The following is a 53,479-nucleotide window of genomic DNA, read 5'->3' as shown; positions in this document are numbered from 1 at the left end:
TGGCTCCATCACTACAATCACCACCGCGGCCACACCGCACTCAAAGGCAAGTCACCCGCCGACCGCGTGCCCAACCTGTCCGGACAGAACACCTAGGGTGGCGTCCATGGGAGAGATGGCCGAGCAGGCCCAGCAGGCGCACGAGAGCCAATGGCTCGACCACGCGGTCCGGATCGGGTTGGTTGCCTACGGCGCCGTGCACCTCATGGTCGCCTGGCTCGCGGGCCAGCTCGCGCTGGGGGAGAAGTCCGAGAGCGCGTCCAACGCGGGCGCACTGCACGCGATCGCCGAGCAGCCGCTCGGCGCTGTGCTTCTCTGGACGATCGCGGTCGGGATGCTGCTGCTCGTCGTGTGGCGCGGTCTCGAGTTCGGGTTCGGCTATCGCGAGGTCGGCGACACCACGAAGCGCTGGCGCAAGCGGCTCGCCTCGCTCGGCAAGGGCGTCGTCTACGCCGCGCTGGGCGTGAGTGCCGTGAAGACCGCGGTCGGCAACGGGTCGTCGGGCGGCACCGACTCGACCACCGCGAAGGTCATGGACCTGCCGGCCGGCCAGTTCCTCGTCGGCGCCGTCGCGCTGGCGATCACCGGCTACGGCCTCCGGCTCGTCCACCGCGGCTGGACCGAGAAGTTCACCGAGCACCTCGACGCGCAGGGCCAGTCCGGCAACGACGGCTCGGCCTACATCATGTTCGGCAAGGTCGGCTACATCGCCAAGGGCATCGCCATCGCCATCGTGGGCGGCCTCTTCGGCTACGCCGCCATCACCCACCGGGCCAAGGAGTCGGGCGGCCTCGACCAGGCGCTGCAGACCGTGCTCGACCAGCCCTTCGGGCAGGCGCTCCTGATCGCCATGGCGCTGGGACTGGCCTGCTATGGATTGTTCTGTTTCGCCCGCGCTCGCCACTTGGACAGGTGATCACCGTGAAGACTGCGACCGAATGCGACGTCATCGTGCTGGGCCTCGGGCCCGGTGGTGAGTACGCCGCGCAGAAGCTCTCCGAGGCAGGCCTGGACGTGGTCGGCATCGAGCGCGACCTGGTCGGCGGCGAGTGCCCGTTCTACGGCTGCATCCCTTCGAAGATGATGATCCGCGCCGCGGACCTCGTCGCCGAGGTGGGCCACGCCGATGAGCTGGTCGGGCCGGCGTCGGTGACGCCCACGTGGTCCTACGTCTCGGAGCGGATCCGCAAGCAGGCGACCGACGACTGGAACGACGCGTCGCACGTGCAGCGCCTGACCGACGCGGGCGTGCGGATCGTGCGCGGCGACGGTCGGCTCACCGGCCCCGGCCGGGTGCGGGTCGGTGAGGACGAGTACGTCGCGGCCCGGGGGATCGTGCTCAACACCGGCACCGCGCCGGCGAGGCTGCCCATCGAGGGACTCGAGGCGACGCCGTACTGGACCAATCGCGAGGTCGTGAAGGTCGATGACCTGCCGTCGTCGCTGATCGTGATCGGCGGTGGCCCGATCGGGTGCGAGCTCGCGCAGGCGTTCGCCCGCTTCGGCTCGGAGGTCACGGTGCTGGAGGTCGCCGACCGCATCCTGTCCGTCGAGGAGCCGGAGACCTCCACCCTGATCGCCGGCATCTTCGCCGAGGAGGGGATCGCGGTCCGCACGGGCGTGCAGATCGAGCGGGTCGACCACGTGGACGGTGCCTTCGTGGTGAAGGTCGACGGCGAGGAGGTGCGCGCCGACCAGCTGCTCGTGGCGGCCGGTCGCAGCAACAACATCCGCGACATCGGGCTGGAGACCGTCGGCCTCGACCCGTCGGCGAAGACGGTCCCGACGGACGCCCACATGCGGGCGGCCGAGCGGCTCTGGGCGGTCGGGGACATCACCGGGCACGGCGCGTTCACCCACGTCTCGATGTACCAGGGCGAGGTCGCCGTCGCGAACATCCTCGGCACGGCGCCGTTGGAGGCGGACTACCGCGCGGTCGCGCGGGTCACCTTCACCGACCCCGAGGTGGGCTCCGTCGGGATCACCGAGGCGCAGGCGCGCGAGCAGGGCCTGTCCGTGCGGGTGGGGCACGCGCAGCTGCCGGAGTCGTCGCGAGGCTGGATCCACCAGGTCGGCAACGAGGGGTTGATCAAGCTCGTGGCCGACACCTCGCGTGGCGTGCTCGTCGGAGCGACGGCCGCCGGACCGTCCGGTGGTGAGGTCCTCGGGCTGCTGTCCCTGGCCGTGCACGCCGAGGTGCCGGTGGCGACGATCCGGCGGATGCACTTCGCCTACCCGACGTTCCACCGCGCCATCGAGGTCGCGCTGGAGGAGCTGGACTCGGCCGGAGAGCCGGTCTAGCCCGGTCTAGACACCCTGGTGGGCCAGCGCCAGCGCGGAGGTCACGAGATAGGTCCTGACCTGCTCGCCGGACACCCGGTCGATGCGCGGGATGCCCGGGGCCGCCTCGCTGACCAGCATGCCGACCCGGGCCAGCTGGAGCGCGCCGAGACCGCTGGCATAGAGCTGGTTGGCGAGCAGGGTCGTGTCGGTGACCTTGAAGTCGCCGCGCTCGACGCCCTCGTCGAGGATCTCGGAGAGCACGGCCAGGCAGCCGGAGATCGCGCGGCCGAGGCGGAACATCGCGCCTTCGCTGATCTCCTCCAGCAGCTCGGGGCCGGTCCGGCGCATCAGCGCCTGGGCACAGTCCACGAACGCCGGGTGTGCCAGGCCGTAGTCGACGAACGCCCCGACGGTCGCGCGCACGCGCTCGTCGCTCCCGGTGAGGTCCTCGACGCTGTCGGTGAGGGCGACGCGGAGCTCATCGAGGTAGCCGACCAGCGTCAGCGCGAAGAGCTCCTCCTTGCCGGTGAAGTGGCGATACACGATGGCCCGGTTGATCCCCACGGCCTGGGCGATGTCCTCGATCTGTGCGTCGCGCACACCGCGCTCGTCGAAGAGGGCGCGCGTCGCCTCGAGGATCTCGCGCTCGCGCTGGCGGCGGCGGGCCGCTGCGGCGGTGCGGCGGCCGTCGACTCGTGGGGTGTCATGAGCGGCGGTGGTCATACCCCGAGTCTAGGCGTCGTGCAACGGACAGTTACACACGTGTGACGGTTCTTTCACCAGGTCTTCAGCGCGAGGACGTCGTCGAGGGTGTCGGCCTCCGCCGCCGTCTTGTCATCGCGGTAGCGCACGACCCGCGCGAACCGCAGCGCGACGCCGCCGGGGTAGCGGCTCGAGCGCTGCAGGCCGTCGATCGCGATCTCCACGACCTGCTCCGGACGCACGTGCACGACCCACCCGTCGTCGGACGTCCTGAGCTCGCTGAAGCGCTCGGTCTGCCACGCCAGCATCTCGTCGGTCATCCCCTTGAAGGTCTTCCCGAGCATCACGAAGCCCCCGGTCTCCGGGTCCCGGGCGCCGAGGTGGATGTTGGACAGCAGGCCCGTACGCCGTCCGCTGCCCCACTCCACTGCGAGCACGACGAGGTCGAGGGTGTGGACGGGCTTGACCTTGACCCAGGCGGAGCCGCGTCGGCCGGCGTCGTAGGGCGCGGCGGGGTCCTTCACGATCACGCCCTCGTGGCCGCCGGCCAGCGTCTCGGCCACGAACTCGGCGGCCTGCTCCGGATCGTCGGTCACCAAGCGGCGTACGCGATGGGTCTCGGGCACGAGGGCGTCGAGCGCGGCCATCCGCGCGGTCCCGGGTGCGTCGAGCAGGTCGGTGCCGTCGAGGTGGAGGAGGTCGAAGAAGTAGGGCACGACGGCCGCCCCGCTGGCCTGGGCGGTGCGTGAAGCCGTCTCCTGGAAGGGACGGGGCCGCCCGTCGGGGCCGAGCATCAGTGCCTCGCCGTCGAGCACCAGGTCGCCTCCGGGCAGGTTTCTCACGACCTCGACGACCTCGGGCAGTCGGGCCGTGATGTCGTCGAGGCTGCGGGTCACCACGAGCACGTCCTCGCCGCGGCGGTGGACCTGGATCCGGATGCCGTCGAGCTTGGCGTCGATCGCCAGGGGGCCGCTCGACACGGCCTTGGTCATCGCGGCCTCGATGTCGGGTGCGCTGGACGCGAGCATCGGCAGGATCGGGCGCCCGACCTCGAGCCCGAGCTCCGACAATGCGGCCTCGCCGCCGCGGAAGGCCGCCACAGCGGCGGCCAGCGTGCTCCCGGAGAGCATCGCGGCGCGGCGTACGGCGACGAGCGGGACGTCGGCGACCTGGGCCACCGCCTCCTGCACGAGCGCGTCGAGCGCGCCCTGGCGGACCTCGCCGGTGACGAGGCCGCGCAGCCACGTCTGCTCGGTCGCGGTCGCCCGGCCGAACAGGGCCGTCACCGCCGCCTTGCGTGTGGCCTGCGACCCGGTGCCGGCGATGAGCGCGAGTGCGTCGAAGGCCTCGTGCACCTCCGTGACGCTCAGCGTCGACCCGGCCGCGGGCTCGGGAAGGTCGGACAGGCCGCGCCAGCCCAGCCCGGTGCGGCGCTGCCGGAGCGTGCCGCCGAGATAGCTCACCACCGTCTCGAGCTCGTCGGGCCCCGCGTGCCGCAGGGCGTCGGCCAGGGCGAGCACCTTGGCCTTGCGGGACCTGGTCGCGGCGACGGCGGCCGACGTGGCGACGATCTCGGCGAGGAGCATGGGGTCAGTCTGCCGCCCTCAGCCCCCGATGCGCGTGCGAACCTCGAACAGCTCGGGGAAGAACGTGAGGTCCAGGGCGCGGCGCAGGAAGTCGACGCCCGAGGAGCCGCCGGTGCCGACCTTGTGGCCGATGGTGCGTTGCACGACCTGGAGGTGCCGGAAGCGCCACTGCTGGAAGTTGTCCTCCACGTCGACCAGCTCCTCGCAGGTCTCGTAGACACCCCAGTGGTCGGCGGGCGCCGCGTAGACCTGCGCGAAGACCTCGACCAGCCCGGGGGAGGAGGGGTGCGAGCGGGTGACGTCGCGGGTCAGCACGTCGGCCGGCACGTTGTAGCCCCGCCGGGCGAGGTAGGCCAGGAACTCGTCGTACAGCGACGGCTCGCGGAGCAGGGTGGCGAGCGCGTCGCGCGCGGGCGGGTCGTGCTTGAAGACGGGCACCATGTCGGCGTCCTTGTTGCCGAGCAGGAACTCGACCTCGCGGTACTGCGCCGACTGGAAGCCCGAGGAGGTGGCGAGGAAGGGGCGGATCTCGGCGTACTCGCTCGGCGTCAGGGTCGCGAGCACCGACCACTGGTCGGTGAGCACGCGCTGGATGTGCTTGATCCGGGCGAGCCGCTTCAGGGCGGGGGACAGGTCGTCGCTGGCCAGCAGCGACCGCGCGGAGCGGAGCTCGTGCACCATCAGCTTCAGCCAGAGCTCGGAGGTCTGGTGCTGGACGATGAACAGCAGCTCGTCGTGCTGCGGGGGATCGCTCTGCGGCTGCTGGGCGCCCAGCAGCAGGTCGAGGCGCAGGTAGTCGCCGTACGACATCTGCTGGGTGAAGTCCTTCTCGATGCCTGCCTCGATCTCGCGGTGCTCTGCCATGTCCTCAACCTAGCGACCGTAAGGTTTCCGCATGCAGGCGCAGACCCGGGAGTGGCGGCCGGGCTGGCCGTGCCCGGCCGGCTCGATCCTGCGGCAGCAACGGCGCGGCAGCTCCGACCCGAGCTATCGCATCGACCCCGCTGGCGCCCACTGGCGCGGGGTGCGGACGCCTGTCGGCCCGGCGACGCTGCGCATCGAGCAGCGCCCGGATGGCGTCGTGCACGCGAGCGCGTGGGGCGCGGGCGCCGACTGGGTGCTCGAGTCCGTTCCCGGGCTGCTGGGGGCCGACGACGACGTGAGCGGGTTCGACCCGATCCACCCGCTGGTGGCGGAGGCGTGGCGCCGCCGACCGCACGGCAGGTTCGGTCGCAGCGGACTCGTGCTCCAGACGCTGATCCCGAGCATCATCGAGCAGAAGGTCACCGGCCAGGAGGCCTTCGCCGGCTACCGCTCCCTGGTCCTCCGGTACGGCGAGCGCGCACCCGGCCCCGGCGAGGACCTCAGGCTCTGGGTGCCCCCGGATGCGGCCACCGTGCGGATGATCCCGAGCTGGGCGTGGCTGGGGCTGCACGTCGACCAGGCGCGGTCGCGGGCGATCGTCACCGCGACCCGGGTGGCCGACGCGCTGGAGCGGCACGACGGGCCCGAGGACCTCGACCGGCGGCTGCGCAGCCTGCCCGGCATCGGGGTCTGGACCAGTGCCGAGGTGCGCGCACACGCGCTGGGCGACCCCGACGCCGTGAGCTTCGGCGACTACCACGTCGCCAAGGACATCGGCTGGGCGATGACCGGTACTCCCTTCACCGACGCCGAGCTCGCCGAGTTCCTCGAGCCGTGGCGGCCGCAGCGCAACCGGGCGGTCAGCCTGATCCACGGGTTCGCCGGTGGCCGGCCGCGCAGGGGGCCGCGGATGTCGCCGCGGACGCACCTGCCGGGACGCACGCCCGGTCGTCGCTAGCGGGGATCAGAGGAGCGGGCGCAGGGGAGCCAGCACGAACTCGGTGAACTTGCGGTGCAGGTCGCGGGCCTCCCACTCGTGGCTGGTGAGCTCGAGGGAGTTGGACTCGTCGCGCAGGAAGATCTCCTCCAGCACCGCGGCCATGGCCTCGTCGATCACCTCGACGTTGATCTCGTAGTTGCCCTGGAGGCTCAGGCGGTCGACGTTGGCGGTGCCGACCGTGGACCAGTTGCCGTCGATGGTCGACGTCTTGGCGTGCACCATCGCGTCCCTGTAGCGGAAGATCCGCACCCCGGAGTGGAGCAGCTGGGAGAAATAGCCGCGCGAGATCCAGTCGGCCACGATGTGGTTGGACTTCAGCGGCAGCAGCAGCCGCACGTCGACGCCACGGGCAGAGGCGTCCTTGAGCGCGTCGACGAAGTCCTGGTCGGGGATGAAGTAGGCGTGCGTCATCCAGATGTTGTTGGTCGCGCGGTTGATCGCCTCGAGGTACATCGAGCGGATCGGGAACATCCACAGCCGCGGCACGTTGCGCGCGAAGCGGATCCGCGGCTCCCACACCGACGCGGTCTCCAGCAGCAGCGGTCGCTCGCTGCGACCGATGCGCTTGCGGCGGTTGAGGTTCCAGAAGTCGGCGAACGCACGCTTGAGGTCCCACACCCCCGGGCCCGTGATGCGCACGTGGGTGTCGCGCCACTCGGTGGCGTACGGCGTACCGATGTTGTAGCCCCCGACGAACCCGACCTCCTCGTCGACGACCAGGATCTTGCGGTGGTCGCGTCCGTAGCGGCGCAGGTCCCAGAAGCGCAGGCCCGCGGACCAGATGGGGTAGCGCAGCACCTTCAGGGTGGCGGGGAAGCGGCGGAACCGGGGCGAGACGACGGTGTTGGCGAAGCCGTCGTAGATGCAGTAGACCTCGACGCCACGCTCCGCGGCCCGGATCAGCGCGGTCTTGAACCGCTCGCCGATCTCGTCGCCCTTCCAGATGTAGGTCTCGAAGAGGACCTGCTTCTTCGCCCCGTCGATGGCGGCGAGCATGTCGTCGTAGAGATCCATCCCGAAGGTGTACGTCGTGAGCGTCCCTTCGCCGATCTCGACCGTGCGCGGTGGGGTGACGGGGAAGGGCTTGGGCTTCTTGCCGCGGCGGCGGTAGGAGTCGACCAACGAGAGCGCGATGGCCAACGCGACCTGGAACCCGAAGACCGCCAGGAACGTCCGGCGGACGGAGGTCAGCACGCGGGCGGCAGTCACGGGGACAATCTAGCCACGGTCCGGCTACGGCGCGGGACTCCGTTGTCGGTGCCCACCCGTAGGCTCGAGACATGCGTCCAGTGACAGATCTCGAGCGCCGCGTGGCCCCGTTCAAAGTCGTCTCCGACTACACCCCGTCCGGCGACCAGCCGACCGCGATCGCGGAGATCACCGAGCGTGTCCGCGGCGGCGAGCAGGACATCGTCCTGCTCGGTGCCACCGGCACCGGCAAGACCGCCACCGTCGCCTGGGTGGCCGAGCAGCTGCAGCGACCGATGCTCGTGCTGCAGCCCAACAAGACGCTGGCTGCGCAGTTCGCCAACGAGCTCCGGATGCTCTTCCCGGACAACGCGGTCGAGTACTTCGTCAGCTACTACGACTACTACCAGCCCGAGGCCTACGTCCCCCAGACCGACACCTACATCGAGAAGGACTCCTCGATCAACGAGGAGGTCGAGCGGCTGCGGCACAGCGCGACCAACTCGCTGCTGACGCGACGCGACGTGATCGTGGTCAGCACGGTGTCGTGCATCTACGGCCTCGGGACCCCGCAGGAATACGTCGACCGGATGCTCCGGCTCCGGGTGGGCGAGGAGCACGACCGCGACTCGATCCTGCGCCGGCTCGTCGAGATCCAGTACACCCGCAACGACATGACCTTCACCCGTGGCACGTTCCGGGTCCGTGGCGACACCCTCGAGATCTTCCCGGTCTACGAGGAGCTCGCGGTGCGCATCGAGTTCTTCGGCGACGAGGTCGAGCGGCTGATGACGCTGCACCCGATCACCGGCGAGGTCATCACCGAGGACCAGGAGCTGCACATCTTCCCGGCGACCCACTACGTCGCCGGGCCCGAGCGCATGGAGCGCGCGATCAAGGGCATCGAGCTCGAGCTCGAGGACCAGCTCGCCACCTTCGAGCGGCAGGGCAAGCTGCTCGAGGCCCAGCGCCTGCGGATGCGCACGACCTACGACGTCGAGATGATGCGTCAGGTGGGGTCGTGCTCGGGCATCGAGAACTACTCGATGCACATGGACGGGCGCAGCCGCGGCTCGGCGCCCAACACGCTGCTCGACTACTTCCCCGAGGACTTCGTGCTGGTCGTCGACGAGTCCCACGTCGCCGTCCCGCAGATCGGTGGGATGTACGAGGGCGACATGTCGCGCAAGCGCAACCTCGTCGACCACGGCTTCCGGCTGCCGAGCGCCATGGACAACCGGCCGCTGAAGTTCGAGGAGTTCCTCGACCGGATCGGCCAGACGATCTACCTGTCCGCGACGCCGGGCAACTACGAGCTCGACAAGGTCGGCGGCAAGGCCAACACCGTCGAGCAGATCATCCGCCCGACCGGCCTGATCGACCCCGAGGTCGTGATCAAGCCGACCAAGGGCCAGATCGACGACCTGATCCACGAGATCCGCACCCGCTCGGAGAAGTCCGAGCGCGTCCTGGTCACCACGCTGACCAAGAAGATGTCCGAGGACCTCACCGACTACCTCCTCGACGCCGGCATCCGCACCCGCTACCTCCACTCCGAGGTCGACACCCTGCGCCGCATCGAGCTGCTCAAGGAGCTGCGGATGGGCGAGTACGACGTGCTCGTCGGCATCAACCTCCTCCGCGAGGGCCTCGACCTGCCCGAGGTGTCGCTCGTGTCGATCCTCGACGCCGACAAGGAGGGCTTCCTGCGCTCCGACAAGTCGCTGATCCAGACGATCGGTCGCGCGGCGCGCAACGTGTCGGGCCAGGTGCACATGTATGCCGACAAGATCACGCCCTCGATGGAGATGGCGATCGACGAGACCAACCGCCGCCGCGCGATCCAGGTCGCCTACAACACCGAGCGCGGCATCGACCCGCAGCCGCTGCGCAAGAAGATCGCCGACATCACCGAGATGCTCGCCCGCGAGGACGAGAACACCCAGGAGCTGCTCCAGACGTGGGCCGACGCCGGCGTCAAGGGTCGCGCCGGGGGAGTCAAGCCGGGCGGCAAGGCCGCGGTGGCACCGACGCCGGCGCTGTCCAAGCTCAAGAACACGCTGCCCGACGCCGCCGGCATCCCCTCCAGCGACCTGGCCGAGCTGATCCAGCAGCTCACCGACCAGATGCGCTCGGCTGCGGCCGAGCTGCAGTTCGAGGTCGCCGCCCGCATCCGCGACGAGGTCAACGAGCTCAAGAAGGAGCTCCGGCAAATGATGGAAGCCACCAAGTAGTTCCCGCTAGCGTCTGGCCATGACCTCATCTGCGATCGATCTCGGGCACTTCGCCTCCGGCGATGTCATCGACCTCATCCTGGCGGACCACGTGCGGTTCGAGACCCTGATGCGCCAGCTGCGCGACGCGTCCTCCGACCGGGACGCCGTGCGCCGGGCGTTCTCCGAGCTGCACGTGGCTCACGCGACCGCCGAGGAGGAGATCGTCTATCCGCGGCTGCGCCGCAAGGACGCGATCACCGCGCACGAGCAGGAGCACGGCAAGGAGGAGCACGCCGAGGGCAACGAGGCCCTGCTCGCGGTGCTCGAGCTCAAGGGCACGGGCACGAAGGCCTTCGACGAGGCGGTCGACAAGCTCTGCGAGGCGGTCAACCACCACCTCGCCGAGGAGGAGCTGACCATCCTCAACCCCGCCCGCGACGAGGTCGGGCCGCGGGTCCGGGCCGAGCTCGGCCTGGCGTTCGCGAAGCGACGCAACGAGCTGATCGCGCAGGGCTGCGGGTCGCTGGCGCAGGTGCGCGCCATCGTGAAGGCCGCCGAGCGCGAGGGCCTGCTCGACGACGCATAACCCCTCTCGACGCTGCCTCGTTGACCCGACCGTCACCGAAATGCCGCCGCCTCGTTGTCCAGAACGAGAACGTGTTCTATTCTTCGTCGGTCCGGTCAGGGAGGGTGGGGTGCATGGGTTTCTCTGCGGTCTCCGTCGTCCGCGGACCCGGCGAGCTCGCGGCCATGGTCATCGAGGTCACCAAGCTCACCTTCACGACCCGTTTCCAGTTCCGGGAGTTCATCGAGCAGGCGTGGTTCATCACCAGCGTCACGCTGATGCCCACGATCCTGGTCTCGATCCCGTTCGGTGCGGTGATCTCCCTCCAGGTCGGCAACCTCACCGGCCAGCTCGGCGCCCAGTCCTTCGCCGGCGCGACCGCGGTGCTGGCCACGGTCCGCGAGGCCGCGCCGATCGCCGCCGCCCTCATCATCGCCGGGGCCGCGGGGTCTGCGATCTGCTCCGACCTGGGCGCGCGCAAGATCCGCGAGGAGATCGACGCGATGGAGGTCCTCGGCGTCAACCCGATCGAGCGCCTCGTCGTGCCGCGCGCGCTCGCCACCGTCTTCGTCAGCCTGATGATCATCGGCATCGTGATCTCCGCCGGGATCGGCGGCGGCTACTTCTTCACCGTCATCGTCCAGGGCGGGTCCGCAGGCGCGTTCTTGTCCAGCTTCACCGCCCTGGCCTCGATCACCGATCTCTACGTCGCCATGGTCAAGGCCGCGCTCTTCGGCTTCCTGGCCGCCATCGTGGGCGCGCACAAGGGGCTCAACGCCGCGGGTGGACCCAGTGGCGTCGGCCGCGCGGTCAACGAGAGCGTGATCTTGGCCTTCATGCTGCTGTTCTTCCTCAACGCGATCATCACAGCGCTGTACTTCCAGCTCGTGCCGCAGCCGGGGCTGTGATCGCGTGAGCGCAGTGATGGATGCCGGGACCGCGGTCGTCAGGACCGGACGCAACCGCCTCGAGGAGTACGGCGACCAGCTGCTCTTCTACGCCAAGGCGCTGGCGTGGACCCCGCGCGCCCTGCGCAGCTACCGACGCGAGATCTACAACACGCTGGCCGAGGTGGCGTTCGGCGCCGGCGGTCTGACCCTGATCGCGGGCACCGCCGGCGTGATCGCCTTCCTCGCCTTCTTCGCCGGCACCGAGGTCGGCATCCAGGGCTATGCGTCGCTGAGCCAGATCGGGGTCGCCAAGTTCACGGCCTTCATCTCGGCCTACTTCAACACCCGCGAGGTCGCGCCCCTGGTGTCCTCGATCGCGCTCGCGGCGACGGTCGGGTGCGGCTACACCGCGCGGCTCGGCGCGATGCGGATCTCCGAGGAGATCGACGCGCTCGAGGTGATGGGCATCCCGAGCCTGCCGTTCCTGGTGACGACCCGGATGATCGCGGCCTTCATCGCCGTCATCCCGCTCTACATCATCGCCCTGCTGTCGTCCTACCTCTCGCCGCGGCTGATCACGACGCTGATCTACAAACAGTCCGCCGGCACCTACGACCACTACTTCATCCAGTTCCTGCCACCGATCGACATGCTCTGGTCGTTCCTCAAGCTGATCATCCTGGCCGTCATGATCATCTTGATCCACTGCTACTACGGCTACACCGCCAGCGGCGGACCGGCCGGCGTCGGCATGGCCGTGGGCAAGGCGATCCGCACCTCCATCGTCACGGTCGTGGTCGCCGACTTCTTCCTGAGCTTCGCGATCTGGGGCTCCACCACCACCGTGCGGATCACGGGGTAGTCGCCGTGCTCGTCAACATCCACCACGACTCCAAGGCGGAGCACCTGCGACTGCTCGTCGCCGGCGTCGCCTACCTCACCGCGATGGCCCTGCTGATCGCGCTGTCGATCGCGATCTACCAGAAGAAGTTCATCGACGTCACCACGATCAAGGTCCAGGCAGACCGGGCAGGACTCCAGCTCGCCAAGTTCGGCGACGTCCGCATGCATGGCGCGCTGGTCGGCGACGTACGCGCCATCGAGCAGGACGGCGAGCAGGCCGTCATCACCCTCGCGCTGCGCCCGGAGGCGGCCCGCACGATCCCGGACAACGTCGAGGTGGAGATCCTGCCGACGACGCTCTTCGGGCAGAAGTACGTCTCGCTGGTGCCGCCGACGAGCAACGTGTCGCCCACGATGCTGACCGACAATGCGGTGATCCCGGCCAGCCGGGTGCGCACCAACGTCGAGATCCAGACGGTCCTGGCCAACCTGTTCCCGCTGCTGCGCGCGGTCAAGCCGGCCGACCTCAACGCCACCCTCTACGCCCTGTCGCACGCGCTGACCGGCAAGGGCGACGACCTCGGGGAGACCCTCGAGGAGCTCGACGCCTACCTCATCGAGATCAACGACCACCTGCCCCAGCTGCGCACGGACATGAAGCTGCTGGCCGAGGTCGCGCAGACCTACGAGCTGGCCGCACCCGACCTGCTGCGGCTGCTGCGCAACGCGACCGTCTCGGCGCGCACGCTCGTGCAGAAGAAGGCCGAGTTCGGCGAGACGCTGCGTGCGATCACCGGACTCTCGGTGAGCACCCGCAACACGCTCTCGGCCAACGAGCAGGCCCTGATCCAGCAGGGCCGGTACGGCGTCCCGCTGCTGTCGCTCCTCGACACCTACTCGCCGCAGCTGCCCTGCATGCTGGACGGGATCGTGCGCCAGAAGGCCAACACCCAGAACGTCTTCCAGGACGGGATCATCCACCAGACCCTCGAGCTGGGGGCGCCACAGCGCAAGTCCTACACCGCTGCCGACGCGCCGGTCTACGGCGAGGTCGGCCACGGGCCGTGGTGCCTGGGCCTGCCGGCGAACTACCAGAACCCGGCTCCCTTCCTGCCCCTCAAGGACGGCACGTCCGACGACGAGCCGGGAGGTGGGCTGGAGTGAACGCACGCAACGCCACCACCGTGGCCGCCGGCATCAAGCTGGGCATCTTCACCCTCGTCTCGATCATCTTCACCACCACGCTCGCCGTCATCATGGGCGGCATCGGGCTGGGGGACCACACCGAGTACAACGGCATCTTCGCCAGCGCCAGCGAGCTGAAGAAGGGTGACGACGTGCGCGTCGCCGGTGTCTCGGTGGGCGAGGTGACCGACGTCGAGATCTACGAGGCCAACCGGGCGCGGATCTCGTTCACGGTCAAGAGCGACGTTCCGATGACCACCGACTCGCGAGCCAGCGTCCGCTTCCTCAACCTCGTCGGCGACCGCTACCTCGCCCTCGAGCAGGGGAGTCCCGAAGCGAAGCGGCTGCCGGCGGACGGCACGCTGCCGCTCGGCCAGACCAGCCCCGCCCTCAACCTGACAGCGCTCTTCAACGGGTTCCAGCCGCTCTTCGCGGCGCTCAACCCCGAGGACGTCAACGAGCTCTCGATGAACCTCATCCAGGTGCTGCAGGGCGAGGGCGGCACCATCACCGGCCTGCTCCAGCAGACCGGCGAGCTCACCAACTCGCTGGCCGACCGCGACCAGCTGATCGGCGAGGTCATCGTCAACCTGACCACGCTGATGAAGACGGTCGACGGCCACCACCAGCAGCTCGGTGCGCTCATCACCAACCTGAAGAAGTGGACCGGCAACGTCGCCCGCGACCGGTTCACCATCGGCCGGTCGCTGGAGAACATCTCCGCGCTGTCGGTGACGCTCTCCGACCTGCTGACGCAGACGCGTCCGCTGCTCAAGAAGGACGTCGCCGAGCTGCGCCGGCTCTTCACGGTGCTGGCGCGACCGGAGAACAAGGCAATGCTCGACAAGACGCTGGAGACGCTGCCGACCATGCTGGCGCGACAGACCCGGATCGGGGTCTACGGATCCTGGTACAACTACTACCTCTGCGAGTTCACCGGCGGGATCGTGCTGCCCAGCGAGCTGGCCAAGACGCTGCCGCCGGACGTGGTCAAGCAGATCGCCCAGTTCACCATGCACTCGACCGTGGACAGGTGCGATCGCTGATGGCCCGCCACTCCGACGCCAAGATCCTGCGCCTGGGCGCCATCACCCTGGTGTGCCTGCTGGTCGTGATGGCCGCGTCCTTCAACCTGCAGAAGTTCCCCGGCTTCCGCGGCACGACCTACCACGCCGAGTTCATCGATGCGAGCGGCCTGCACGTCGGCAGCGAGGTCCAGGTCGCCGGCATCCGGGTCGGTCGCGTGCAGGACATCCGGATCGACCAGGAGAAGGTGGTTGTCGACTTCGAGGTCAAGGACGCCACCCTCGGCGACGAGTCGAAGGCCGAGGTCCAGGTGCAGAACCTCCTCGGCGAGAAGTTCCTGCACCTGACCACGATCGGCGACGACGAGCTCGACGCCGGCGGCACGATCCCGGTCGATCGCACCGACGTCACCTTCGACATCGTCGGCACCCTCGGCCAGCTGACCACGCAGACCGAGGAGACCCAGAAGAAGTCGCTCTCGGAGGCGCTCGACACCCTGGCGACGGTCATCGACCAGGCCGCCCCCGAGGTGCGGAGCAGCTTCACCGGCATCTCCCGGCTGTCGCAGACGATCGCCTCGCGCGACGAGGAGATCGGCGACCTGCTGGAGAGCTCGGCGCAGGTGACGAGCCTGCTCGACGAGCGCAAGGGCGACCTGGTGCAGCTGATGTCCAACGCCGACCTCGTGTTCGCCGAGCTGCGCAAGCGCAAGCAGGCGATCCACGACCTGCTCGTCAACGTGCGCCAGCTGGCCGACGACCTCGAGGGCCTGGTCGAGGACAACCGCGAGCAGCTCAGGCCGACCCTCGACAAGCTCGACGAGGTCCTGTCCTTCCTCCAGCAGCGCGAGGACAAGCTGCAGACCCTGCTCCACAACTACGGGCCCTACGTGAACATCCTCGGCAACATCATCGGCACCGGCCCGTGGTTCGATGCCTACGTCCCCAACATCACCGGGGTCTTCTCCGGCGAGTTCGTCCCGGGACCGAGGTGAGCTGACAGTGTTCGAGCGCATCTCTGCCAAGACACTCGGGATCGGGCTGGCCCTGGTCCTGCTGGCCGCCGCCGTCATCTCCTTCCTGCCCAGCCAGGACACGCGCACAGCCTCCCTGCACTTCTCCCGCACCGTCGCGATCTATCCCGGCTCCGAGCTGCGCGTGATGGGCGTCAAGATCGGCCAGGTCGACGCGGTGGTGCCCGAGGGCAACTCCGTGCGGCTGGACGTCACCTACGACTCCCGCTACACGCTGCCCGCCGACGCCGAGGCCGCGATCGTCACCCCGACCCTCGTCGCCGACCGCTTCGTCCAGGTCTTCCCGGTGTACGTCGATGGCGAGCCCGCCCTCGAGGACGGAGCCGACATCCCGCTCGAGCGGACCAACACCCCGATCGAGCTCGACCGGATGTACAAGGCGCTCGACGACGTCTCGCTGGCCCTGGGCCCGAAGCCCGGTCAGCAGTCCGGCCCGCTCAACAACGTCATCACCGCGGGTGCGAAGGCGCTCGAGGGCAACGGCGCGCTGGGCGGTGAGGCGATCCGCAACCTCTCCGCCGCGGTGGAGACCTTCAGCGACAACCGTGGCCCGCTCTTCGAGAACGTCCGCTCGCTGGCGTCGCTGAGCGAGACGCTCGCCGCCAACGACGCGCTCGTCAACCGCTTCATCGGCAACCTGGCCGGGGTCTCCTCCCAGCTCGAGGGGGAGCGGACCGAGCTGCGCAAGGTGCTCGTAGCACTGGCGCGCGTCCTGGGCACCGTCCGCGGGTTCGTCAAGGAGAACCGGGGCAAGCTGTCCAAGGACATCGAGCTGCTTGGGTCGGTGCTCGGGACGGTCGAGAAGGAGAAGGACGCGCTCGCGCTGGTGGCCCAGAAGGGCCCGCTGGCGATGGGCAACCTCGCCGTCGCCTTCGACCCGGTCACCGGCACCTTCGGCTCGCGCGTCAACGCGGCGCCCGCCTTCGAGGACCCGGCCGAGTTCCTGTGCGAGACCCTGAAGAACAACGCCACGATCAAGGCGCCCCAGGAGGTCTGCCAGCTGCTCACCGAGGTGCTCGGGCCGGTCCTCGGCACGCAGGGCGGCCGGAGCAAGGCCCAGCAGGCCGGCCGGCAGCCGGGGCAGCAGGGCAGCCAGGCGCCCGCCCCGACCGGCGACATCGGAGCCCTCATCGGAGGTGGCCAGGGATGACCCGACTCGCTGGACTCGTGCTCGCGCTCCTCGTCCTGATGACCGGCTGCGACTTCGACGGCGCCTACGACCTACCGCTGCCCGGCGGGCCCAACACGGTCGCCGAGGAGGACGGTTACGAGGTCACCGCCGACTTCACCGACGTGCTCAACGTCGTGCCGCGCACACCGGTGATGGTCGACGACGTCCCGGTGGGGCAGGTGCTCGAGGTCGAGCGCGATGGCTGGCACGCCGAGGTGACCATGCGGGTGCGTGAGGACGTCGACCTTCCCGGCAGCGTGGTCGCGGAGGTGCGCCAGACCAGCCTGCTGGGGGAGAAGTACACCGCGCTGGTGGTGCCCACCGGCGGCCAGCGGGTCGTCGCGGCCGCCGATGCGGCCGGTCGGCTCTCGGACGGCGACCACATCCCGCTCGCCCAGACCGGCCGCAACCCCGAGGTCGAAGAGGTGCTCGGGGCGCTGTCCTTCCTGCTCAGCGGAGGCGGAGTCGCGCAGATCAAGACGATCAGCCAGGAGCTGAACGCGATGATGAGCGGCCGCTCCGACGAGCTTCGTGACGTGCTGAGCCAGGTCGAGTCCCTGGTGAGCGCGCTGAACGGCCAGAAGGACGACCTGATCACGGCCTTCCACTCGGTCAACGACCTGAGCAAGACCTTGGTCGAGGAGAAGAAGGTCATCGCTGACGCGCTCGACTCCATGGGCCCGGCGCTCGACGTGCTCAACGAGCAGCACGACGCGCTGGTGCGGATGCTGACGGAGCTGGACAAGCTCGGTGTGGTCGGCACCCGGGTCATCAACGCCACCAAGGACGACCTGATCTCCCAGCTGCGCCACCTCGAGCCGGTGCTGCGCAAGCTGGCCGACGTGGACGAGAACCTCATCCCCGGCCTGGTGTCGCTCGCCAGCTATCCCTTCCCGCTCGAGGCCGCGGACGTGATCAAGGGCGACTACGCCAACGTCGCGTTCCTGATGCAGATCAAGTTGACCCCGGTCTCCGACGGCGGCCTGATCCCGAGCACGCTGGAGGACCTCCAGCAGCTCTGCATCACGACGCCGCTGGCACCGTTGTGCACGCAGACCGACACCGCGGTCGAGGAGCTCTGCGGCAACGTCCCCGGCCTGCCGCTGTGCCGCCCGGCCACGCTGGCGCGGGTCCCGGCCGCCCTGGACAAGTCGGCACTGAGAGGTGTGCGATGACCCGCGGCGTACGCATCCGGCTGATCGCCTTCATCGTGGTCAGCGCGCTGGGGATCCTCTACGTCTCGAGCAGCTACCTCGGTCTGGTCGACCGCGTCCTCGGCCGCGGCATCGAGGCCCACGTGACGCTGCCGACCTCCGGCGGGCTGTTCATCGGCTCCGAGGTCACCTATCGCGGCGTCAAGATCGGCAAGGTGTCCGACATGACGGTCACCGGCGACGGCCTCAACGTCGACCTCGCGCTCGACGAGGAGACCCGGCTGCCGGTCAACTCGCCGATGTACGTCCACAACCTCTCCGCGGTGGGCGAGCAGTACCTCGACTTCGAGCCGCCCGCCCGCAGCGGCCCGTTCGTGCAGGACGGCGACCGGCTCACCGGTGACGCCGGGTCGCTGCCCATCGGCGAGGACGTGCTGCTGCGTCACCTCAGCTCGTTGATCGGCTCGGTCGACAAGAAGAACCTCGGCACCGTCGTCGACGAGCTCGGCGACATGTTCCGCGACAACGCGACGCCGCTGCGCGCCCTGGTGGACAACGGCCAGGCGTTCATCCTGGAGGCCCGGGAGAACCAGGACGCCACCATCCGGCTGCTCGATGCGGCCCAGCCGGTGCTGGAGACCCAGGCGGCCAACAAGGAGAACATCCGCTCCTTCGCGCGCGACCTCGCGCTGCTCACCGACACGCTGGCGGCCTCCGACAAGGACGTGCGCAAGGTCCTGACCGAGGCGCCGGGCGCCGCCACCGAGGTGCAGGCGCTGGTCGAGGACCTGCGTGCGGTGCTGCCCGAGTTCCTCGTCAACACCGTCGAGGTGACCCGGGTGCTGGCCGAGCGCCGCGACGGCCTCGAGCAGCTCCTCGTCACCTTCCCGCGCCTGCTGGCGGCCGGCCCGTCGGCGCTGGCCGACCTCGACGGCCAGAAGTACGGCCGGGTCAACCTGAACCTCAACCAGGAGCCGCCGCCGTGCACCGACGGCTATCTCCCGGCGTCCGAGCGACGTTCACCCAACGAGACATCCTTCGTCGAGTTCTTCCCAGCGGAGTGTCGCAGCGGGGCGCCTGTCAATATGCGTGGCATGAAGTACGCACCGCCGCCCAAGCCCGTCCAGCAACGGGCCATCGACGTGATCACCGGGGCCAGCTGATGAACCTGCGACGTTTCAACCTCCTGCTGCTGGTGCTCGGGCTGGTGCTCGGCGCGACGCTGGCGGTGCTCCTCACGCGGGGCAGTGCGGCCCTGCCCGGCGAGACCGAGGCCGAGCAGCGGGGTCAGCAGTACGTCGAGGTGAGCCGGGCCGCGGCCGCGCAGGTCCAGGCCTTCCTCGCGATCGACCACGAGCAGGTCGACGAGCAGGCCCAGACCGTGCTCGACGGCGCGACCGGCGACTTCAAGCAGCAGTACGCCGACGAGCTGGACAGCCTCAAGCAGTCGGCCGAGGAGCAGCAGTCGACGGCGGTAGCGAGCGTGCTCGAGGTCGGGATCAGCGACATCGACGCGACGACCGCGAAGGTGTTCGTCGCGGCCAACACCGAGGTCACCAGCAAGTCGACCGCCGGCGAGGCGCGCACCGTGCCCTGGCGGATCCAGCTCGACATGGAGAAGGTCGATGGGCGCTGGCTCACCTCCGGCCTCCAGTTCGTGGGATGAGAGCGATGAAATCAGACGAGCGCACCTGCCCCTTCTGCGCCGAGACGATCAAGGCCGCGGCGATCAAGTGCCGCTACTGCCAGTCGGAGATCCCGCCGCCGGTGGAGGCACCGGAGCCCGAGCAGCCGGAACCGGAGCCGGAGGCGGAGCCGGAGACGACGACGAAGAAGACGTCAGGCATCCTCGGCAGTGCCTGGCTCGCGGCCGTCCTGACGGCGGTGGTCGTGGGACTGGCGGTCTTCACCGGTTTCACGGTCTACGACGCCCTCAACCCCCCGCAGGGTGCGACCCCCGAGAGCGGCCAGATCACCGACGAGGACGCCCGCACCGGGCTGCTCGTCGCGGCCGCCGACCTGAGCCAGCGGGTGCTGACCTACCACCACGACACCTTCGACCAGGACCTCGAGGTCGCGGCGGCACGGTTGACGCCGGCGTTCCGTGAGGAGTACGACTCAGCCATGGAGCAGGTGCGGGCCAACACCGAGAAGAACAAGATCTCCCAGGAGGCGACAGCCGTCTCCTCGGCGATCATCTCGGCGAGGGCCGACAAGGCGCAGGTGCTGGTGTTCGTCAACCAGGAGACGTCGTCGGCCAAGACCAAGGCCAACCAGCTGGTCCGCAACCGGCTCGTCGTCGATCTCGTGCGGGTCGACGGTGACTGGGCGATAGCGGGAGTCAACGCTCTCGGCTAGAGTAGAACGTGTTCTAGTGTCGGTCGGGAGGGAGTCGTTGTGCCGCAGGTCGATCTGCTCATCATCGGTGCGGGCCCGACCGGCCTGTTCTCGGCCTACTACGCGGGATTCCGCGGCCTGAGCGTCGCCGTCGTCGACTCGCTGCCCGAGCTGGGCGGCCAGATCACCGCGATGTATCCCGAGAAGGCGATCCTCGACGTCGCCGGCTTCCCCTCGGTCAAGGGCCGTGACCTGGTGGCCGGGCTGGTGGCCCAGGCCGACACCGCCAAGCCCGACTACTTCCTCGACCGCACCGCTGAGACGCTCGCCCACCAGGGCGACCGGGTCGTGGTGGGCCTCGACGACGGCACCCTGATCGACGCCGGCGCCGTGCTGATCACGGCCGGCATCGGCAAGTTCAGCCCGCGTGCGCTGCCCGCCGGGGAGGGCTGGGTGGGGCGCGGTCTCGAGTTCTTCGTGCCCAGCTTCGCGCCGTACCACGGCAAGGACGTCGTGATCGTCGGCGGTGGCGACAGCGCGTTCGACTGGGCCCAGCACCTCGAGCCGATGGCCAGCTCGGTGACGCTCGTGCACCGCAGGGACGCCTTCCGGGCACACGAGCGGACCGTCGCCGCGGTGCGTGACTCCTCGGTCGAGATCATCACCAAGGCCCAGGTCACCGCGCTGCGCGGCACCGACGGGGTCGAGGAGGTCGAGATCGTCGTCGACGGCGAGGAGCCCGTCGTCCGCCCGGCGCAGGCGGTCGTCGCCGCCCTCGGTTTCATCGCCGACCTGGGAGCCTTCCAGACCTGGGGCATCACCACCGACAAGCGTCACGTCGTCGTCGACTCCTCGATGCGGACCAACCTCGAGCGGGTCTTCGCCGCCGGCGACATCACCGAATATCCCGGCAAGGTCCGGCTGATCGCCGTCGGCTTCGGCGAGGCCGCCACCGCCGTCAACAACGCGGCCGTGGCGATCGACCCGTCCGCCCATGTCTTCCCCGGCCACTCCAGCGAAGGATGATTCACACGATGAAGGCAGCATCATGAAGGTCTTGGTCGACTTCGACCTGTGCGAGTCCAATGCCATGTGCGAGGCGCTGGCGCCCGAGGTGTTCGAGCTCGACGACGACGACTACCTCGTCGTGAAGAAGGAGCACGTCGGTCCCGAGGACCTCGACTCCGTCCGGCGTGCGGTGGCGTCGTGCCCCAAAGCCGCGATCTCGCTCCAGGAAGCACCCACGGACGGATGAGCCTCGAAGCCTCTGCCAATCTCGACGGCCGTGTCGCCGTCGTCACCGGCGCCGGCGCCGGTCTCGGCCGCGCCGAGGCGCTCGCCCTCGCCGACCAGGGCGCCCGGATCGTCCTCAACGACCTGCCCGGTGCAGCCGACGACGCCGCCGAGGAGATCCGGTCGCGTGGCGTCGAGGTGCGGATCGTCACCGGCGACGTGGGGGAGCGCAGCACCGCCGACGCGATGCTCGCGACCGCGCTCGGCGAGTTCGGCTCGCTCGACATCGTCGTCAACAACGCCGGCATCACCCGCGACAAGATGCTGTTCAACCTCAGCGACGAGGAGTGGGACCTCGTCCTCAAGGTGCACCTGCGCGGTCACTTCCTGCTGACCCGCAACGCCGCGGCGCACTGGCGGGCCCTCTCGAAGGAGACCGACGGACAGGTCTACGGCCGGATCATCAACACCGCGTCCGAGGCGTTCCTGTCCGGCTCGCCCGGCCAGGCCAACTACGCCGCGGCCAAGGCCGGCATCACCGCACTGACGCTCTCGGCGGCCCGCGGGCTCGGCCGCATCGGCGTGAGCGCCAATGCGATCTGCCCGCGCGCCCGCACGGCCATGACCGAGGCGGTCTTCGGCGAGGACACGTCGGGCCAGGAGGTCGACCCCTACTCGCCCGACCACGTCGCCCCCTTCGTCGCCTACCTCGCCTCGCCGGCCGCCGCGCGCATCACCGGCCAGGTCTTCGTCGTGTACGGCGGCATGGTGGCGTTGCTCGCGGCGCCGGTGGTCGAGCAGCGCTTCGACGCGTCGGCCGCCGCGTGGACGCAGGCCGACCTCGAGACCCAGCTCGGAGGCTACTTCGCCGACCGGGACCCCGCTGTCGGCTTCGCCGCCGACTCCGTCATGCAGCTGAAGATCTGAGAGGCACTCATGAGTCGTCTGACCGGCAAGGTCGCCATCGTCACCGGGGGAGCACAGGGGCAGGGGGAGGCGATCGTGCGCGCCTTCGTCGCCGAGGGAGCGTCGGTCGCGATCGCCGACATCAACGAGGCGGGCGGCCAGGCCCTGGCCGAGGAGCTGGGGGAGCGTGCCCACTTCACGCGCCACGACGTCTCCGACCCGGCCTCGTGGGAGGCCCTGGTGGCCGACACCGACGAGCGCTTCGGCCCGGTGGGCGTGCTCGTCAACAACGCCGGCATCCTCCGCTTCGGTGACATCGACAAGATGCCGCTCGCCGAGGCACAGCTCGTCTGGGGCGTCAACCTGCAGGGCTGCTTCCTGGGCATGCAGGCGGTGACGCCCACGATGAAGCGCAACGGCGGCGGCTCGATCATCAACGCCTCCTCGGTCGAGGGGCTCGGCGGCATGGGGTCGCTGGTGGCCTACTGCGGCTCGAAGTGGGCCATCCGCGGGATGACCAAGGCCGCCAGCCACGAGCTCGCGCGCCGCAACATCCGGGTCAACTCGGTGCACCCGGGGATGATCGACACCCCGATGACCCAGGAGCACGGCGGGGACGCGGCGATGGAGTACGGCGCCACGAAGGTGCCGATGCGCCGCGTCGGGACCCCGGGCGACATCGCTCCGACCTACGTCTTCCTGGCCAGTGACGAGAGCAGCTACATCACCGGCGCCGAGATCGCGGTCGACGGGGGCGTCACCGCAACGCACGCCTTCGGCGGCTGAGCGGGCAGTCCGCGCTCAGCGCAGGATGAGGCGGACCGCGCGCTCCATGTGGGCCGCGGTCTCCTCGGCCGTGCTGCGACCGGTCACCCACGCGACGAGCGCGGAGAGCCAGACGTCGCCGATGACGCGCGCGATGGCGATGTCGTCGTCGCTGACCTCGTCGGTGCCGGGGTGCATGGCGCGGGTGAGCATGCGGGTCAGCAGCATGCCGACGGCGTGGATCTCCTGGGCTGCCGACTTGTCGGCGAACATGAACGCGCGGGTCAGCGCATCGGTCAGGTGCGGGTCGCCCTGCAGGCCGCGGGTGGTGCGCCGCAGCACCGAGATCACCCGGTCGGCCGGGGTGTCGCCGGAGATAGTGCGGGTGGCGAGGGTCGACTCGGCACGCTCGAACTCGCGGGCGAGGGCGGTGACCAGCAGGTGGATCTTGGAGGGGAAGTAGCGGTACAGGGTGCCGAGGGCGACGTCGGCCTGCTCCGCGACCGCACGCATCTGGACGGCGTCGAAGCCGCCCTTCGAGGCGAGTGCGATCGTGGCGTCGAGGATGCGCTCGCGGCGCTCACGCTGCGCGTTCGAGCCGATCTCGTCGCTCGCCACCGCGTTGGTGCTGCTCACCCATGCCTCCAAGTAGTCGTCTGTGACACGGTCTGTGACACGGGGCACAAGGCTGCATGGAACAGTCACCGAGCGTGCCCAGTTGAACACCCGAGAAGGTTATCAACGGGTGAGACATAATAGGAACACGTTTCACTTCTAGAAAGGTCGCGGCGCGTGCGCATTGCATTGCTGTCCTACCGGAGCAAGCCACACTGCGGCGGCCAGGGGATCTACATCCGGCACCTGAGTCGAGAGCTCGTCAACCTCGGTCACGATGTCGAGGTGTTCTCCGGTCAGCCCTACCCCGAGCTCGACGAGGGCGTGACGCTCACCAAGGTGCCGAGCCTCGACCTCTACCGCGAGCCTGACCCCTTCCGGACGCCGAGGCTCAGCGAGTTCCGCGACCTCATCGACGTCGAGGAGGTCCTGACGATGTGGACCGCCGGCTTCCCGGAGCCGAAGACGTTCAGCTCGCGCGTCGCGCGGCTGCTGAAGGACCGCGTCGACGACTTCGACATCGCCCACGACAACCAGGTCCTGGGCTACGGCATGCTCGAGATCGAGAAGATGGGGCTCCCGCTCCTGACCACGATCCACCACCCGATCACCTTCGACCGGCGCATCGACCTCGCCGCGGCCCCGACGCTGCGCAAGAAGCTCTCGCTGCGCCGGTGGTACGGCTTCTTGCGCATGCAGACGAAGGTCGCCCGCCAGGCGCGCACGATCCTCACGCCGTCGGACACCTCGGCGCGCGACATCGCCAAGGACTTCGGCGTCGACCCGGCCCGCATGGAGACCGTGCTGCTGGGCGTCGACGACGCGTTCGTTCCGCCGACCGTGGCGCGCGTCCCGGGCCGCATCCTCGCGATGGCCAGCGCCGACGCCCCGATGAAGGGCATCGCGACCCTGCTGGAGGCCTTCGCCAAGCTGCGCACCGAGCGCGATGTCGAGCTGCTGCTCGTGACCAAGCCCGAGCCGGGCGGTCGCACCGAGAAGCTGATCGACCAGCTCGGCATCGGCGAGCACGTCACCTTCGTCAACGGCGTCTCCCAGGAGGAGCTCGTCGCGGTGATGGGCTCTGCCGAGCTCGCCTGCGTCCCGTCGCTCTACGAGGGCTTCTCGCTGCCGACCGCCGAGCTGATGGCGTGCGAGACCCCGCTCGTCGTGTCCCGCGCCGGCGCCATCCCCGAGGTCGTCGGACCCGACGGGGAGTGCGCGATCCTGGTCACCCCGGGCGACGTCGGCGAGCTGGAGCTGGCGCTCCTGGAGCTCATCGACGACCCCGAGCGACGGGCCCGGATGGGCCGCGCCGGCCGCGAGCGGGTGCAGCGACTCTTCAGCTGGCGGGCCGTGGCCGCGGCCACCGCAGCGGCGTACGAACGAACGATCGACAGCTACCGTGCCGAGCACGCTGGCGCCACGAAGGAGAACATCAGTGCTGACCGTTGATTTCGACCGCCTGGGCCTGCGCCCCGGTGACCGGGTGCTGGACATGGGCTGCGGCGCGGGTCGCCACGCCTTCGAGATGTACAAGCGTGGCGCCGACGTCATCGCCTTCGACCAGGACGCCGATGAGCTCGCGACCGTGCGCGAGTGGTTCGGCGCGATGAAGGAGGCCGGCGAGGTGCCGGACGGCGCCGAGGCGGACACCAAGCAGGGCGACGCGCTCGCCCTGCCGTTCGCCGACGGCGAGTTCGACCGCATCGTCGCGGCCGAGGTGCTCGAGCACATCCACCACGACGTCGACGCGATCAAGGAGCTGGTCCGGGTGCTGCGTCCCGGCGGCACGCTGGCGATCTCGGTGCCGCGCTGGCTGCCCGAGGTCATCAACTGGAAGCTCTCCGACGACTACCACAACGCCGAGGGCGGCCACGTCCGGATCTACACCGACCACGAGCTGGTCGACAAGGTCACCAAGGCCGGTCGGTTCAACGACGGCACGCCCGGCGACGCGATGGTCTTCGAGGGCAAGGGCTATGCGCACGGGCTGCACTCGCCGTACTGGTGGATCAAGTGCGCCGTCGGTGTCACCAACGACAAGCACCCGCTGGCGAAGGCCTACCACAAGCTGCTGGTGTGGGAGATCATGAAGAACCCCAAGGCGCTGAAGGTGGCCGGCAAGGTGCTCGACCCGATGATCGGCAAGAGCATGGTGCTCTACTTCCGCAAGCCGGAGACGGCCGTCGACTCCGCCTCGAGCGATGCGGCCTGAGGACGTCCTGGCTGGTGTCCTGACGCTCGCCCAGGTCGAGGAGACTGCAGCGTCCATCGCGGCCATGCAGGAGCCCGACGGGGCGATCCCGTGGACCGTCGGTCAGCACACCGACGTCTGGAACCACGTCGAGTCGGCGATGGCGCTGCTCGTCGGCGGTCAGGTGGAGGCCGCCGAGCGCGCCTACGACTGGACCGTCGCGACCCAGCGTCCCGACGGCTCGTGGCCGATGAAGATCGTCGCCGGCGAGATCGAGGACCACTCCGGCGAGACCAACATGTCCGCCTACCTCGCGGTCGGCGTCTGGCACCACTGGCTGATCCGGCGCGACGAGGAGTTCGTCCGCCGCATGTGGCCGACCGTGCGGCGCGGCCTCGACTGGGTCGTCGGCATGCAGCTGCGCTTCGGTGGCATCGCCTGGTCGCAGGAGTGGGCCGACGGCTCACCCGCGAAGGTCAACGCCGACGCGCTGCTGGCCGGCTCGTCGAGCATCTACCAAGCGCTGCGCGCGGGCGTGGCGCTCGCCGACCTGCTCGACGACCCGCAGCCGGAGTGGGAGCTCACCGGCGGCCGGCTCGGCCACGCGCTGCGTGAGCACCGCGACCTCTTCCTCGACAAGTCCGAGTTCTCGATGGACTGGTACTACCCGGTCCTGGGCGGTGCCGTCCGCGGCGACGCGGCGCGCGAGCTGATCGACTCGCGCTGGGACACCTTCGTCGAAGCGGGGCTCGGCATCCGCTGCGTCTCCCGCAACCCGTGGGTCACCGGCGCGGAGACCTGTGAGCTGGTGCTCGCGCTGGATGCCATCGGAGACCGGCAGCGTGCGCTGCAGCTGCTCGCGGACATGCAGCACCTGCGCGCCGAGGACGGCAAGTACTGGACCGGCTACGTCTTCCCCGAGGGCGTCAACTGGCCGGGGGAGCACACGACGTACACCGCTGCGGCCGTGATCCTGGCCGTCGACGCGCTCTCGCAGCTGACCGCGGGTGGCGACATCATGCGCGGCACCTCGCTGGCGGCCGACTTCGACGAGCTGGCGCTCGAGTGCGGCTGCGCGTCAGCCGACCGGGTCGCCCGCATCTCCTGAGGTCCGCTCCAGCACCCGCATCGAGCCCAGCGCCTCCACCTCGGTGAAGGCGCCGCTCTGGAGCGCCGGGAGATAGATCTGCTCGTACGGCGGTCGCCCGCCGTCCGCAGGGTCGGGGAAGACGTCGTGGATGACGAGGAGCCCGCCGCCTTGCACCCAGCGCACCCAGCCGTCGTAGTCGGCACGGGCCGGCTCTGCCCCGTGGCCGCCGTCGATGAACAGCAGCGCCAGCGGCGTACGCCAGTGCCGGGCGACCGTGGCGGACGTCCCGATCACGGCCACGACCTGGTCCTCGAGCCCCGCGTCCTCGATGGTGCGACGGAAGAAGGGCAGGGTGTCCATCCGGCCGGTGCGCGGGTCGACGAGGCTGGTGTCGTGGTGCTCCCAGCCGGCCTGGTTCTCCTCTGAGCCGTGGTGGTGGTCGACCGTGAAGACGGTGCCGCCGGCTTCGCGGGCGGCCGCGCCGAGGTAGACCGCCGACTTGCCGCAGTAGGTGCCGACCTCGAGCAACGCTCCCTGGCTCGCCTGCTGGCGGCCGTAGCGGTGGAGCAGCAGCCCCTCGTCTTCGGGCATGAAGCCCTGGGCAGCGCGCGCGTGCTCCAGCCAGTCAGTCACGGGGCGAGACACTAGTATGTAGAACATGTTCTACTCGCTGGGCATCTCCGCCGACCACGTCGAGCTGGGCGCGAGCCTGCGGTCCTGGGCGGCGTCCATCACGCCGATCGACGCGGTGCGCGCGGCCGAGGCGGACCCGGAGGCGGCCTTCGACGACGTCTGGTCCGCCCTGACGTCGATGTCCGTGCCGACGATCGGTCTCCCCGAGCCCTCGGGTGGAGGCGGGGGGAGCGCGCTCGACGTCGCCGTCGCGCTCGAGGCGTGCGCCTACTCGCTCGTCCCGGGCCACCTGCTGGGTACGGCGATCGCCGCGGCCCTGCTTCCCTCGTCCTTCGCTCCGGAGCTGGTGTCGGGGGCTCGCGTGGCTGTGGGGGTCGGTGACGTCGTCCTCGACGCTGCGGGGGCGGACCTGTTCCTGCTGCCGACCGCCGACGGCTACGTCGTGTCGTCGTCGGCGGTGGTCACCCCCGGAGCGCCGGTCCTCGACCTGTCCCGGCGCGTGGGGACGGTGTCGTCAGCCTCCGGCACGCCGGTGCCGCTGAGCGGCGAGCTGCTCCGCCGCACGCTCGTCACGTTCGCGGCCGCCGAGGCGGCCGGGGTGGCTCGCTGGTGCCTGGACACGGCGGTCGGGTACGCGAAGGTGCGCGAGCAGTTCGGCGCGAAGATCGGGTCCTTCCAGGCGATCAAGCACCTGTGTGCGGAGATGCTGGAGACGGTCACCTCGATCGAGGCGGTCGCGTGGGACGTCGCTTCCGTCGCGTTCGGCGACGACGACGAGCAGTGGGCCTTCGCCGCCGATGTCGCTGCCACCGTGGCCTTCGACGGCGCGGTCCGCGTCGCCCAGGACTGCATCCAGGTGCTCGGCGGGATCGGCTACACGTTCGAGCACGACGCCCACCTCTACCTGCGCCGCGCGCTGTCGCTGCAGGCGCTGGTCGGGTCGTCGGACCGGGCGGCCGCCCGGGTGTGCGACCGGGCCACCACCGGTGTGCGGCGCAGGCTCGAGGTGGACCTCGACGGCCGGGATGCATCGGTCCGGCCGTCGATCCGCTCCCTGGTCGGGGCGGTCTCCCCGGACCACCCGCGGGAGGGCCTGGTGTCGACCGGCCTGCTGATGGCGCACTGGCCGGCGCCGTACGGACTGGGGGCGGACGCCGTGACCCAGCTCGTCGTGGACCAGGAGCTCGCCGCTGCCGACATCACGCGGCCGGACCTGAAGATCGCCGGATGGGCGGTGCCGACGATCCTGTCGCACGGCACGGACGAGCAGCGGGAGCGGTTCGTCCGGCCGTCCCTGCTCGGGGAGATCACGTGGTGCCAGCTGTTCTCCGAGCCGGGTGCCGGTTCGGACCTCGCGTCGCTGCGCACGCGCGCGGTGCGTGACGGATCCGGTTGGCGGCTGACCGGGCAGAAGGTGTGGACGTCGCTGGCGCAGGAAGCGCAGTGGGCGATCTGCCTCGCGCGCACCGACCCGGACGCGCCGCAGCACAAGGGGATCACCTACTTCCTCGTCGACATGACCAGCGAGGGCATCGACATCCGGCCGCTGCGCGAGCTGACCGGGGACGCGTTGTTCAACGAAGTGTTCCTCGACGACGTGTTCGTGCCGGACGAGCTCGTCGTGGGGGCTCCGGGCGACGGCTGGAAGCTCGCGCGCACCACGCTGTCCAACGAGCGGGTGGCGATGGCGGGGCACCGGCTGGGCGTCAGCGTCGAGGGCTGCGTGGCCGCCGTCGGCGCCGACCCGCTGGACCGGGTGCGCGTCGGGCGGCAGGTCGCGCTCGCGACGGTGTGCGCGTTGCTCGGGGTGCGGACGACGTTGAAGGCACTGGCCGGCGCCGCATCCCAGGGGCAGGGGCCGGGTGCGGAATCGAGCGTGGCCAAGCTGCTGGGCGTCCGCAACCGGCAGGAGGCCTCGTCGCTGCTGGTGGAGCTGCTCGGTCCCACCGTGCTTCTCGGCGGTGCCGAGGCGGAGGCCGCCGTGCACGAGATGCTGGTGACGCGCTGCCTCTCCATCGCGGGCGGCACGACGCAGATCCTGCGCAACGTTGCGGCGGAAAGGGTCCTAGGCTTGCCCAGGTGACCGTCGTGCTGCCGCCGCCCGTCCAGCCCGGTGACCGGATCGCGGTCGTGTCACCGTCATGGTGTGGCCCGGAGGTCTTTCCGGACCTCCACGAACAGGCGCTCGGACGTCTTCGCGAGCTTGACCTCGAGCCCGTCGAGTTTCCGTTCACCCGAGTCCAGGGCACGGCTGCCGAGCGGGCATCGGACCTGATGGCCGCCTTCGAGGACGACTCCATCGCCGCGGTGATGGCCACCATCGGCGGCGACGACCAGATCACCGTGCTGCGCCACCTCGACCCGGACCGGATGCTCGCGAACCCGAAGCGGTTCCTTGGCTACAGCGACAACACGAACCTCTCCAACTGGCTGTGGTTCCACGGTGTCGGCGGCGTGTACGGCGGCTCGACCTCCGTCCACCTCGGCCCCGGTCCCGGCGTCGACCCGCTGCACCTGCAGTCGCTGCGCGCCGCCTTGTTCGGCGGCTCACTGACTCTCGTCCCGCCGGAGCGGACCCGCGACTTCGGCCTCGACTGGGCATCGCCGGCAGCGCTGGTCGACGTGGCACCGGACTGGCCGGCCTCGCCCTGGGTGTGGTCGGGGCCGTCACGCTCGGTGACCGGAGCCGTGTGGGGCGGCTGTCTGGAGAGCGTCGAGATGACACTCGCGGTCGGTCGCTGGATGCATCCCGTGTCGACGTACGACGGATGCGTGCTCGCCTTGGAGGCCTCCGAGGAGATGCCGTCCGCGTCCCAGTGCTTCCGGATGCTGCGCAACCTGGGGGAGCGAGGCATCCTCGGCGCCGCTTCCGCGCTGTTGTGGGGTCGACCGCCGGTGACGTCGCGTGAGGCCCCGAAGACCGAGGCCGAGATCGCCGTCGCGGTCGCCGAGCGGCACGAAGCCGTCCTGGCGGCCGTCGCGGACTACAACCCCGAGCTCGTCGTCGTCCTCGACGTGGACTTCGGGCACACCCAACCGCAGCTGCTGTTGCCCTACGGCGGCCGCGTCACCGTGGACGGCGCGCAGCGGGAGATCACGGCTCACTTCACCGGATAGAGGTCGACGCCGCGCGGCGCGGACATGATCATCTCGGCCAGGTCGGGGTCGAGTCGACGAGTGCCGGTGTGGTCGCGCAGGTAGTAGCGGCCTCGGGGTGTTCGCCAGAGGTAGCGGCCGGGGCCGGCTTGTCGGCACTGGTAGCCCCCGAAGGTCTTCCAGCGGTGATGGGTCCGCCGCAGTGGCCCGGAGTTGTGGGTGCCGGTCTGCCCGGGCGGTCCGTGCTTGTCGTACGGCGTGGGGTGGTCGTAGTCGACCCTGAGCCTGGCGCCCGGTGGGGCGTGGGGGAACACGTCTCCACCGCTGAGGTGCCAGGTGTGGTCCTTGAGCCGATCGGGGTGCTCGTAGTCGTTGATCCGGATCCGGCCGTTGAGGTCGCGGACGGGCTGCAGGCTGATGTCTGCGTGGCCGAGGAGGTCGGCGAGGTGCTGGACGAGCGTCGGCCCGAGCTCCTCGATCCGCGCGAGGCCACTGCCGCTCTGGAGTGCGGAGTCGGTGAGGTGGACGTGAACCACGGCCTTGGGCCGCAGGGAGGCGAGCTGGCGACAGCTGAGCGCAGCGAGACCGGCGAGGGTCTGTTCCAGGTGGGCGGGTGCCCAGACCGGTCGGCTGTCTGCCGTGATCTCGGGCCCGTCCGTCTCCGGCTCGGTGTGGTCGAGGAGCAGCTGCAGGAGGTCGGCGGGGCGAGCCAGCCAGCCGAAGGCCATGGCGCGCAGCTCGTCGCGGTTGTGGTCGTGGCCGTGGGTGGTGGCGAGGATGTCGGCGACGCGGTCGACCGTTGCGTCGATCCAGACAGCCTCGCCGGCGGTGACCCGCGCGATGACGTTGCGCAGGCCGGACTCGTCGGCGCGGGACAGGGCGACATAGCGATGGCGGGCCTCGAACTCGAGTCGGTCCTGCTCGTGCTGCGGGTCCGCCTCGATGGTCTTGGCGCGGGCAAGGTCGAGCATGACCGCTGGTGCGTCGCCTGCGATGGCCACTGCCACGGCCCGGTCGACGATCCCGACCGCTACCGCGTCGAGGTGGCGCGAGATGACGGCGACCTTGCGGGCGACCCACGGTTCGCACTCGAGGGCCATCACGACGGCGAAGGTGAGGGGGAGCCGGTGGCGCAGGTCGAGGATGTCGGCGATCGCGGCCCGGGTCGTGGCGTGGTGGGTCTGGCGGGCGAAGGCGAGCTCGGCGACGGCGTATTCGCGCAGCGACGGCGTCCCGTCGCCGCCGGGCTGGACCATCTTCTCCCGCGCGTGCGCAGGGAGGTCGGGGTCGTGCGCCGGCGGGTCTGAGTGCAGGTCGGCCCAGTGTGCGACCACCAGGAGGTCCTCGACCTCCGCGAACCGTCGAGCGCGCGTCGACGACTCCGCCAGGGACAAGGTGACATCGGCGTCGCAGACATCGAGACCAGCCCCGGGAACAGGACCCGGGATGCTGTCGATCGCGGCGGTGGTCATGTCTCATTCTAGATCGAACTGGTATGCGAAAACAAGAGTCTTGCGTCATATTTGTGCAGGTCAGCGGCTCGTAGTGGAACGTAGGCGCGCGCGTATCCATCATCCGCGGGGTGCCCTTTCCCACCCTAGGGGCGACCACCGACATGCCGCCGCAGTCGCCGTTCGGTCCGCCCGCTCGGCTGGGTCTGGAGCTCGTCCGTCGCGTTCCAGCCCGCTCGTTCGTACGTCGAGATCGCCCGGTGGTTGTCTTCGATCACCCAGAGCTCGAGGGTGCTGTGACCGGCTCTCTGGGCGTGATCGGCGATGGCCCGGAGCAGGTGAGTGGCCAGGCCGCCGCCCCAGTGATCGGCGTGTACGGCGACGTAGAAGACCTCCACAGCGTTGTCACGAGGCGCCAGCAGCGCGAAAGCAACGGCTTGTGCGTCCCGCTCGACGAGCAGGAGTGTGGCGCCGTCCATACCCATCCGATGGCGGATGCCTGTCAGGGACTTTTCGACAGTGTCAGGCACGGGAGCCTCGTCACGTCGCGCCTTGGCCGAGGCCCAGATGGAGGCGGCCTCGGCCATGGCATCTGTCGAGCCAGCCGCATGGGCGGTCACGGTGACCTGGGAAGAGGACATGGACGGGATCATCTCAGCGGCTCATCTCGGCGAGTCGCATACGCATAGCGGCCAGGTCCGCCCCGGATGTCCCCTATGACCGCTGGTGGGGTTGGGGCCGGCGCAGGAGGATCTCCTTGGTCCGCGTGAACTCCAGGAGTCCTTTCGGGTCTTCGAGCCGCTCTCTCCTTGCCCAGGGCAGCCGTGCGCCCGATCATCCTGCGCCACAGCGGCATGTCCGCGGGCTCCGGCTCGCAGATCGATTCACAATGTCGTGGTGATTGACCATACGAGCGACTTGCCGAGCGACGCCCAGGCCGTAGTCGTCGTCCTTGCAGGACCGCCCGGGACCGGCAAGACCGCGGACAAGCGCGAACATCGCCGCAGGGTGGCAGCGTGCCTGGCTCACCCAGAACTTGCCGGACTCGCGAGCGCAACGCACCTTCCAGGCTGAGACATCATGCGACTCCTCGTCACCTTCGTCGGCGGCCTCGGCCACCTGGCTCCGCTCCTCCCGCTGGCACGCGCGGCGCGTGCGGCCGGGCATGAGGTGGCGATCGCGGGGTCCGGGGGTCTGGTCCCGCGGATCCAGAATGCCGGGTTCACCGCCTTCGCCACCAGCCCGATGGTGCATCACGACCCGGCGCCTCCGAGCCAGACCCGCAAGCCACTCGAGGTGATGGATGCTCGCGCGGCTACGATCGAGTTCGCCGACAACTTCGCCGAGCGAGGCGCACGTCGTATGGCACTGGCCATGCCGGACGTCATCCGCGCTTTCCGGCCCGACCTCGTGCTGCGCGACGAGACCGACCTGGGTACGACGATTGCCGCCGAGCTTCTCGACGTGCCCGTCGCCACCCACCTCGTGCTCGCCGCGGGCCTGTTGATCCGACCGGAACTTGTCGCCCCGCGCCTCGACGCCCTTCGCGCCGAGCACGGGTTGCCACCGGACCCTGCGCTGACCCGACTGACCTCAGGGCTGGTGCTCACCGATGCGGCGCCCTCGTTCCGGAGTCCGAAGTCGCCGTTGCCGATGAGGCCGACTCCGTACAACTCCTTCGACACGCCCAGGGCGTCCGCGCGCGCTGACCGACCGGGCATCTACGTCACTCTGGGCACCATCTTCAACCATGCATCGGGGGACCTCTTCGAGCGCCTTCTGGCGGGGCTCGCCGACCTCGATGTGGACGTCGTGGCGACCGTCGGAGAAGGGACCGACCCCGCCGACCTCGGGCCCCAGCCGACGCACGTGCGTGTGGAACGATTCCTGCCGCAGAGAGAGGTCCTCCCAGCCGTCGACCTCGTCATCTCGCACGGTGGCTCGGGGAGCCTGATGGCCACGCTCGCCCACGGACTCCCGTCCCTGCTTCTGCCGCTCGGCGCGGATCAACCGCACAACGGGATGCGCGCTGTTGAGCTGGGCGTGGCCGCGACCCTCGACGCAGCCACAGTCACGTCCGAGGAGGTCGGGGCACGCGCCCGCGAGCTCCTCGCCGACGAAGCTGTGCGGGCGCGGTGCGTCGCTGTCGCCGACGAGTGGAGGGAACTCCCCGGTCCGTCCGTCGCGGTCGCCGCCCTGGAAGGGGCTGCTTCTTAGACGTGCTGTGTAACGCGCCGACATGTACGGGTGAAGGATGTCGCCGACCCAGCTGGAGGACCCCATGCCCAACCCGTCGTGGACCGACGACCACTCACGCCTGGTCGCCGAGGCAGCACCGCCGGTCGGGGAGCCGGCTGACGCCGAGGTGGATCGGGTCTGGAACCTGGTCGCCGCACGCAGGGCGACGAGCACGCCCGCGCGACGATCACGCCGGCGGATGGCGGTGGGTGCCGGTGTGGCGGCGATCGTCCTCGGCGCTTCGGGTGTCGCCGCAGCGGACATGTGGCACGCGCGGACGGGTGTCCAGCAGACCGACGCCGAGAGCATCCGGCTGGGCGGACCGGGCGAGCTGATCGACCCGCGGGGCGCCGACTACGAGCAGGTCCTCCGCGAGGAGATGGCCGACATCCCCTTCCCCTCGGACGAGGCGCGCGACATCGCGGTGGCGGACCAGGTGAAGTTTGCCCTCCGGGACGCGGAGAGCATGCGCATCGCGCAGTCCCGTGGCGATGAGGACTGGCGCAGTGTGCAGATCACCGGAGGCATGCGCGCCGAGGCGGCTCGCGCGGCCCTGTGTGCCTGGTCGAACAGCTGGGCCGGGGCCACGACAGCGGGCGACGACAGCGCCCGCGCCGCGGCGATCGAGGTCATCGAAGGGGCCCCGTCCTGGCCGGCCATCACGGACGTCGACGCCGACCAGACGATCACGCCGAAGAAGATGTGGGTGACCGACGAGCACGGGAGCACCCGGCGGCAGGCCTACTTCGACACCACCCCGTTCGGCTGGCTCCCGCTCGTGGTCACGGCTGCGGGTGGACGCGACCTCGAGGCGATGGGCCGGCCGTTCGCAGAGCACACGCGCTGCATCCCCGAGCTGGTGCCCGACCTGCCCGCCGCCGTACCCGCCGCCTTCCGGGTCCAGTGACATGGGTCGTTCCGTGACGGAGCAGGAGTTCGAGGAGCTCTACCGCGCGACAGTCGGCGACCTCATCGCCTACCTGCGGCGCCGCGGCGCCTCGGACGCCGAGAACGTGGCGGCGGAGGTCTATGCGATCGCATGGCGTCGCCGTACGGACCTCCCCGCACCGATGCTGCGACGGGCATGGCTCTTCGGCGCGGCCGCGAAGGTGATGCAGGCGGAGCACCGGCGGAGGGTGCGGGAGCGTGAGGCGGGAGCAGAGCACGCGCGGCTGGACGGGGCCACGCCCGACGACGCGCAGAGCACCACCACCGAGACCATGGTGGCCGCGATCGGCCGGCTGTCGCCCGGCCACCAGGAGGTCCTGCGGCTCATCGAGTGGGAGCGCCTGACGCCTGCCGAGCTGGCGACAGCCCTGGGTGTGCGTGCCGGTACGGCGCGGGTGCGCCTGCACAGGGCACGGATGGCCCTGGCTGCTGACCCGGCCGTGCGGGCCCTGGTCGAGGAGGGCAGCTCCTCACACCTTCTCGAGCACCATCCCTGAGAGCACCTCGGGGTCGGAGAGCATGTCGATCGCCACGATCAAGTCGTCGACGATCGTGAAGTCGAAGACGACCTTGGCCTCGCCGCGCAGCATCCACGCAGCGCCCGCGAGCCCGTCGACGATGGTGAGGAACGCGGACTGGGCGCCGCCGTTGAAGCGGTTGGCGACGTCCTGGGGGCCGACGAGCAGCGGGACCGGGCCGCCCATGGCGACCGTGGCGGCGTCGGCCCGCAGCACGACCGACGGGTCGAGGAGCGCGAGCAGGGAGTCGAACTCGCCGGCGCGCGCGGCCTTGAGGAAGGCGTCGACGACCTCGCGCCCGGGAGCGGTGGCGGGCGTGGTGCCGCGGATCCGGCGTCGGGCTCGGGAGGCGAGCTGGCGGGCGGCGGCGGGGGAGCGGTCGAGCATCTCGGCGATCTCGTCGAAGGAGACCGCGAACAGGTCGTGCAGGACGAAGGCGACGCGCTCGGGCGGGTTCAGCTCGTCGAGCACTGCCTGCATCGCACCGCCCACCGCCTCGGCGACCACGGCATCGTCCTCGGGCGTGGGCGAGGTGTCCGGCCGTTCGAGGTGGGTGTCGACGAGGTCCTCGCGCCGCGCCGTACGGGACCGGAGCTGGTCGAGGCAGAGGCGGCTCACGACCGTCGTCAGCCAGCCGCGGAGGTTGTCGACGTCGGAGGTGTCGCTGCGCGAGTAGCGCAGCCACGCCTCCTGGACCGCGTCCTCGGCGTCACCGCCGGGACCGAGGATCCGCGTCGCGACGGCGGTCAGGTGGCTGCGGTGGTCTTCGAAGCTGTCGAGTGTGTCCATGTCACGTTGACGGACCAGCCGTGTCGGATGTGACCGTGTCGTCGACCTCGTGGTCGACGGGGAGACCGGCTCGCCAGCTGTTCCAGTGCCACCCGAGGTAGCGCTCGATGCCGCGGACGACGTGGGCCGAGCGGATCGAGGGGAAGATGTCGAAGGCGTGCTGCGCGCCGGGCAGCTCGGCATAGACGACGGACTTCGTCGAGACACGGCGCAGCTTCTCGACGAACGCGCGGGCCTGGCCGACGTCGACGAGCGTGTCGCTCGCGCCGTGGATCACGAAGAAGTCGGGCTCGTCGCCGTCGAGGCGCAGGAGGGGCGAGGCCGCCTCGAAGGCGTCCGGGTCGTCCTCCCACGTCGTCTTGAAGACCCGCGGTGCGAGGAAGCCGTCGCGCATGGCCTTCGCGCTGCGCAGGCCGGTCGAGCCGGCGAGGTCGTAGACGCCGTAGTGGGGCACCGCGGCCTGGACGCTCGTGTCGGCGTCCTCGAAGCCGGGCTGCCACTCCTTGGCGTTGGGCGTGACCGCGACCAGCGCACACAGGTGGCCGCCGGCCGAGCCGCCGGTGATGACGATGTAGTCGGGGTTGCCGCCGTACTCGGCGATGTGCTCCTTGATCCAGGCGATCGAGCGCTTCACGTCGATGACGTGCGCGGGGAAGGGATCGCGCGGCGCGAGGCGGTAGTTGATCGCCACGCACACCCACCCGCGCTGGGCCATGTGCTGCATCAGCGGGATGCCCTGCTGGTCCTTGGTGCCGATCGTCCAACCACCGCCGTGGACCTGGAGGAGCACGGGTGCGCCGGCGAGCTGCTCGCCCGCCGCCGGTCGGTAGATGTCGAGCATGGAGCGACGGCCGAACTCGGCGTAGGCGATGTCCTTCTCGACCCGGACCGCCCGGTCCGTGAAGCGGAACGGGTTGACGAGCTTGCGCCATGGCGTCGCCAGGTCGGCCGGGGTGGGCGCGGCGTCGAGCTGCTCGACGTAGTCGACGCCGAGGCCCTCCACGAGCGCGTCCTCGACCTGGTCCTTGACCTGCTGGGACTGCCGGATGATGTGCGCCAGCCCGGCCGTGCTCGCCGCCGCCAGGCCGAGGCCGACCCGGGTGCGGGCGCCCGAGCGCTTCGTGGGACGCAGCTGGGCCGCCGAGTCGACCGCCGTGAGGGTCAGCATCTGGGGGGCCAGCTCACCGAAGAGCCAGCCCGCGAAGAAGGCGGGGACGCCGGCACGCGGTCCCGTCACGGGTCGCAGGGCGTTGGCGGTCAGGGCGGCCACGATGGCCTGGCGTCGCAGATAGCTCACGTACCGATGGTATCCGTCACAGGCCCGGAACTAGAACGTGTTCACGTCGTTGTCACGACATGCCGACCATGGATCGCCTCTCGGGCCTCGATGCCAGCTTCCTCTACCTCGAGTCGCCGGCCCAGCTCATGCACGTCTGCGGCCTGGTCATGGTCGACCCGGCCACCATCCCCGACGGCTACTCCTTCGCGGCGATGCGCGCCGGCATCGACGAGCGCGTGCGCGACGTCGCGCACTTCACGCGCAAGCTGAAGAAGGTGCCGATGCGCCTCGACCACCCCGTGTGGGTGCAGGACCAGGACTTCGACATCGACCGGCACGTCCACCGCCTCGGTCTGCCCCAACCGGGCGGGGACACCGAGCTCACCGAGCTCCTCGGCCACCTCGCCGGGATGCCGCTCGACCGCTCGCGCCCGCTGTGGGAGATGTGGGTGATCGAGGGCTGCGCCGACGACCGCGTCGCGATCTTCACCAAGATGCACCACGCCACGGTCGACGGCGTCTCCGGCAGCAACCTGCTCTCCCACCTCACCAGCCTCGAGGCCGGCTCCGAACCCCTCGGCATCGGCGGCAAGGGCACCTACGGCCACGCGCCCAGCGACCTCGGCCTCTTCGGTCGCGGACTCGTCAACCAGGTGACCCGCCCGCTCTCGATCCCGCGGTTGATCACCCCCTCGACGCAGATGGTCGCCGGTTCCCTCAACCGCGCCAGGAGGGGTACGGCGATGGCCGCGCCGTTCTCCGCGCCGCGCACCTCCTTCAACGGCACCATCACCGGCCACCGCGCCATCGCGATGTCGACGATGAGCCTGGACGACATCAAGGCGGTCAAGGAGGCCACCGGCTCGACGGTCAACGACGTGGTCATGGCCGTGACCGGAGGCGCGCTGCGTTCCTACCTCGCGGACCGCGGCGAGCTGCCCGCCACCTCGCTGCTGGCCACCGTGCCGGTCTCGGTGCGCTCGGTGTCGAAGCGCGAGAAGGGCGCCAACAAGGTCTCCGCCCTGTTCGCGCGGCTCGGCACCGACCTCGAGGACCCGCTCGAGCGGCTCGAGCAGCTGACCGCAGCCAACCGGCACGCCAAGGACCACCAGAAGGCGATCAGCGCCGACGCGCTGCAGGACTGGGCGGAGTTCGCGTCGCCCAACACGTTCGGCCTGGCCATGAGGGCCTACGCCGGCCTCCGGCTCGCCGAGAAGCACCCGGTCGTGCACAACCTCGTCGTGTCCAACGTGCCCGGCCCGCCGGTGCCGCTCTACTTCGTCGGCGCCCGCATCGAGGGCATGTTCGCCTTCGGGCCGGTCTTCCACGGCGCGGGGCTCAACATCACCGTGATGAGCAACAACGGCGAGATGCAGGTCGGGGTGATCGCCTGCCGCGAGTCCGTGGCCGACGTCGACGACCTCGCTCGGCGCTTCCCGGCCGAGCTCGCTGCGCTCAAGGAGCTCACCGACGCAGCTCGCCCCTCCGGGCCGCGACGGTGACGGCCGCCTCCACGAAGGCCGGCACGAACACCTCCGACTGGAGCACGCACGACGCATGTCCTGCCGCGATGTCGTGCACGGTCGCGCCCGGGATGCGGCGGGCCAGGGCGAGCTGACGGCCCGGCGGGATGACCTTGTCCTGCCGCGTCACCACGACGGCGGTGGGGACGTCGATGCGTGAGAGCCACGGCCGCGTGTGGTGCCGCCCCAGGGCGGCCAGCGCCTGACCGACGGCCCACGGGCTCGTACGGCGCAGCTCCGTGAGCGCCCACTCGTGGATGTCGCTCGGCGCCAGGTCGACGGCGCGCGCCGTACGCCGGGCGGCGTGGGTCAGGGTGCGAGAGCGCGACAGCCCGCGCAGGCCGAGCATGGTGAGGCCCATCGAGGCGTGGAAGCCCTTCTCCCACGGTGTCGCGCGGAAGTAGTCGGTCGTCGCGGCGAGCACCAGCCCCTCGATCGCGTGCGGGTGCTGGCGCCAGACGCGCTGCGCGATGATCGAGCCCATCGAGTAGCCCCCGACGATCGGGTGGCGCAGGCCGAGCACCTCGATCACCGCCGCCGCGTCGTCCGCGCAGTCGGCCAGGGAGAACTCCTCGGACTGGATGCCGCGTCCGTGCCAGCGCTGGTCCATCGTCACGACCCGGAAGTGACGCGACAGCGGTCCGATCGCGGGATACCAGCTCAGCAGCCCGGTCGTGCCGATGGCGTGCAGCAGCAGGATCGCGGGGGAGTCGGCCTCGGGTCCCGGTGTGTCCGTGACGTAGGTGGCGCCGCGTCCGGGGAGGTCGAGCATGTCGCCGTACGGGATCCGCGCGTAGGGCATGTAGACGCCCCGGCGGACGGCGTCGAGCGGGGAGAGCATGTCCGCTAGAGTAGAACAGGTTCTAGGTTTGCCGTCGTCGGAGGTCACCTGTGTCGGAAGAAGTGGATGCGGTAGCGGCTGTGGTCGCGGACGCAGTCGGGCGTTCGACGGACTGGGCCACGCTCGCCGGTTCCGGCCTGCTCTCGCTGGTCGTCCCGACCGACCACGGCGGTGAGGGCCTCGGCCTGGCCGAGCTCGCAGTCGTGCTGCGCGCGGTCGGACGCAGTGCCGTGCAGGTGCCGGTGTGGGAGACGTTGTGCGTCGGCGCACTCACGATCGCGGCGGCCGGCAGCGACGACCAGCAGAAGTCCCTGCTGCCCGGTGTCGCCAGCGGTGAGGTCGTCCTCGCCGCCGCCCTGCGCGAGGTCGGTCCGGGCTTCCCGGACGTGCCCGCGACGACCGTCTCCGGCGACCGGGTGACGGGTCGCAAGATCTCGGTGCAGTACGCCGATCGCGCGGCCATGCTCCTCGTCAGTGCCGTGACCGACGGCCGGCCGGTGGTGGGACTCGTCGACCCTCGCGCCGACGGCGTCACCCTCCTCGAGTCCGCGTCGAGCCGCGCGCTGCTCGACGGCGTTGTCGAGCACACCGTCGTCCTCGACGACGCACCGATCGACCTGCTGCCGGGCGCCGACGCCTTCCGCATCGCGCACGACAACGCGGTGGCCGGCCTCGTCGTGCTCGCCGCCGGGCTGCTCGCCGGAGCCCGCGACCTGACCGCCGACCACGTCAAGCAGCGCACCCAGTTCGGGCGGGCGCTGGCCGAGTTCCAGGCGGTGGCGATGCAGGTCGCCGACGTCTACATCGCCTCCCGCACCCTCGACCTCGCCGCCGACAACGCCGTCTGGCGGATCGCCAGCGGGCTCGACGTGCGCGACGACCTCGCGGTCGCGGCCTACTGGACGTGCGCCGAGGCGCCGGCCGCGATCCACACCTGCCACCACCTGCACGGCGGCACGGGCGTCGACGAGGCCTATCCGCTGCACCACCACTACTCGTGGCTGACCGACATCACGCACGCGCTCGGCGGGCCCGCAGGCACGCTGCGGCTGGTCGCGATCGAGTCGGCGGAGGCGAAGAACCTCGAGCTCACCGCGTCGCAGCGCGCGCTCAAGGCCGAGCTGCGTGCCTACTTCACGGGCCTGGTGTCCGACGCGGAGCGCACCGAGATGGCGCGCGAGCGGCACGGAGCGACGTACGAGAAGACGATCCGGCAGATGGGTGCGGACGGCTGGATGGGCGTCGGCTGGCCGGAGGCGTACGGCGGTCGCGGGCTCGGCGAGGTCGAGCAGACGATCTTCGCCAACGAGGCGCAGCGCGCCGACGTGCACCTGCCCGCGGTGACCCTGCAGACCGTCGGGCCGACGCTGCAGAAGCACGGGACGCCCAAGCAGAAGGAGCTCTTCCTCGAGCGCATCCTGGCGGGCGACGTGCACTTCGCGATCGGCTACTCCGAGCCCGACGCCGGCACCGACCTCGCGTCGCTGCGCACGACCGCGAGGCGGGACGGCGACCACTACGTCGTCAACGGGCAGAAGATCTTCACCACCGGTGGCCACCAGGCCGACTACGTCTGGCTCGCGGTGCGCACCGACCCCGATGCGCCCAAGCACAAGGGCATCTCGATCCTGATCGTCGACACGACCGATCCCGGCTACTCCTGGACGCCGATCATCACCGTCGACGGTGCCCACCACACCAACGCGACCTACTACTCCGACGTGCGCGTCCCCGTCGACATGCTCGTCGGCGAGGAGAACGCCGGCTGGAAGCTGATCACCACCCAGCTCAACCACGAGCGGGTCATGCTCGGCCCCGCCGGCCGGCTCGAGGGGCTGCGGGACCGGGTCGCGTCGTGGGCGGCCGACCGGGGAGTGCTGGAGCTGCCGGACGTACAGGCGGCCCTGGGCGAGGTGACGGCGATCTTCCGGGTCAACGAGCTGCTCAACTGGGAGGTCGCACGGGCGGCTGCCGACGGCGAGATCAGCGTCGCCGACGCGTCGTCGTCCAAGGTGTTCGCCTCCGAGCAGGTGCAGCACGTCGGACGCGTGCTGGCCGACGTCGTCGCGCGCCACGGCGACCCCAGCGACCCCGACACCGCGTCGCTGGTCAGCCACCTCGACGGGCAGGCCAAGCGCAACCTCGTCATCACGTTCGGCGGGGGAGTCAACGAGGTGCAGCGCGAGCTGATCGCGATGTTCGGCCTCGGCCTGCCGCGGGTGCCGCGATGACGCACGAGGAGATCATGGCCCGCGTCGACGAGCTGGTCGCGGCGGGCGAGACGTCCCCGCGCGACGCGCTCGACGAGGTCAACCTGCCGATGATCCGGCACTGGGCCGAGGCGATGGGCGACACCAACCCGCTGTGGCGCAGTGTCGCGCCGCCGGCGATGACCCAGGTCTGGACGATGTACGGGCTCGACCCGCACCGGCCGGCCGGTGACCCGCTGCACGCCACGATGAAGCTGCTCGACGAGGCCGGCTTCACCTCCGTCCTCGGCACCAACTGCGACCAGACCTATGCCCGCCACCTCGTGCCCGGCGAGCGACCCGCGATCACGACCCGGCTCGAGTCGGTCGTCGGGCCGAAGCGGACCGGCGTCGGTGAGGGCTACTTCGTGACGACCCAGAACACCTGGTGGGTCGCTGCCCCTGACGGGCGGAAAGAGCCGGTCGCGACGATGACGTTCCGGGTGCTGAAGTTCAAGCCCGGTGCTCGGGTCGATCCCACGCAGACCGTGCGCCCGGTGGTCAACCGCGACACCGCCTTCTTCTTCGAGGGTACGGCGCTGGGCGAGCTCCGCATCCAGACCTGCAACGCCTGCGGGGTGCTGCGCCACCCGCCCGGTCCCGTGTGCCCCGACTGCCACGCGATGGACCGCGGCCACGTCGTCGCCAGCGGCCGCGGGACGGTCTTCTCGTTCCTGGTCCACCATGCACCGCAAGTGCCGGGCAAGACGCTGCCGCTGCCGCTCGCGCTGGTCGAGCTCGAGGAGGGAGTGCGGATGGTCGGTGCGGTCCGCGGTGAGGGACTCGAGATCGGCGCGCCGGTGCAGGTCGTGTTCGACCGGATCGACGACGACCTGACGCTGGCGTCGTGGAGCACCCGCGATCCGTCATACGGACCGGAAGAGATGGGTGCGGATTCGGATGACGGACCCGACCTCCCGGTCGCGGCCATCCCCGTCACCCCGACCCTCGTCGTCTCGACGGCGCTGGCCACTCGCGACTTCCAGGACGTCCACCACGACCGTGACCTGGCCGTCCAGCGGGGCTCCAAGGACATCTTCCTCAACATCCTGACCACCACCGGCCTCGTGCAGAAGTACGTCGCCGACTGGGCGCGCGAGGAGGGCCTTCCCGACGCCCGCATCACTGCCTGTGCGCTGCGGCTGGGGGCGCCGGCCCACCCGGGCGACACGCTCGAGCTCACCGGCACCATCGCATCGCGCACCGACGCCGAGATCGTCGTCGACGTCGTGGGAGCCGTGTCGTCGGGCGACCACGTGACCGCGCGAGTGACGGTGCAGCTGTGATCGCCTTCAGCGGCGCGGCCGCGGTCGCCGGCATCGGCGCCACCGAGTTCTCCAAGGCGTCCGGACGTTCCGAGCTCCAGCTCTCCTGCGAGGCGACGCTCGCCGCGCTGGCCGACGCCGGTCTGGCGCCCGCCGACGTCGACGGGCTGGTCACCTTCACGATGGACAGCTCGTCGGAGATCTCGCTGGCCCGCGAGCTCGGGATGGGGGAGCTGTCCTTCTTCTCCCGGATCAACTACGGCGGCGGTGCAGCCTGCGCGACGGTCCAGCAGGCCGCGATGGCGGTCGCGACCGGGATGGCGACCACCGTCGTCGCCTACCGCGGCTTCAACGAGCGCTCCGGCGACCGCTTCGGCCAGGTGTCGCTAGGGGCGGCCGCCCAGGTCAACACCAACGGCCTCGACAACGCCTGGACCTATCCGCACGGCCTCTCCACCCCGGCCGCCACGGTGGCGATGCAGGCGCGGCGCTACATGCACGAGTACGGCGCCACCTCGGCCGACTTCGGCCGCGTGGCCGTCGCCGACCGGCGCCACGCCGCGACCAACCCGGCCGCGTTCTTCCACGAGCGCCCGATCACGCTGGCCGACCACCAGGCCTCCCGGCTGATCGCCGACCCGCTCCGGCTGCTCGACTGCTGCCAGGAGAGCGACGGCGCCGTCGCGGTCGTCGTCACGACGACCGAGCGCGCTCGTGACCTGGCGGCGGGCGCCGTACCCGTCGTCGCGGCAGCGCAGGGGAGCGGCGCCGACCAGTTCGTGATGACGTCCTACTACCGCGACGACATCGGGATCCCGGAGATCGGTGTCGTCGGACGCGCGCTGTGGCAGCAGTCGGGGCTCACCCCGGCCGACATCGCGACCGCCGTGCTCTACGACCACTTCACGCCGTACGTCCTGATGCAGCTCGAGGAGCTCGGTTTCTGCGGCCGCGGCGAGGCACCCGGCTTCATCGTCGACGGCGCGATCGAGCTCGGTGGGCGGCTGCCGATCAACACCCACGGCGGCCAGCTCGGCGAGGCCTACCTCCACGGCATGAACGGGATCGCCGAGGGCGTGCGCCAGGCGCGCGGCACCTCGGTCAACCAGGTCGAGGGTGCCGAGCACGTGCTCGTCACCGCCGGCACGGGCGTGCCGACGAGCGGGCTGATCCTCGGCCGCTGATCCTCAGGGCTCGATCAGGCCGACCCGCACGGCATACCGCGTCAGCTCGGTGCGATCGCGCATCCCCAGCTTCGACAAGACGTTCTCCCGGTGCCGATCGACGGTCTTGACGCTGATGGTCAGCAGGCGCGCGATGTCGCGCGAGGAGTTGCCCTCCGCGATCAGCTTGACGACTTCGTCCTCTCGCGGCGTGAGCACGGCACGGGGAAGCCGCTCCCCACGGCGCAACCGCTCGAGGTAGTCGCGCACCAAGGCGCTCTCGGCTCCGGGGTAGAGGAACGACTCGCCGCGCACCGCGGCCCGACAGGCATCGAGGAGATCGCGGTCGGCCACCGACTTGAGGACGTAGCCGCAGGCGCCGACCTTGAGCGACTCGAAGAAGTACTGCTCGTTGTCATGCATCGAGAGCATCAATAGCTTCGGCGGATCCGCTCTCCGGCTGATCTCGCGGGCCGCCTGGAGCCCGGTCATCCGGGGCATGGCGACGTCGAGGATCGCGAGGTCGATCTGCTCGTCCCGGACCGCCTGGATCGCCTCGTGGCCGTCGCTGGCTTCGACCACGACCTCGAAGTCGGGCTGCTGGTCGAGGATCATCCGGACCCCGCGGCGCACCAGCGCATGGTCGTCGGCGAGCAGCACGCGTGTGGTCATGCCGGATCCACCGGGACCCGTAGTGTGATCACGGTGCCACCACCTTCGCGGCGCGTGAGGCTGAGGCGTCCACCGACCAGGGAGGCGCGCTCGCGCATGCCCCGCAGGCCGGTGCCGTCCGCGTCAGCAGGCAGGCCGCGACCGTCGTCAGTGACGCGGAGCTCCACCTCCTGACCCACGATCCCGAGGCTGACCTCGACAGTGTCGGCCTCGGCGTGCCTGGCCACATTGGTCAGCGCCTCCTGGGCAACCCGGAAGACGACCAGCTCGACGTCGTCGGGCAGGTCGGGCAGCCCGGGCATGATCCCGCGGCGCACGTGGGTCCGGGTCGCGCCGAAGAGATCCTGGGACAGGGCTGCGAGTGCGCTGCGCAGCCCGAGGTCCTCCAGCACGTGTGGGCGCAGGGTGCGTGCGACCGAGCGCACCTCGTCCAAGCTGGCCCGCACGCCCTCGCGGACCCGGTCGAGCGGCGGTGCGGTCACCGACTCCGAGACGAGCTTGAGCTCGAGCAGCACCGCAGTCAGCGACTGGCCGACTCCGTCATGGAGTTCCTGCGCGATCCGGGACCGTTCCGACTCCTGGGCGGCCAGGGCGGCAGCGGCATTCGACCGCTGCGCCTCGTCGATCCGGTCGAGGAGGTCGTTGACCGCCAGCGAGACTCGCCGCGCCAACCGAGAGGAAGGTACCGGCACCCGCGTCGCCGGGGCAGACGACTCAGCTTGCGCCAAGTGGTGGATCAGCCTGTCGAGGGGGCGCAGCGAGCGGCGTACCAACATCGAGTTGGCCACGATCATCACCGTCAGGCCCACGAGCAACACCACCAGCTCGGACAGGACCGGGCGGCTGGAGACGGTGGCGGGCGACAGGGCAAGCACAGCGGTGCCTGCGGCAAAGAGCAGCCCGTTGATCAAGATCACGCGAGAGGACAGCGAGAGATCATCGGCATGCACCATGCCGCCACCTTCACGCACCCGTCCGCACCTGTCCACGTCATCGGGCTCCTGCAGGCGAATGTGGGTGACAGACCCCATGTGGTGGCAGGTGCGGGCGCCGCAGACTGGTGGTGCGGGTCCTACCCGATGCGCTCGGGCGGGACCCGACCAAGTCTGAGGAGGATTGCGTGGAGCTCATTCTCGTTGCGGGTTCGATCGCGGCCGCGCTGGTCGTCGCCGTGATCCTCTCCGTCTTCGGAGGCCGCGAGCCTCGCCCGACCGGCCCGCAACACCGGCTCGTGGTCGCCACTGCCACCACGCTCGACGGCGTGACCGCGCACCTGCAGGCGTCCTTCCTGCAGACGGTGACCGACGCCGCGACCGCCGGTCGTGACGTCGACGAACTCGTCGAGGCCGAGCTCGAGTGGAGCCTGCGCCACCTGATCGGAGCGCGCGCCGTCGCCGAGCTCCCGGCCACTGGTGAGTCGGTTGACGAACTGCTGAGCGCGCCTCTCGCTGGAGTTCGGATTGACTACGTGACGGTGGAGTCGGCCGACGTGGTCGTCTCGCCGGAGCTGCGTCGTCTGGTCCGGGCCGGGCCCGACAGATGGACCTGAACACATCGATCCTCGCCGGCAGCCTGGTCCTGCTCGTCGGAGTAGCCGCCGTCCGCGTATCGACCCGCATCGGCCTGCCCAGCCTGCTGCTCTACCTGGTCATCGGACTGGTGCTCGGCGAGTCCGGGCTCGGCTTCGGCTTCGAGGACGCCGAGCTGACGATGATCCTCGGCACCATCGCGCTGGCGATGATCCTGGCCGAGGGCGGGTTCAGCACCCGCTGGGACGTGATCCGCCCGGTCGTCGGGCTGTCGGGTCTGCTGGCGACGGCCGGCGTCGCGATCTCGGTGGCGATCACCGCCACGATCGCCTACTGGGCCCTCGAGGTCGACGTGCGTACGGCGCTGCTGCTGGGCGCAGTCGTCGGCTCGACCGACGCGGCGGCGACCTTTGCGATCATGCGACGACTCCCACTCGCACCGCGGATCCGCGCCACGCTGGAGGCCGAATCGGGCTTCAACGACCCGCCGGTGATCATCCTGGTTTCCGTCGTGGCCAGCGACGCATGGCACCAGGCCTCCGGCTGGCAGATCCTGGGGCTGGTCGTCTTCCAGCTCGTGGGCGGTGTGCTGATCGGCGTCGGAGTTGCTTTCCTCGGTCAGCGGATCCTGGCGTCCAGTGCTCTCCCGGCGGTGGGGCTCTACCCGCTCGCGACGCTCGCCATCATGTTCCTCGCGTTCGCCGTCGCCGGCCTCCTCGGCGTGAGCGGCCTGATGGCCATCTATGTCGCCGGGATGTGGCTCGGCAATGCCAAGCTGCCGCACCGGCAGGCGACGGCCGGCTTCGCCGACGGCCTCGGCTGGGTGGCCCAGATCGGGCTGTTCGTGCTCCTCGGGTTGCTTGCCAGCCCGACGCGATTGCCCGACGCGTTGCTGCCCGCCGCGATCGTCGGGATCGGCCTGACCCTCGTTGCGCGGCCGATCTCCGTCGTCGCGTGCGCCATCTGGTGGCGGGTGCCCTGGCGACACCAGATGTTCCTGTCCTGGGCCGGTCTCCGCGGCGCCGTACCCATCGTGGTGGCGACCATCCCCGTCAGCGAGGGGCTGCCTGCGGCACACCGTGTCTTCGACATCGTCTTCGTGCTGGTCATCACGTTCGTGCTCATCCAGGCGCCGTTGCTGCCGCGGCTCGCGCGCTGGAGTGGGTTGATGGTCGAGCGGGCCGACGAGCTGGCCGTCGAGTCGGCGCCGCTGGAGAAGCTGGGCGCGAGCGTGTTGCAGTTCGAGGTGCCGCAGGGCTCGCGGTTGCATGGTGTGTTCGTCGACGATTTGCGACTGTCGGAGCACGTCGTCCTCGCCTTCGTCGCTCGCGAGGGAGGGGTCGTGGCAGCGGGCCCGCACCTGTCATTGCGACACGGCGACCATCTGTTGCTCGCGGTCCCGGACGCGGTGCGCGACGCGACTGAGGGCCGTTTGCAGGCGATCAGTCGCGGAGGTCGGCTGGCGGTGTGGAACAGCCCGTTGTCGAGCGAGCCGTATCCACCGTCTCGGTCTCGACCGGCCACGGTGCCCACGTCCCGCGCAGCTCGATGACGCGCTCCCACGGCACGACTCGGAGCTCGTGCTCACGGGTCTCGAGCCGTTCCCGGTGGAGGGTCTCGTCGCTGCACTCGACGTGAATCACCCGGAGCTCCACGCCGTGGTCCGCCGCCAGGTCGAGCCACGCCTGCCGAGCGTCGGGGTGGTGGTTGACGGCGTCGGCGACCACCGTGTGGCCCAGGGCGAGCTGCGCGTCGACGAGACGGTTCGCGACGGCGTACGCCGCCAGGCCGGTCGGCTGGGAAGCATCGACCCCGGCGTCGTGGAGACCGCGCTCGATGGTGTCCACCGAGACGACCGCGCAGCCGAGCTCGCCGGCGAGCTGCGCCGCGATGGTGCTCTTGCCACTCCCGGGCAGCCCGGTCATCACGATCAGCGTCACGCCCGAGACGCTAGCCGCTCCGGGACGTCATGGGCGCTGGTCGCCCGGGCGACCGGTCGCCATGACGTCCGCCCCACGACGGCCAGCCAAGCAAGTGCCCCCCAGACGTAGGCGTCGCCGGGCAGGTGCGCCCAGGTCCAGCCGAGCTCGGAGTCGTGCCCCCGGGGCACCCAGAGGTGGGGAGCCGCGACGAACAGGGCGGCCCACAGGAGGGCAGGGAGCAGACCCGCACGCCGCAGGAGCACGACGCCCAGGGGGATGCACCAGACCCAGTGGTGGCTCCACGAGACAGGGGAGGCGAGCAGCGACGCGAGCCCGGTCGCACTCACGGCACCCAGCGTGTCGCCCCGCAGGAACAGCAAGCGGGCCAGCCACAGGAGCAGCAGTACCAAGACGGAGGCCAGCACGAACCAGGCCGGTCGGACCCACGCGGCGTCGCCTCCGAGCCGGGCCAGGACGCCCATGACCGACTGGTTGCCGGCGAACCACGACGCCCCGATGCGTTCGGCGTCAGGCAGCACGGAGGTCCAGAACCGCAGGCCGTCGCCGGGCAGCAGCACGATCGGCACCATCACCGTCGCGGCGAAGACCGCGGCCATGACGCCGGCCGCGCGCCACTGGCGGGTCACGACGAGATAGCCCAAGAATACCAGCGGCGTCAGCTTGAGCCCGGCCGCGATGCCGGTGAGCACGCCCCGCCAGCGGGACGTCGGGCCGACGAGATCAGCGAGCACGAGCGCGAGCAGGAGCAGGTTGACCTGGCCGAAGTGCTGGGTCATCCACACCGGCTCGAGTACGGCCGAGGCCGGTGCGACCAGCAGCAGCCAGCGGGTGGCGAGCCCGCAGCGGTGCCACACGACGACGAGCGCCAGCGCCGAGAGCAGCGGCAGCACCAGCTCGGCCAGCGTCGCGGGCAGCACCGCCAGCGGCACCATGACGAGCGCCGCGAACGGCGGATAGGTGAACGGTAGGTCGCCGTACGGCTGGGCATAGACCGAGGCCCCGTCGAGCAGCCGCTGGGAGCCGGCGCGATAGACCGACAGGTCGAGCTGCCCGCCCGGTCGAGCCGCGAGGTGCACCAGGGTGACCATCCAGGTCACCGCGACGGCGAGCCCGAGATCACGACGGACAGGTGGCGGCACGCCCGGACGCTAGGGCAACCGGATGAACGCCACCCGACCTCAGTGCAAGTTGTCGGCGAAGAATGACAGCACCGCGTCGACGCCGGCCTGGCGCCGGTGCTCGGTGACGGTGGAGTGGCCCCTGCCCTCGAGCTCGACGCGGATGAACGCGTCGCCGAGCTCGCGCGTGAGCGTGTCGAAGCGGGTGCCGGTCAGCGGATCCTTGCGGAACTGCAGCCCCAGCACCTGCTGCCCGGCCGCGCACTTGCCCTTGACGACGTCGAGGTCGCCCGGCGAGAGGTTGAGGTCGGCGGCGCGCTTGCGGCCGGGGACGAAGGGAGTGCTCGGCTGGCACAGCACCGGCGCGGTGACCGGTGCGTCGACCATCATCGCCAGCGCGAAGCCGCCGGTGAAGCACATGCCGAGCGCGCCGACGCCGGGCCCGCCCAGCTCCTCGTGCAGCTCGGTCGCGAGCGAGCGCAGCCAGCCGGCCACCGGCGTCGTGACGCCGGTGCGGAGCTTGGTGAACTCACGGCTGACGCACACCTGTCGGATGGCCTTGCCGACCGCGAGCGGCGTGTAGGCAGCGCCGTCGGTGCCGAACAGGCTGGGCATCACGACGGTGTAGCCGGCGTCCACGACCTCCTGGCCGAACGCCGCCACCGCGGGCGTGATGCCCGGGATCTCGTGGATGACGATGACGCCGGGACCGCTTCCTGTCGACGGAGACTGCCTGTACGTCGTGTGGCTGACGCCGTCGTGCGTGTGCGAGCCCTGCGTCCAGTCGTCCGGGAAGGTCATGGGCGTCAGTGTGGCGCACGCGTCGTGACGACGCAGTCGGCCAGCGCAGGTCGACGATCGGCCCCGACGGTCGCCTCGACGATGATCCGTCCGTCGTCCGCCCAGGCGTCGACGTGGATCGTCTCGCCCGGGAAGACCACCCCGGCGAAGCGCGCGGTGAAGCCGCTCACGCGGGTGGCGTCGCCGTCGAGCAGCAGCTCGGTCACCTCGCGCAGGACGATGCCGTAGGTGCACAGGCCGTGCAGGATCGGCGCCGGGAAGCCGGCCGCGCTCGCAAATTCCGGGTCGGCGTGCAGCGGGTTGCGGTCGCCGCAGAGACGGTAGAGCAGCGCCTGCTGCGCCGTCACGTCGTACGTCGACGACGCGTCGGCTGGGCGAGAGGGGATCTCCACCGGCTCGGACGAGCCGCGAGACCCGCCGAAGCCGCCCTCGCCGCGCACGAAGATCGACGAGCGGACGGTCCACAGCTCCGCTCCCGCCTCCGAGCGCGCGACGCCCTCCTGCCAGATGACTGCGGCCTTGCCCTTGTCCCACACGTCCGAGATCCGGGTCGAGAGGGTGGCGGTGCCCGAGGTCGGCAGGGGTGCGGTCACCGAGATCGACTGGGAGCCGTGCACGACCTGGGACAGGTTGATGTCGCAGCCGGGCAGGTCGAGCGGCGGCGGGTCGGTCTCGTGGAAGGACGGCGCCACGACGCCGAAGGTCGGCAGCACCTGCAGGCCGTGGGTCTCCAGCGTGTGCCGCAGGTCGGTGGCACCGAGGGCGAGCTGGTAGAGCTGGACGTCCGGCTCGGACCACGAGAACGTGCGGTCGGGCAGCTCGGCGCCGATGGCGATCGCGGGATCAATGGGCATGGGCGATGTCCTCCGCGGCGAGGTAGCCGAACACCAGGGCGGGCCCGATCGTCGCGCCCGGGCCGGCGTAGGTGTGGCCCATGACCGCTGCGGAGACGTTGCCGGCGGCGTACAAACCGGGGATGGTGGAGCCGTCCGGCCGCAGCACCCGCGCATGCTCGTCGGTGACGAGCCCGCCCTTGGTGCCGAGGTCGCCGGGGACGATCTTGACGGCGTAGAACGGGCCCTCGTCGATGGCGTGCAGCGACGGGTTCGGCGTGACCCGCGGGTCGGAGTAGTACTTGTCGTAGGCGCTCTCGCCGCGGTGGAAGTCGGCGTCGACGCCGGTCGCAGCGAAGCCGTTGAACCGGTCGACGGTCTCCTCCAGCGCCCCCGGCGGCAACCCGATCTCGTCGGCCAGCTCGGCGAGGGTCGCGCCCTTCTTGATGGTGCCGTGCTTGTACCACCGTCCCGGGAAGGGCGTGCGCGGCGTCAGCCCGGCGAAGAGGTAGCGGTTGCGGTAGCGCTGGTCGATGACCATCCAGGCCGGTACGGCGCTGGGGCCGGCCTCGTGCGCCTTGTAGAGCTCCTTCGTGGCCTCGACGTAGGGGAGCGCCTCGTTCATGAAGCGCCGGCCGCCGGAGTCGACGATGATCGAGCCGGGCAGGTTGCGCTCGGCCAGGCAGAACCACGGACCGCTCGGCAGCGGGATCGTCGGGCCCCACCACGCGTCGTCCATCAGGTCGGTCGCGGCGCCGATGGCGATGCCGGCCTCGTGCCCGCCGCCGGTGTTGCTCGCGGCGCCGGTCGTCCAGGCTGCGTCGGTGGGCTGGGGGAGGAACTTCTCACGCAGCTCCTGGTTGCTCTCGAAGCCGCCGGAGCCGAGCACCACGCCACAGGTGGCGCGGATCACCGCTCGCTCGCCGTCCCGGAGAACCTCCACGCCGACCACGCGGCCGTCATCGGTCACCAGGCCGACCAGGGGAGTGGCGTAGTGGACGTCCACGCCGTGGTCGACGAGGCCCTGGCGGAGCCCGATCACGATCGCGTTGCCCATGGCATACATCCGCTGGCGGCGCAGGCCGCTGACGATCCGCTTGAGGAGCACCTTGACCATGGTCAACGGGCCGCGCAGCGTGCGCAGGCCCAGGCTGATCTTGCGGAAGTCGGCCTGCGTGACGATCAGGTTGGCCGGTGCCTTCGTGTAGGGCTTCGTCAGCCGGGAGAGCTCCTCGCCGAGGAACGACGCATCGAGCGGCACCGGTTCCACGCTCCGCCCTCGCACGCGCCCGCCGGGCTGCTCGGGGAGGTAGTCGGCGTACTCCGGAACCCACGCGAAGCGGGTCGGTGTCTGCTCGCGCAGGAAGTCCATCACCTCGGGGCCGCGCTCGAGGTAGGTGTCGCGGCGGACCTTCGGGACGGTGTCGCCGACGATCGAGTCGAGGTAGAGCTTGGCCGCGTCGAGGTCGCCGGGATCGACCTGCCCCGCGTCGCGCAGCGCGTAGTTGCCGGGGATCCAGACGCCGCCGCCCGAGCGGGCCGTGGACCCGCCGAAGGTGTCGCTGCTCTCGATGACGATCGTGCGTAGTCCGTGTCGCGCCGCTGACGCGAGCGCGGCGGCCATGCCGGCGCCACCGGCGCCCACGACGACGACATCCACCTGGTCCGGCAGAGGGGGGCTCATGGCGCAAAACTGTAACAGGTTCTAGTATGGCGACATGACGACGCCTTCACCTGTTCTCGA

At 70.4% G+C, this 53,479-nt stretch carries 52 protein-coding genes (1 of these 52 cut by a window edge); 34 read left to right on the top strand and 18 right to left on the bottom strand.

Annotation, left to right across the window (positions count from 1 at the left end):
• Positions 1-106 precede the first annotated feature (106 nt).
• Positions 107-916, top strand: a complete 810-nt coding sequence (locus tag C9J87_RS10705; protein WP_010833158.1) for a DUF1206 domain-containing protein — start codon at positions 107-109, stop codon at positions 914-916.
• A gap of 5 nt (positions 917-921) precedes the next feature.
• Positions 922-2,301, top strand: coding sequence for a dihydrolipoyl dehydrogenase family protein (locus C9J87_RS10700; RefSeq protein WP_107705521.1), 1,380 nt, complete (start codon positions 922-924; stop codon positions 2,299-2,301).
• 6 nt (positions 2,302-2,307) lie between these two features.
• On the opposite strand, the gene C9J87_RS10695 is transcribed toward C9J87_RS10700, so the two are convergent.
• The 3 genes from C9J87_RS10695 to C9J87_RS10685 are packed head-to-tail and all read right to left on the bottom strand — an operon-like array spanning position 2,308 to position 5,435.
• Positions 2,308-3,006, bottom strand: coding sequence for a TetR/AcrR family transcriptional regulator (locus tag C9J87_RS10695; protein WP_107705507.1), 699 nt, complete (start codon positions 3,004-3,006; stop codon positions 2,308-2,310).
• Positions 3,007-3,059: 53 nt separating this feature from the next.
• Entirely contained in the window at positions 3,060-4,571 is a 1,512-nt protein-coding gene (locus tag C9J87_RS10690; RefSeq protein WP_107705506.1) for an ATP-dependent DNA ligase, read from the bottom strand.
• Between the two features lie 18 nt (positions 4,572-4,589).
• On the bottom strand, positions 4,590-5,435 hold the full coding sequence (locus C9J87_RS10685; protein WP_107705505.1) for a tryptophan 2,3-dioxygenase: 846 nt from the start codon (positions 5,433-5,435) through the stop codon (positions 4,590-4,592).
• 31 nt (positions 5,436-5,466) lie between these two features.
• Here C9J87_RS10685 and C9J87_RS10680 point away from each other — a divergent pair, with 31 nt between their 5' ends.
• A complete protein-coding gene (locus C9J87_RS10680) occupies positions 5,467-6,393 on the top strand; it encodes a DNA-3-methyladenine glycosylase family protein (RefSeq protein ID WP_010833153.1) in 927 nt (308 codons plus the stop codon).
• 6 nt (positions 6,394-6,399) lie between these two features.
• Here C9J87_RS10680 and C9J87_RS10675 read toward each other — a convergent pair whose 3' ends face one another.
• The gene (locus tag C9J87_RS10675) at positions 6,400-7,644 is read right to left on the bottom strand and encodes a phospholipase D-like domain-containing protein (protein ID WP_036490749.1); all 1,245 of its coding nucleotides are present in this window, start codon (positions 7,642-7,644) and stop codon (positions 6,400-6,402) included.
• 71 nt (positions 7,645-7,715) lie between these two features.
• Between C9J87_RS10675 and uvrB the strand changes: the two genes are divergently transcribed.
• The 16 genes from uvrB (at position 7,716) to C9J87_RS10595 (ending at position 22,968) form a co-directional block, all read left to right on the top strand.
• Positions 7,716-9,857, top strand: coding sequence for an excinuclease ABC subunit UvrB (gene uvrB, locus C9J87_RS10670; protein ID WP_107705504.1), 2,142 nt, complete (start codon positions 7,716-7,718; stop codon positions 9,855-9,857).
• Between the two features lie 19 nt (positions 9,858-9,876).
• Complete coding sequence (locus C9J87_RS10665) at positions 9,877-10,425, top strand: hemerythrin domain-containing protein (RefSeq protein WP_107705503.1); 549 nt, start codon at positions 9,877-9,879, stop codon at positions 10,423-10,425.
• Positions 10,426-10,538: 113 nt separating this feature from the next.
• Entirely contained in the window at positions 10,539-11,312 is a 774-nt protein-coding gene (locus C9J87_RS10660; protein WP_010833149.1) for an MlaE family ABC transporter permease, read from the top strand.
• 16 nt (positions 11,313-11,328) lie between these two features.
• Positions 11,329-12,156, top strand: a complete 828-nt coding sequence (locus C9J87_RS10655; protein WP_010833148.1) for an MlaE family ABC transporter permease — start codon at positions 11,329-11,331, stop codon at positions 12,154-12,156.
• A gap of 5 nt (positions 12,157-12,161) precedes the next feature.
• A complete protein-coding gene (locus C9J87_RS10650) occupies positions 12,162-13,301 on the top strand; it encodes an MCE family protein (RefSeq protein WP_010833147.1) in 1,140 nt (379 codons plus the stop codon).
• Positions 13,298-14,368, top strand: coding sequence for an MCE family protein (locus tag C9J87_RS10645; RefSeq protein ID WP_010833146.1), 1,071 nt, complete (start codon positions 13,298-13,300; stop codon positions 14,366-14,368). Before C9J87_RS10650 ends, C9J87_RS10645 begins: the two co-directional genes overlap by 4 nt.
• Positions 14,356-15,342 (top strand): MCE family protein, encoded by a 987-nt coding sequence (locus C9J87_RS10640; RefSeq protein WP_010833145.1) that lies wholly within the window; start codon positions 14,356-14,358, stop codon positions 15,340-15,342. The genes C9J87_RS10645 and C9J87_RS10640 overlap by 13 nt, the downstream gene beginning before the upstream one ends.
• 7 nt (positions 15,343-15,349) lie before the next feature.
• Positions 15,350-16,531, top strand: a complete 1,182-nt coding sequence (locus C9J87_RS10635; protein ID WP_010833144.1) for an MCE family protein — start codon at positions 15,350-15,352, stop codon at positions 16,529-16,531.
• Complete coding sequence (locus C9J87_RS10630; RefSeq protein ID WP_107705502.1) at positions 16,528-17,727, top strand: MCE family protein; 1,200 nt, start codon at positions 16,528-16,530, stop codon at positions 17,725-17,727. Before C9J87_RS10635 ends, C9J87_RS10630 begins: the two co-directional genes overlap by 4 nt.
• Positions 17,724-18,869 carry an MCE family protein gene (locus C9J87_RS10625; RefSeq protein ID WP_107705501.1) on the top strand — a complete coding sequence of 382 codons (1,146 nt, stop codon included), beginning with the start codon at positions 17,724-17,726 and terminating at the stop codon, positions 18,867-18,869. Before C9J87_RS10630 ends, C9J87_RS10625 begins: the two co-directional genes overlap by 4 nt.
• Positions 18,869-19,372, top strand: a complete 504-nt coding sequence (locus C9J87_RS10620) for a hypothetical protein (protein WP_107705500.1) — start codon at positions 18,869-18,871, stop codon at positions 19,370-19,372. Before C9J87_RS10625 ends, C9J87_RS10620 begins: the two co-directional genes overlap by 1 nt.
• A gap of 5 nt (positions 19,373-19,377) precedes the next feature.
• The gene (locus C9J87_RS10615; protein WP_036490744.1) at positions 19,378-20,064 is read left to right on the top strand and encodes a hypothetical protein; all 687 of its coding nucleotides are present in this window, start codon (positions 19,378-19,380) and stop codon (positions 20,062-20,064) included.
• A gap of 39 nt (positions 20,065-20,103) precedes the next feature.
• Positions 20,104-21,069 (top strand): NAD(P)/FAD-dependent oxidoreductase, encoded by a 966-nt coding sequence (locus tag C9J87_RS10610; protein WP_107705499.1) that lies wholly within the window; start codon positions 20,104-20,106, stop codon positions 21,067-21,069.
• A 22-nt stretch (positions 21,070-21,091) separates the two neighbouring features.
• Positions 21,092-21,298, top strand: coding sequence for a ferredoxin (locus C9J87_RS10605; protein WP_036490742.1), 207 nt, complete (start codon positions 21,092-21,094; stop codon positions 21,296-21,298).
• Entirely contained in the window at positions 21,295-22,203 is a 909-nt protein-coding gene (locus tag C9J87_RS10600) for a 3-oxoacyl-ACP reductase (protein ID WP_010833138.1), read from the top strand. Before C9J87_RS10605 ends, C9J87_RS10600 begins: the two co-directional genes overlap by 4 nt.
• 9 nt (positions 22,204-22,212) lie before the next feature.
• Positions 22,213-22,968 carry an SDR family NAD(P)-dependent oxidoreductase gene (locus C9J87_RS10595; protein WP_107705498.1) on the top strand — a complete coding sequence of 252 codons (756 nt, stop codon included), beginning with the start codon at positions 22,213-22,215 and terminating at the stop codon, positions 22,966-22,968.
• Positions 22,969-22,983: 15 nt separating this feature from the next.
• Here the strand turns inward: C9J87_RS10595 and C9J87_RS10590 are convergent, their stop codons facing one another.
• The gene (locus C9J87_RS10590; RefSeq protein ID WP_107705497.1) at positions 22,984-23,583 is read right to left on the bottom strand and encodes a TetR family transcriptional regulator; all 600 of its coding nucleotides are present in this window, start codon (positions 23,581-23,583) and stop codon (positions 22,984-22,986) included.
• Positions 23,584-23,739: 156 nt separating this feature from the next.
• Here C9J87_RS10590 and C9J87_RS10585 point away from each other — a divergent pair, with 156 nt between their 5' ends.
• The 3 genes from C9J87_RS10585 to C9J87_RS10575 are packed head-to-tail and all read left to right on the top strand — an operon-like array spanning position 23,740 to position 26,864.
• The gene (locus C9J87_RS10585) at positions 23,740-25,014 is read left to right on the top strand and encodes a glycosyltransferase family 4 protein (protein WP_107705496.1); all 1,275 of its coding nucleotides are present in this window, start codon (positions 23,740-23,742) and stop codon (positions 25,012-25,014) included.
• A complete protein-coding gene (locus C9J87_RS10580) occupies positions 25,001-25,777 on the top strand; it encodes a class I SAM-dependent methyltransferase (protein WP_107705495.1) in 777 nt (258 codons plus the stop codon). The genes C9J87_RS10585 and C9J87_RS10580 overlap by 14 nt, the downstream gene beginning before the upstream one ends.
• Positions 25,767-26,864 carry a glucosidase family protein gene (locus tag C9J87_RS10575; protein WP_107705494.1) on the top strand — a complete coding sequence of 366 codons (1,098 nt, stop codon included), beginning with the start codon at positions 25,767-25,769 and terminating at the stop codon, positions 26,862-26,864. Before C9J87_RS10580 ends, C9J87_RS10575 begins: the two co-directional genes overlap by 11 nt.
• Here the strand turns inward: C9J87_RS10575 and C9J87_RS10570 are convergent.
• Positions 26,835-27,479: a class I SAM-dependent methyltransferase gene (locus C9J87_RS10570; protein WP_232820025.1), complete on the bottom strand. Its 645-nt coding sequence runs from the start codon at positions 27,477-27,479 to the stop codon at positions 26,835-26,837. The two genes, C9J87_RS10575 and C9J87_RS10570, sit on opposite strands and share 30 nt — an antisense overlap.
• A 25-nt stretch (positions 27,480-27,504) precedes the next feature.
• Between C9J87_RS10570 and C9J87_RS10565 the strand changes: the two genes are divergently transcribed.
• Both C9J87_RS10565 and C9J87_RS10560 read left to right on the top strand, forming a co-directional pair.
• A complete protein-coding gene (locus C9J87_RS10565; RefSeq protein WP_107705492.1) occupies positions 27,505-29,562 on the top strand; it encodes an acyl-CoA dehydrogenase in 2,058 nt (685 codons plus the stop codon).
• Positions 29,559-30,596, top strand: coding sequence for a S66 family peptidase (locus tag C9J87_RS10560; RefSeq protein WP_010833130.1), 1,038 nt, complete (start codon positions 29,559-29,561; stop codon positions 30,594-30,596). Before C9J87_RS10565 ends, C9J87_RS10560 begins: the two co-directional genes overlap by 4 nt.
• Here the strand turns inward: C9J87_RS10560 and C9J87_RS10555 are convergent.
• Both C9J87_RS10555 and C9J87_RS10550 read right to left on the bottom strand, forming a co-directional pair.
• Positions 30,581-32,047, bottom strand: a complete 1,467-nt coding sequence (locus tag C9J87_RS10555; RefSeq protein ID WP_107705491.1) for a hypothetical protein — start codon at positions 32,045-32,047, stop codon at positions 30,581-30,583. The two genes, C9J87_RS10560 and C9J87_RS10555, sit on opposite strands and share 16 nt — an antisense overlap.
• A gap of 125 nt (positions 32,048-32,172) precedes the next feature.
• Positions 32,173-32,667, bottom strand: a complete 495-nt coding sequence (locus tag C9J87_RS10550; RefSeq protein ID WP_157953172.1) for a GNAT family N-acetyltransferase — start codon at positions 32,665-32,667, stop codon at positions 32,173-32,175.
• 439 nt (positions 32,668-33,106) lie between these two features.
• On the opposite strand from C9J87_RS10550, the gene C9J87_RS10545 reads away from it, so the two are divergent.
• From C9J87_RS10545 to C9J87_RS10535, 3 genes are read left to right on the top strand one after another with little or no spacing between them, the layout of a single operon-like run.
• The gene (locus C9J87_RS10545; RefSeq protein ID WP_107705489.1) at positions 33,107-34,243 is read left to right on the top strand and encodes a glycosyltransferase; all 1,137 of its coding nucleotides are present in this window, start codon (positions 33,107-33,109) and stop codon (positions 34,241-34,243) included.
• A 37-nt stretch (positions 34,244-34,280) separates the two neighbouring features.
• Positions 34,281-35,171: a PII uridylyl-transferase gene (locus C9J87_RS10540; protein ID WP_010833125.1), complete on the top strand. Its 891-nt coding sequence runs from the start codon at positions 34,281-34,283 to the stop codon at positions 35,169-35,171.
• A 13-nt stretch (positions 35,172-35,184) separates the two neighbouring features.
• Complete coding sequence (locus C9J87_RS10535; RefSeq protein ID WP_010833124.1) at positions 35,185-35,709, top strand: RNA polymerase sigma factor; 525 nt, start codon at positions 35,185-35,187, stop codon at positions 35,707-35,709.
• Here the strand turns inward: C9J87_RS10535 and C9J87_RS10530 are convergent.
• Together C9J87_RS10530 and C9J87_RS10525 are read right to left on the bottom strand one after the other, a co-directional pair.
• Positions 35,683-36,519: a sigma-70 family RNA polymerase sigma factor gene (locus C9J87_RS10530; protein WP_010833123.1), complete on the bottom strand. Its 837-nt coding sequence runs from the start codon at positions 36,517-36,519 to the stop codon at positions 35,683-35,685. The two genes, C9J87_RS10535 and C9J87_RS10530, sit on opposite strands and share 27 nt — an antisense overlap.
• A gap of 1 nt (position 36,520) precedes the next feature.
• Entirely contained in the window at positions 36,521-37,816 is a 1,296-nt protein-coding gene (locus C9J87_RS10525; protein ID WP_010833122.1) for an alpha/beta hydrolase, read from the bottom strand.
• 68 nt (positions 37,817-37,884) lie between these two features.
• Here C9J87_RS10525 and C9J87_RS10520 point away from each other — a divergent pair, with 68 nt between their 5' ends.
• Complete coding sequence (locus C9J87_RS10520; RefSeq protein ID WP_036492849.1) at positions 37,885-39,300, top strand: WS/DGAT/MGAT family O-acyltransferase; 1,416 nt, start codon at positions 37,885-37,887, stop codon at positions 39,298-39,300.
• On the opposite strand, the gene C9J87_RS10515 is transcribed toward C9J87_RS10520, so the two are convergent.
• Positions 39,263-40,162 (bottom strand): alpha/beta fold hydrolase, encoded by a 900-nt coding sequence (locus tag C9J87_RS10515; protein ID WP_010833120.1) that lies wholly within the window; start codon positions 40,160-40,162, stop codon positions 39,263-39,265. The two genes, C9J87_RS10520 and C9J87_RS10515, sit on opposite strands and share 38 nt — an antisense overlap.
• A gap of 50 nt (positions 40,163-40,212) precedes the next feature.
• Between C9J87_RS10515 and C9J87_RS10510 the strand changes: the two genes are divergently transcribed.
• The 3 genes from C9J87_RS10510 to C9J87_RS10500 are packed head-to-tail and all read left to right on the top strand — an operon-like array spanning position 40,213 to position 44,860.
• Entirely contained in the window at positions 40,213-42,393 is a 2,181-nt protein-coding gene (locus C9J87_RS10510; RefSeq protein WP_010833119.1) for an acyl-CoA dehydrogenase, read from the top strand.
• Positions 42,390-43,697, top strand: a complete 1,308-nt coding sequence (locus C9J87_RS20460) for an OB-fold domain-containing protein (protein ID WP_107705488.1) — start codon at positions 42,390-42,392, stop codon at positions 43,695-43,697. Before C9J87_RS10510 ends, C9J87_RS20460 begins: the two co-directional genes overlap by 4 nt.
• The gene (locus C9J87_RS10500) at positions 43,694-44,860 is read left to right on the top strand and encodes a lipid-transfer protein (RefSeq protein WP_010833117.1); all 1,167 of its coding nucleotides are present in this window, start codon (positions 43,694-43,696) and stop codon (positions 44,858-44,860) included. The genes C9J87_RS20460 and C9J87_RS10500 overlap by 4 nt, the downstream gene beginning before the upstream one ends.
• 3 nt (positions 44,861-44,863) lie before the next feature.
• Here the strand turns inward: C9J87_RS10500 and C9J87_RS10495 are convergent, their stop codons facing one another.
• Positions 44,864-45,511, bottom strand: a complete 648-nt coding sequence (locus tag C9J87_RS10495) for a response regulator (RefSeq protein WP_010833116.1) — start codon at positions 45,509-45,511, stop codon at positions 44,864-44,866.
• Positions 45,508-46,464: a sensor histidine kinase gene (locus C9J87_RS10490; protein WP_010833115.1), complete on the bottom strand. Its 957-nt coding sequence runs from the start codon at positions 46,462-46,464 to the stop codon at positions 45,508-45,510. Before C9J87_RS10490 ends, C9J87_RS10495 begins: the two co-directional genes overlap by 4 nt.
• 167 nt (positions 46,465-46,631) lie before the next feature.
• Here C9J87_RS10490 and C9J87_RS10485 point away from each other — a divergent pair, with 167 nt between their 5' ends.
• Positions 46,632-47,060, top strand: coding sequence for a hypothetical protein (locus C9J87_RS10485; RefSeq protein ID WP_036490729.1), 429 nt, complete (start codon positions 46,632-46,634; stop codon positions 47,058-47,060).
• Positions 47,051-48,592, top strand: a complete 1,542-nt coding sequence (locus tag C9J87_RS10480; RefSeq protein WP_010833113.1) for a potassium/proton antiporter — start codon at positions 47,051-47,053, stop codon at positions 48,590-48,592. The genes C9J87_RS10485 and C9J87_RS10480 overlap by 10 nt, the downstream gene beginning before the upstream one ends.
• Here C9J87_RS10480 and C9J87_RS10475 read toward each other — a convergent pair.
• Genes C9J87_RS10475 through kstD form a run of 5 tightly spaced genes read right to left on the bottom strand, consistent with a single transcriptional unit; the run spans position 48,483 to position 53,419 of the window.
• Positions 48,483-48,980: an AAA family ATPase gene (locus tag C9J87_RS10475; RefSeq protein WP_036490727.1), complete on the bottom strand. Its 498-nt coding sequence runs from the start codon at positions 48,978-48,980 to the stop codon at positions 48,483-48,485. The two genes, C9J87_RS10480 and C9J87_RS10475, sit on opposite strands and share 110 nt — an antisense overlap.
• Positions 48,977-50,122 carry a glycosyltransferase 87 family protein gene (locus C9J87_RS10470; RefSeq protein WP_010833112.1) on the bottom strand — a complete coding sequence of 382 codons (1,146 nt, stop codon included), beginning with the start codon at positions 50,120-50,122 and terminating at the stop codon, positions 48,977-48,979. The genes C9J87_RS10475 and C9J87_RS10470 overlap by 4 nt, the downstream gene beginning before the upstream one ends.
• Before the next feature lie 39 nt (positions 50,123-50,161).
• Positions 50,162-50,902, bottom strand: a complete 741-nt coding sequence (locus tag C9J87_RS10465; RefSeq protein WP_010833111.1) for a dienelactone hydrolase family protein — start codon at positions 50,900-50,902, stop codon at positions 50,162-50,164.
• A gap of 5 nt (positions 50,903-50,907) precedes the next feature.
• Positions 50,908-51,756 carry a MaoC/PaaZ C-terminal domain-containing protein gene (locus C9J87_RS10460; protein WP_010833110.1) on the bottom strand — a complete coding sequence of 283 codons (849 nt, stop codon included), beginning with the start codon at positions 51,754-51,756 and terminating at the stop codon, positions 50,908-50,910.
• Positions 51,746-53,419, bottom strand: coding sequence for a 3-oxosteroid 1-dehydrogenase (kstD, locus tag C9J87_RS10455; protein ID WP_198016821.1), 1,674 nt, complete (start codon positions 53,417-53,419; stop codon positions 51,746-51,748). Before kstD ends, C9J87_RS10460 begins: the two co-directional genes overlap by 11 nt.
• Before the next feature lie 34 nt (positions 53,420-53,453).
• Between kstD and hsaA the strand changes: the two genes are divergently transcribed.
• Positions 53,454-53,479: the 5' end (the start) of a 3-hydroxy-9,10-secoandrosta-1,3,5(10)-triene-9,17-dione monooxygenase oxygenase subunit gene (gene hsaA, locus C9J87_RS10450; RefSeq protein WP_010833108.1), read on the top strand. Its footprint extends 1,147 nt past the window's final position; the window shows 26 of its 1,173 coding nt (coding positions 1-26); its start codon is at positions 53,454-53,456; its stop codon lies beyond the right edge, outside the window.

The sequence above is a fragment of the Nocardioides allogilvus genome (genome assembly GCF_003047285.1).
Classification (GTDB): domain Bacteria; phylum Actinomycetota; class Actinomycetes; order Propionibacteriales; family Nocardioidaceae; genus Nocardioides; species Nocardioides allogilvus.
Note: the sequence above shows the minus strand (reverse complement) of the source record. Positions and strands in the feature narration are given on the sequence as shown.

What these genes read in the sequence shown, in the direction of transcription:
- C9J87_RS10705 (WP_010833158.1), top strand. Translation starts at nt 107, where the DNA reads ATGGGAGAGATGGCCGAGCAGGCCCAGCAGGCGCACGAGAGCCAATGG.
- C9J87_RS10695 (WP_107705507.1), bottom strand. Translation starts at nt 3,006, where the DNA reads ATGACCACCGCCGCTCATGACACCCCACGAGTCGACGGCCGCCGCACC.
- C9J87_RS10690 (WP_107705506.1), bottom strand. Translation starts at nt 4,571, where the DNA reads ATGCTCCTCGCCGAGATCGTCGCCACGTCGGCCGCCGTCGCCGCGACC.
- C9J87_RS10685 (WP_107705505.1), bottom strand. Translation starts at nt 5,435, where the DNA reads ATGGCAGAGCACCGCGAGATCGAGGCAGGCATCGAGAAGGACTTCACC.
- C9J87_RS10680 (WP_010833153.1), top strand. Translation starts at nt 5,467, where the DNA reads ATGCAGGCGCAGACCCGGGAGTGGCGGCCGGGCTGGCCGTGCCCGGCC.
- uvrB (WP_107705504.1), top strand. Translation starts at nt 7,716, where the DNA reads ATGCGTCCAGTGACAGATCTCGAGCGCCGCGTGGCCCCGTTCAAAGTC.
- C9J87_RS10665 (WP_107705503.1), top strand. Translation starts at nt 9,877, where the DNA reads ATGACCTCATCTGCGATCGATCTCGGGCACTTCGCCTCCGGCGATGTC.
- C9J87_RS10660 (WP_010833149.1), top strand. Translation starts at nt 10,539, where the DNA reads ATGGGTTTCTCTGCGGTCTCCGTCGTCCGCGGACCCGGCGAGCTCGCG.
- C9J87_RS10655 (WP_010833148.1), top strand. Translation starts at nt 11,329, where the DNA reads ATGGATGCCGGGACCGCGGTCGTCAGGACCGGACGCAACCGCCTCGAG.
- C9J87_RS10630 (WP_107705502.1), top strand. Translation starts at nt 16,528, where the DNA reads ATGACCCGACTCGCTGGACTCGTGCTCGCGCTCCTCGTCCTGATGACC.
- C9J87_RS10625 (WP_107705501.1), top strand. Translation starts at nt 17,724, where the DNA reads ATGACCCGCGGCGTACGCATCCGGCTGATCGCCTTCATCGTGGTCAGC.
- C9J87_RS10620 (WP_107705500.1), top strand. Translation starts at nt 18,869, where the DNA reads ATGAACCTGCGACGTTTCAACCTCCTGCTGCTGGTGCTCGGGCTGGTG.
- C9J87_RS10615 (WP_036490744.1), top strand. Translation starts at nt 19,378, where the DNA reads ATGAAATCAGACGAGCGCACCTGCCCCTTCTGCGCCGAGACGATCAAG.
- C9J87_RS10605 (WP_036490742.1), top strand. Translation starts at nt 21,092, where the DNA reads ATGAAGGTCTTGGTCGACTTCGACCTGTGCGAGTCCAATGCCATGTGC.
- C9J87_RS10600 (WP_010833138.1), top strand. Translation starts at nt 21,295, where the DNA reads ATGAGCCTCGAAGCCTCTGCCAATCTCGACGGCCGTGTCGCCGTCGTC.
- C9J87_RS10595 (WP_107705498.1), top strand. Translation starts at nt 22,213, where the DNA reads ATGAGTCGTCTGACCGGCAAGGTCGCCATCGTCACCGGGGGAGCACAG.
- C9J87_RS10575 (WP_107705494.1), top strand. Translation starts at nt 25,767, where the DNA reads ATGCGGCCTGAGGACGTCCTGGCTGGTGTCCTGACGCTCGCCCAGGTC.
- C9J87_RS10565 (WP_107705492.1), top strand. Translation starts at nt 27,505, where the DNA reads ATGTTCTACTCGCTGGGCATCTCCGCCGACCACGTCGAGCTGGGCGCG.
- C9J87_RS10555 (WP_107705491.1), bottom strand. Translation starts at nt 32,047, where the DNA reads ATGACCACCGCCGCGATCGACAGCATCCCGGGTCCTGTTCCCGGGGCT.
- C9J87_RS10550 (WP_157953172.1), bottom strand. Translation starts at nt 32,667, where the DNA reads ATGTCCTCTTCCCAGGTCACCGTGACCGCCCATGCGGCTGGCTCGACA.
- C9J87_RS10545 (WP_107705489.1), top strand. Translation starts at nt 33,107, where the DNA reads ATGCGACTCCTCGTCACCTTCGTCGGCGGCCTCGGCCACCTGGCTCCG.
- C9J87_RS10540 (WP_010833125.1), top strand. Translation starts at nt 34,281, where the DNA reads ATGTCGCCGACCCAGCTGGAGGACCCCATGCCCAACCCGTCGTGGACC.
- C9J87_RS10530 (WP_010833123.1), bottom strand. Translation starts at nt 36,519, where the DNA reads ATGGACACACTCGACAGCTTCGAAGACCACCGCAGCCACCTGACCGCC.
- C9J87_RS10520 (WP_036492849.1), top strand. Translation starts at nt 37,885, where the DNA reads ATGGATCGCCTCTCGGGCCTCGATGCCAGCTTCCTCTACCTCGAGTCG.
- C9J87_RS10515 (WP_010833120.1), bottom strand. Translation starts at nt 40,162, where the DNA reads ATGCTCTCCCCGCTCGACGCCGTCCGCCGGGGCGTCTACATGCCCTAC.
- C9J87_RS20460 (WP_107705488.1), top strand. Translation starts at nt 42,390, where the DNA reads ATGACGCACGAGGAGATCATGGCCCGCGTCGACGAGCTGGTCGCGGCG.
- C9J87_RS10495 (WP_010833116.1), bottom strand. Translation starts at nt 45,511, where the DNA reads ATGACCACACGCGTGCTGCTCGCCGACGACCATGCGCTGGTGCGCCGC.
- C9J87_RS10490 (WP_010833115.1), bottom strand. Translation starts at nt 46,464, where the DNA reads ATGGTGCATGCCGATGATCTCTCGCTGTCCTCTCGCGTGATCTTGATC.
- C9J87_RS10480 (WP_010833113.1), top strand. Translation starts at nt 47,051, where the DNA reads ATGGACCTGAACACATCGATCCTCGCCGGCAGCCTGGTCCTGCTCGTC.
- C9J87_RS10465 (WP_010833111.1), bottom strand. Translation starts at nt 50,902, where the DNA reads ATGACCTTCCCGGACGACTGGACGCAGGGCTCGCACACGCACGACGGC.
- C9J87_RS10460 (WP_010833110.1), bottom strand. Translation starts at nt 51,756, where the DNA reads ATGCCCATTGATCCCGCGATCGCCATCGGCGCCGAGCTGCCCGACCGC.
- kstD (WP_198016821.1), bottom strand. Translation starts at nt 53,419, where the DNA reads ATGAGCCCCCCTCTGCCGGACCAGGTGGATGTCGTCGTCGTGGGCGCC.